Below are 41,601 nucleotides of genomic sequence, written 5' to 3' on the forward strand. Positions count from 1 at the left end.
ACGGCTGTTTGGTTATCTACTTCTATGGTAAGTTGTTTTATACCTGCATCCAGCTCTTTTTTTGCCATAATTACGGGCATCGGGCAGGCTTTGCCTTTTGCATCAATGTATGTCATAATTATCACGCCTTTCAAAAAACTACTCTTAAATAGTATACCACTCAAAAACGAGCAATTACAATGGAGTTTTATAATAATGCTGCATTGGTATAGATAAAATCAATAGTTACAAGTTGGTAACAAAAAACACTCATTTCACACAGATTCAGTTGCATTCAATGTATAAAGATAGTAAAATATAAAGATGGATCAGTTTGCTTTTTTATAGTTCCAACCGGAAGTAAAATAAAATACAGCCGCTTATTCAGCGGTGCGGAGGAATACCATGATCAGAAGTATGACAGGCTTTGGACGTGCGCAGGAAACGATAGATGGCAGAGATATTTTGGTGGAAATCAAGAGCGTAAACCACCGTTTTTTCGAGTTTTCATGCCGTGTACCGCGCGCCTATGGTTATCTGGAAGAAAAACTCAAAAGTTATCTGCAAACAAAAATTTCGCGCGGTAAGGTGGATGTGAATGTCACTGTTGTGACGATGGAGGGGGCAAATGCCCATGTCGAAATCAACTATGAGCTTGCCAAAAGCTACACCGAGGCGTTGCGCGAACTGAGTGAGAAACTAAATTTGGCTGATGATCTATCGCTTTCATCCATTTCGCGTTTTGCCGATATCTTTAATGTCAGAAAAAACATGGAGGATGAAGAGGTGATTTGGAACGGTGTAAAAACCGTACTGGATGAAGCTGCCGATAAATTTGTCGCCATGCGTTCCGCAGAAGGCGAACGCTTAAAAGAAGATTGCCTCAACCGCCTTGTAACCATTGAAAATGCCGTGGAACAAATTGAAAAACGGTCGCCCCGTATTGTGGCGGAATACCGTGAACGCCTTTACAGCAAGCTGAAAGATGTTTTGGAAAACACCAACATTGATGACCAGCGTATCCTTACCGAAGCGGCTATTTTTTCAGAAAAAACTGCGGTAGACGAAGAAACGGTACGCCTGCGCAGCCACATTGCACAGTTCCGCGATATTTTAAAGCTCAAAGAGCCTGTAGGCAGAAAACTGGATTTTTTAGTACAAGAATTTAACCGCGAAACCAATACCATCGGCAGCAAAGCGCAAGATATTGAGGTTGCCCGCATTGTAGTGGATGTAAAAAGTGAAATTGAAAAAATACGTGAGCAGATTCAAAATATAGAATAGGATGTGTTTAGCGTGTTGGTACTGCTTTTAATACCGATGATAGCTGCATCAATCGGCGTTTTAGCTTACAGAGGGATATCGAATTCGTCATCCGTCGGCATCATCGGCGGGGCAGACGGCCCAACTGCAATTTATGTAGCGCAAACGTTCAACCCGTGGTACATCTTAGGGGGCGCTATAGCGGTATTATTACTGTTACTGGCACTGATTGGTTTTATTGTATACAGAAAGAAAAAAAGACAATAATGGGCATTGCCCGTACACAAACTGGGGTGGAGAGCCGCCATTGGTGAGATGCAGACCCCAAAGCATAAAATAGAGGAGGACTCCCCATGAAACTGATTAATATCGGCTTTGGAAACATGGTGTCTGCCAACAGATTGGTTGCAATAGTCAGCCCCGAGAGTGCGCCCATTAAGCGCATTATTCAGGATGCACGCGACCGAGGCACCTTAATTGATGCGACCTACGGCAGGAGAACACGTGCGGTTATTATTACCGACAGCGACCATGTGGTGTTATCGGCTGTACAGCCCGAGACGGTGGCAAACCGCTTGAACGATGACGATGATGACGATGAGGAGATTGCAGAGGATGAATAACAAGGGACTGCTGGTTGTGATTTCCGGTCCGTCCGGTGTTGGTAAGGGTACGGTTTTGCGCAGCTACCTTGCCCAAAACAAAAAAGTAAAGGTGTCTATTTCTGCTACCACCCGCAATCCCCGCCCGGGTGAGGAGGACGGTGTACACTATTACTTTATGACTGAAGAACGTTTTTGCCAGCTTGCAGAGAACGATGGAATGCTGGAACATGCACAATACAGCGGGAATTATTACGGTACACCGCGCGAGATGGTGGAGCGCGAACTTTGTGCAGGCAACGATGTGATTTTAGAAATTGAAGTACAAGGAGCAATGCAGGTAAAACAAAAATGCCCCGATGCACTGATGATTTTTATTTTACCCCCAAGCATGGCAGAACTGACCAAACGGCTGATAGACCGCCGTACCGAGGATGAGGAAACCATCAACCGGCGTATGGCTGCCGCTAAAAACGAGCTGGCACAGGCTAGCTCTTACGATTACGCAGTCATCAACGATAATGTGGATGATGCGGTAGAAAAAATTGGTGCAATATTGCGCGCTGCGAAGTGCAGCACAAATTATATGAAAGATTTTATAAATGAGGTGCAACAGTTATGAATATGCTAAGACCGTCTATTTCCGAAATTATCAAAGAAAATGAAAGCCCATACTCGCTTGTGGTTGCCGTTGCTAAACGTGCCCGCGAAATTACAGATGAAGCGGAAGAAGATAAGAAGGTTTTAATCGATAAGCCTGTAAAACTTGCCATAGAAGAGTTTGCCGTGGGAAAAGTGAAGATGGTAGAGAGCGAAAATATCGGGCTTCATGTAGAGGAATAAGTCTAACAATTACGATGGAGGACTGCTTGTTGTGACAGTGCGTTTGATAGCCAAGGTTGCGGTTGATAAAGCCGCATTTCATTTTGACAAGCTGTACGACTACCTTATTCCCGTAGAGTATGGTTCCGCCGCAAAAGTTGGCTGCCGTGTTCTAGTGCCGTTTGGTGCGGGTAACCGTAAACGCCAAGGTGTTATATTAGCGTTAGAACAGCTTAAAAGCGACGAACACACGCACAAAATCAAACCCATCCATCTTCTGCTTGATGAGGAAGTATACCTGACGCAAGAGTTGCTTGAACTCGTTTATTATCTGAAAGAAAACACTTTTTGTACCTATTATGATGCAGTAAAAACTTTGTTGCCTGCGGGGGTTGGGTACAATTTGGGGTTTGTATACCATGTAAACCCACACCCGCAAAGTGACATTTCTGTGCTTACACACGAGGAACAAGCTCTGGTGGACTATTTAAAAAGCAGAAAAGCCCCAATTTTAAAAGAAAAACTTTGTGAAGTATTCGGGCTTACCCCTGAAAACCCTTTGCTTAAAAAACTTACCGCCGAAGGTTGGCTGCTTTGCGAAGAAACTGCCAAACGTAAAATCGGCGATGAAACAGTAACCATGGTGCGCCTTTACGGTGATTGTACCGAGGGTGTGCCCGACAATATCAAGCTTACTGCAAAACAGCGTGCGGTGTTGGAATTGCTTTGCAATGTCGGTACCGCATCGGTAAAAGAAATCGGCTACTTTACAGGCACTACTTCGGCAGTTGTAAAAGCTTTGGAGAAAAAGGGCTATGTGGAGTTGTTCGAAAACGAGGTGTTTCGCTCGCCTGTTACCGCAAGCAGCGTGCAGGCAGAGCAAACCGTTCTTACTGCGCATCAGCAGTTGGCTTACGAGGGCATAAAAGCCCTTTACGATAAAAACCAGCCCGCTGTATCATTGCTGTATGGTGTAACGGGCAGCGGTAAAACAAGTGTTTTTGTGCGGCTGATAGAAAAGATGGTAGAACAGCACCGGCAGGTGATTGTGTTGGTGCCTGAAATATCCCTCACCCCGCAGGCAATCGAGGTGTTTACCTCGCGGTTTGGCAAAAGGGTGGCGATTTTGCATAGCGGGCTTTCTATGGGCGAGCGGTTGGATGAATGGAAGCGTATCCGAACAGGGCAGGTGGATATTGCTGTGGGCACACGTTCTGCGGTATTTGCACCGTTTGAAAATCTGGGTATGATTATCATAGATGAGGAGCAGGAAAGCACTTACAAAAGCGAGGCAAGCCCGCGTTACCATGCCCGTGAAGTAGCAAAAGTGCGTATTTTGCGCCACAATGCACATCTGCTGCTGTGTTCGGCTACGCCGAGTGTTGAGAGTTACTACCATGCCAAAACAGGGCGATACCATCTGTTTACACTGAACGAGCGTTTCGGAGATGCCGTACTCCCGTCGGTTTCGGTTGTGGACATGGATGCGGAACAGCGCGAGGGCAATTTTATGAGCATCAGCCATGTGCTGGGTGAGCAGATTGCAGAAAACCTGCGCAACAAGCAGCAGACCATCCTTTTGCTCAACCGCAGGGGCTACAACACGTTGGTGAAATGCACAAGCTGCAATACGGCGGTATCCTGCCCGCATTGCAGTATCGGGCTTACTTACCACCATGCAAACGGGCGGCTGATGTGCCATTACTGCGGTTACTCGCGTGAGCTTACACAAAAATGCGAAGTATGCGGCAGCGAGTATGTAAAATATGCAGGAGCGGGCACGCAAAAGCTCGAAGAAGAGCTGAAAATGCTGTTCCCATCTGCAAGAATATTGCGGATGGACGCAGACACCACCATGGCGAAACACGCTTACGAGCAAAACTTTAAACAGTTTGCCGACGGCGAATACGACATTATGGTGGGTACCCAAATGGTGGCAAAGGGTTTAAACTTCCCCAATGTAACGTTGGTTGGCGTACTTTCGGCAGACAGCACGCTGTTTGGCGACAATTTTAAAAGCGAAGAGCGCACCTTCAGCCTGCTTACGCAGGTAGTTGGGCGCAGCGGACGGGGCGAGCTGCATGGCAGAGCCTATATTCAAACGCACTTCCCCGATAATGAAATTTTTGCAATGGCAGCGGAACAAGATTACCAGAGATTTTATGAAAATGAAATTGCTACCCGCAAAATTATGCTTTATCCGCCGTTTTGCCAGATGTGTGCGGTTGGGTTCAGCGGTGAAAATGAGCGCGAAGTAATTGCTGCGGCACAATATTTTCAAAAATGCCTTACCGAAACAGCAAAGCAAAACTACCCCGATTTGCCGCTGCGAATATTGGGCGTTACCCCCAATATAGTGTTGCGCGTAAGCGGTAAATTCCGTTATAAAATTATCATTAAATGCAGCGGCAGCAAGCAGTTTCGCGCTATGATGGCGGCGGTACTGATTCAGTTTGCAAAACAGCGCAGTATAAAAGGCATATCGGTTTATGCGGATTTGTATTTTGACGGTACAATTTAACGATATTATGATAGTGGAGGAAAGCAAGATGGCATTACGAACAATTGCAAAAGAGGGTGAAGACTGCCTGCGAAAGGTGGCAAAACCTGTAACAGTATTTGACAATAAGCTGAAAACTCTGCTGGATGATATGGCAGAGACGATGTACGAAGCAAATGGTGTGGGGCTTGCTGCTCCACAGGTATCGGTACTGCGCCGTGTGGTTGTCATTGATGTGGGGGAAGGTCTCATCGAACTCATCAACCCCGAAATTATATCGCAAGGCGGCTCAGTGGAGGACAGCGAAGGTTGCCTTTCGTTCCCTGGCCAATACGGTATTGTAGCGCGCCCAGAAAAAGTTGCAGTAAAGGCTTTTGACCGCAACGGCAAAGAGTTTATTATTGAGGGCGAAGATTTGCTCGCCCGTGCACTGTGCCATGAGACAGACCATCTCAACGGTGTTGTGTTTAAAGACCTTGTCATCCGCATGTGCACTGCTGATGAGTTGGAATAGCATGCACATTTCTTAAAAGGTAACACAGCAACCAAAAAGGAGCGATATTGTTTTGAAAATTGTTTTTATGGGCACACCTGATTTTGCAGTGCCTTGTTTGCAAAGGCTGATTGATATGGGGCAGGACATTGCAGGGGTTTTTACTCAGCCCGATAAGCCAAAAGGGCGCGGCTACCAAATGATGCCACCGCCTGTGAAAGAGCTTGCTTTAAAACACAATCTGCCGGTGTTTCAGCCTGCAAAAATGCGTGACGGTGAGGCACTTGGTATTATTAAAGAGCTCGCGCCCGATTTAATTGTTGTAGTTGCTTACGGCAAAATTTTGCCCAAAGATATTTTGGATGCACCCAAACTAGGATGCATTAATGTTCATGGCAGCCTGCTGCCCAAATACCGCGGTGCGGGCCCCATTCAGTGGAGCATCATCAACGGCGAAGAAGTAACCGGCGTTACCACAATGTTTATGGCAGAGGGGTTAGACACCGGTGACATGATACTCAAGATGGAAACACCCATAGGCGAGGAAGAAACAGCAGGCGAGCTGTTCGATCGGCTTTGCATTATCGGCGCGGATTGCCTCGAACAAACCATCAAATTGTTCGAAAGCGGCAAGCCTGTTCCGCGCGAAGTGCAGGACGATGCAAAATCCAGCTATGCCCCTATGTTGGACAAAGAACTATCAAAGCTTGATTTTACAAAGAGCGCACGTGAATTGCACAATCTCATCCGCGGTGTTTCGCCTTGGCCGGTTGCACACACCGTTTTTCGCGGCAAGCTGCTAAAGGTGCACAAGGCGCGGATTGCGTACGATTTTACAGGCAAGGTAGGAACTATCTTGGATGAAAAACGCATGATTGTAGGCTGCGGTGATGGTGCAATCGAGCTTTTGGAGGTGCAGGCAGAGGGCGCAAAACGTTTGCCTGCAAGCGATTTTATGAACGGTAAACGCATACAAATGGGCGAACAATTGGGCGTGTAGAATATATGGTTAAGGTGCTGATTTAGATGTCAGAAAAAGTTTATCACGCCGTCATATCCAGTCTATAAAAATTTGTTAGCTTATTTAAGAGTATAGTGCATGATAGAAAGGGGTTGCTCCTTATGTTTGGTTGGTACTACGATTATTACTATATCATTTTGGTCATCCCTGCAATGATTTTAGCGATGTGGGCACAGATGAAGGTAAGCAGTACGTTCAACCGCTACTCTCGTGTGCTTAATATGAGAGGATATACGGGTGCACAAGCAGCACGTGAAATTCTGGACCGCAACGGCTTGTACCATGTACAGGTTCGGCAAGTGCAGGGCAAGCTTACCGACCATTTTGACCCTCGCACCAATGTGGTGAGCTTGAGCGAATCGGTATACGGCAGCACCTCGGTTGCCGCAATAGGTGTTGCGGCACATGAGGTAGGCCATGCGGTACAGCATGCAAAGGGCTATGCCCCCATTAAATTACGCGCCGCTATTATCCCTATTACCAATATCGGCTCAACATTGGCAATTCCGTTGGTGTTCCTTGGTATCTTTATGCAGGTGGACATGCTCATCAACTTTGGTATACTGCTGTTTGCAACCGTTGCGGTATTTCAATTGGTGACGCTGCCGGTAGAGTACAATGCAAGTAATCGTGCGCTTGAAACGCTTGAAAGTACAAATATGCTTGGTACCGAGGAACTAAAAGGTGCAAAGCGTGTGCTTAGTGCCGCTGCACTTACCTATGTTGCCGCGTTGATTGTGGCTGTGGCAAACCTGCTGCGATTGATTCTGCTTACAGGTGACCGCAGAAGAGATGATTAACACAAATAATACAATAATTTAAAAATAAAGGGACGACTACATGAAAAGTGCGAGACAAGTCGCCGTACAGGCGTTGGTAAAAGTGAATCAGGACGGCGGCTACTCCAATTTGGTTATCGACAGCGAACTGAGTAAAAGCGAGTTGGACCCGCGTGACAAGGCGTTTTGCACAACACTGTTTTATGGTGTGCTTGAACGCCGAATAACCCTAGACGCTGTTCTGCAAAAATACTGCAAGCAGCCGTTAAAAAAACTGATGCCGCAGGTGCGCGAACTGCTGCATATTGCAGTTTATCAAATTTTATATATGAGCAGTGTCCCCACCTCCGCTGCGGTAAACGAAAGTGTAGAGCTTTCGCGCAAGATGAAATGCGGGCATGCAAGCGGTTTTATCAACGGCGTATTGCGTAGCTTTTTACGTGATGGCGGCAGCCTGGATGGCATTTTACCCAATAAAGCTGCAAAGCCTGTGCCTTATTTAAGCCTGTTTTATTCGGTGCCCGAGTGGCTTGCAGAACATTGGATAAAAGACTACGGTGCCCAAACGGCAGAAAGCATTCTTGCCGCGGCGGCAGACCGCCCCCCGCTTTATCTGCGTGTGAACTGCCTGAAAAACAACCCCCAAGATTTAGCAGAAGCACTGCGCAAAAAGGGCATGGAGGTAACCATTCGCGAAGAGATCGGCAACTGCCTTGAGGTGGAAAAAACCGGCGAAATCGACTACCCTGTGCTTTATAAACGCGGGCATTTCACCGTACAAGATATCTCTTCGCAGTTATGTGTGCAGGCAGCCGATGCAAAACCCGGCATGCGCTGTTTGGACGTGTGCGCTGCCCCCGGCGGAAAAAGCTTTACTCTGGCACAGATGATGGAAGACAAAGGCGAACTGCTGTCGCTCGATTTGCACGAGTTTAAAACCAAGCTGATTAAAGACGGCGCAAAGCGGCTTGGGCTACACTGTATTCAAACAGCGGCAGGGGATGCGCAAATTTTTGATGAAACCCGCGGTGAATTTGACCGAGTGCTGTGCGATGTCCCCTGCTCGGGGCTTGGCATTATTCGCCGTAAACCGGAAATCCGTTATAAAAACCCCGATGATTTAAAGGGCTTGCCCCAAATTCAGTATAAAATATTGGAAACTTCATCAAAATACGTTAAGGAGGGCGGCAAGCTGGTTTATTCCACTTGTACCCTCAGCCGAGCGGAAAATGACGAGGTGGTACAACGCTTTTTGGCAGAGCATCCCGAATTTTGCCCCGAACCGTTGCCCAATCCTATCCAAAAACTCACAGGTGCAAACGGTGATTACAAGGTTACCCTGCTGCCCGAGATGCTTAATTCCGACGGCTTTTTCATTGCAACACTGAAACGAGTTAGAAATGGGGAGTGCCTATGAGCGGTTTGCTCGATATAAAATCGATGACGCTGCCCAAACTGGAGGATTATGTGCAGGAGTTGGGGGAACCCAAGTTCCGTGCAAAACAAATCTATATTTGGCTGCACCAAAAACAGGCGGACAGTTTTGCACAGATGAGCAACCTGTCTGTTTCGCTGCGCGAGCGTTTGGAGCAGCAGTGCTATATCAACACCCTTACTGTTCGGCGCAAGCTGGTATCCAAACTGGACGGCACGCAAAAATTTTTATTTGGGCTGCGCGACGGTGAGGCAGTAGAGAGCGTATTGATGAAGTACAAGCATGGCAACAGCCTATGTATCTCTACACAGGTGGGGTGCCGTATGGGATGCAGCTTTTGTGCATCGACCATATTGGGTTTATGCCGCAACCTTACCCCTGCCGAAATGTTGGACGAAGTATATATGGCACAAAAAGTAAGCGGAGAGCGTGTTTCATCCATAGTTTTGATGGGGATTGGCGAGCCGCTTGACAACTTTGACAACGTGATGGATTTTCTCGAAATTTTATCTTCACCTGAGGGGATTAACCTCAGTATGCGACATGTGTCACTTTCCACCTGCGGGCTTATCCCCAGAATATACGATTTAATGAAGAAAAAAACACAGGTAACGCTATCTATTTCACTGCATGCCCCAAACGATGAGCTGCGTGATAAGCTGATGCCTGTGAACCATAAATATAAAATAGATGAGCTGATGAAGGCGTGCCGAGACTATTTTGATTACACGGGGCGCCGCGTGTCGTACGAGTATTCGCTGATAAACGGCGTCAACGACACAGAAGAGTGTGCTCATCAGCTTGGAAAATTGCTGAAAGGGCAGATTGCGCATGTCAATCTCATTCCTATCAATGAGGTAAAAGAGCGAGATTTTATAAAAAGCTCGCGTATGCGAATACAAAAGTTCCTTTCGGTTATGGAACAATATAAAATCAATGCAACAGTAAGACGCGAATTAGGCGCGGATATTAATGCGGCATGTGGCCAGCTTCGCAGAGAAGAAAAGGGGGCGGAGGAAAGTGCTGAAGGCTTACGGCAAAACAGATAGGGGCAAAGTCCGTGTAAACAATCAGGATAGCTTTGCTATTAAGAGCCTTTCCGATACAGCGCTGTTGATTGTGGTATGTGATGGTATGGGCGGCGAAAAAGGCGGCAACATTGCCAGCCGCAACGCGGTTAATATTATCACACAGCACATTAGCTCCAACTACCGCGAAGACTACGATCAGAACAGCATCCGCAATATGATGCTGTCTGCCGTTTCGGTGGCGAACGCATTGGTTTTTGAAATGGCAAAAAAAGATGAAACCCTTGCGGGAATGGGTACTACGTTGGTTGCCTGCGTTGTAAGAAATAACCTTGCGCACATTGTTCATGCAGGCGACAGCCGCGCGTATCTTGTAAAGGGCAGCGAAATTTACCGTATGACGCGCGACCATTCGGTGGTGCAAATGCTGATTGAAAACGGCGAGCTTACCGAGGCAGAAGCTGCAGTACACCCCAAAAAACACTACATTACCCGTGCATTGGGTGTGGACAGTACACTGGATGCCGAATACAACGAAATTGTTTTTACCGAAGGGCAGATATTGCTGATTTGTACTGACGGACTGACAAACCATGTGGAGGAAGGAACCCTGCTGCAAACCCTGTTGCAAACTGCCGCCGATGAAGTACCGCAGCGGCTTATCGACCTTGCAAATGCACACGGCGGGGCAGATAATATTACGGCAGTGGTTTTGTGCAACCGATAACCGACACATCACAAATTCAGGAGGCAAGCGTGCATGGATAGATACATCGGCAAAAGGCTGGACGGCCGCTACGAAATTATGGAGCTGATTGGCGTTGGCGGAATGGCAAATGTCTATAAAGCCCATGATTTGGCGGAAGACAGAATTGTCGCGGTAAAAATTCTTCGAGACGAGTTTATGAGCAATGAAGAATTTTTGCGGCGCTTTAAAAATGAATCCAAGGCGATCGCTATTTTAAATCACCCCAATATCGTTAAGGTATATGATGTCATTTTTAATCCGCAAATGCAGAGCATTGTAATGGAATATATCGACGGAATTTCGCTCAAAGAGTACATCGACCAGCAAGGTGTGCTGAAGTGGAAAGAAGCGGTATACTTTACCGTGCAAATATTGCGTGGTTTACAGCATGCGCATGACCGCGGTATTGTTCACCGCGACATTAAACCCCAAAATATAATGCTGCTTTACGACGGAACCATCAAAATTACCGATTTTGGGATTGCTCGCTTTGCACGTTCCGAAACGAAAACCATCACCGACCGTGCTATCGGCTCGGTGCATTACATCAGCCCCGAGCAGGCGCGCGGCGATGTTACCGATGAGAAAGCCGACATTTACTCGGTGGGTGTGATGTTGTTTGAGATGCTGACAGGCAAGCTGCCGTTCGAAGCAGACAGCCCTGTTTCGGTGGCAATCAAACAGATTCAATCCATCCCCAAACGTCCGCGCGAGCTCAACCCAGAAATTCCCGAAGGGCTTGAAATGATTACCATACGTGCAATGCAGAAAGACGTTGTTAAGCGTTATCATTCTGCTGCTGAAATGCTTCGGGATATCGAAGAGTTTAAACGCAACCCCAGTATCAGCTTTGAATATAAATATCTCTCTGAGCCTGCGCCAAAAGAGATTTCTCAAAGCATCAGCCGTGCCATGGCGGCATCGCCCGCAACACATAAACGCAGGCCCATCCCTTCAAGAAAAGGGATGCCCAAACAGCGTATGCGCAAAGAAGATAATAGAGAGGAGGAGCAGGAAGTGGTACAAAAAACACCCGTATTACCTATTTTGGCAGGTGTAGCAGGTGCATTCCTGCTGGTTTCTTCACTGTTTATATTTTGGATGTTTTATACGAACAATCCGTTTGAATCGGTTGAGCAAATAAAGCTGCCTGATTTTGTGGAGCAGAAGTACTCTACCGTAACGCAAAAGTATGGCAAAGAATTTAAAATTGAGCGCGAAGATATACCCAATAATCAGTACGAGCGCGGAATTATCATCGACCAAATTCCTAAGTCTGGGCGCAGAGTGCGCAAAGGCAGTACTATTACGTTAAAGGTAAGCAGCGGTGCACAAACTGTAGTGATGGAAGATTACGCGGGCATGCCTGTAAACGAAGTGTTGTCAAGGCTAAAAAGCTTTGGGCTAAAAGCAACCGAGTCTAACATCAACCACCCGGTGATTGCTAAAGGGCAGGTAATTAAAACCGACCCGCCCAAGGGGAGCGAAATCACAACCGATACGCCCGTAACCGTATATGTGAGCATGGGTGCAGAGAAAAAGATGGTGGCGGTACCCGACCTGATAGGAATGGATAAAGAGGAAGCAAAAGCAGCACTTGCCATGAACCTGCTGAAAGTAGGCTCGGTTACACCAGTAACATACAGCCAGCTAGACCCCGAAAAATTTGAAGTGGAGCCCGAAATTGGCACGGTTGTAACACAAAGCCCCGAACCGATGGGCGAAGGGGACAGCGAACGTATGGTGGCAGAGGGCACTGCAGTGAACATCGGCGTTTACGAAGGTGACACTAATGTTATTCGTATGAATGTAAAAATTCAATTACCTAAACTGGATAAAGCGGTTAAGCTTACCGCTGAGATGAACGGTAAAATTGTGAAAGAAGCTTCACTTAATCCGAAAAAAGAAAAGATTTGGACAGTTACTTTCGAGAGCGAATACACAAGCGAAAGTGCCGTTATTTATATCGGCAGTGAGGTATATCAAGAGTTGGAACTTGATTTCAGCCATGGTACCCACTCCGTTATTACTGATAATTCTGATATGTTTGAATAAAAATTAAACTTGCAGACGGAGTGAATAAAGGCATATTGCTTTGCAGTACGGGTCCACCTACTTTAACAGTTGGGAGATGCAGAATGGATACAAAAAGCGGTTTAATTATAAAGGCGATGAGCGGTTTTTACTATGTTAAATGCGGTGATGACCTGATTGAATGCCGTGCGCGCGGATTGTTTCGCAAACAGGGGCAGGAGGTTTTGGTGGGAGACACCGCTAAAGTAGAAATGACCGATGGCGGTAAAGGCTATGTGGTAGATATTGGGGAGCGCAAAAATGTTTTGGTGCGCCCGCCGCTTGCTAACATCGACCAACTGGTTATGGTGATTTCTACCTGCGAGCCATTGCCGAATTTACTTGTGATTGACCGACTGATTGCAATAGCTGAACGCAAGGGCATAGACCCACTTTTGGTGTTTACCAAAAAAGATATGGCCGATTCTCAGAGATATGCCGAAATCTATCGTCATGCGGGTTTTCGTGTGGCAGAGGTTTCTAACATTACGGGTGAGGGCATCGATGCAGTACGGGCACAGCTTTCGGGTAAAATCAGTGCATTTTCGGGTAATTCGGGTGTGGGTAAATCCAGCCTGCTCAACTGCTTGGACAAAAGGCTTGCTATCCCCACGGCGGAAATCAGCCAAAAGTTGGGCAGAGGGCGGCATACCACCCGGCATATAGAATTGTTCCCGTTGCCCGAGGGCGGTTATGTTGCCGATACACCCGGTTTTTCATCGCTGGATTTGGAACGCTGCGAAGTGATTTTGAAAGAAGACTTGGCAGAATGCTTTCGTGAATTTGCCGATTACAGCGATAAATGCAAATTTACGGGCTGTTCGCATACCAAAGAAAAAGGGTGTGCGGTACTTGCCGCTTTAGAGCGAGGAGAAATTGAGCCTTCGCGCCATGCAAGTTATATAAGTATGTGGAATGATGTGAAAGATTTAAAGGAGTGGGAACTGAAGTGAGTCGCTGTATTATCATTGCCGCCCACAACGAAGTAGCAGTAAAAAGCATTGTGAATATACGTGCCGACGATTTTATTATTTGTGCCGACGGCGGATATGCATTTGCAGCAGCAGAGGGGATTGTTCCGAACCTCGTAATCGGGGATTTCGACTCGTTTCACGGTGTTGTTGAATCCGGCATTGAGGTAGAACGGGTTGCCGCTGAAAAAGACGATACAGATACATTGCTCTGTTTAAAGCGGGGAATCGAACGCGGATTTGAGGAGTTTATCATTGTGGGTGGTATTGGCGGCAGGCTGGACCATACCTTAGCCAACCTGCAGACTGTGGCATATGGCTGCGAACGCGGCTGTTTTGTGTTATTGGCAGACAAAGGCAACCTTGTTACCATGATTGGTGCGGATACGGTGAAGCTGCCCAAAGTGGATGGATATAAATTATCGGTATTCGCATTTGGTGATGTATGTGAAGGGGTATGTGAGAGCGGGGTAAAATATCCGCTAACCAATGCAACCATCACAAACACATTTCCTATTGGTGTAAGCAACGAGATCGAAGCCGAGAACGCAGTGATTTCTTGTAAAAAAGGCAAATTACTGCTTGTAATGTCAAAAGAATAAGAAAGTTTTTTAAGACTTATCTATTGCTTTCTTATGGAGCTTCTCTTTGCACGAGCAAAAAGAATGTTCCCTATAGAACAGGGGCGGAACCCCGCAGACATAGATTTATAATGCCATAATCCCGAAGCTGCAGAATATAGGAAGAGTTAAGAGTAGAAAATGATGGTACACTTGTTATACAAGTAATTTTTAAGGATGCCGAAAGGCGTCCTTTTTTTATGGTTGTAACAAAAACCTTGCAAAATGCGTATGATGAAGCAAGAACAAAAGCATAGGGAAAGGACGGTGAGGGTATGCGCAGACGGTGCTGCAGAGGTGCGAATTGGTGTTTAATTGCGATTTCGCTTGGCGTAGGATTGTTGGTGGTATTATTTTGCCCGTTATGGGTACTGCTGACACTGGCGGCAATTGCACTCATTGTACTGGGAGCCCTCATGTGTTAGCGTTAGAAGGGTGGTACATAATGAAAATTGTTGTGGTGAAAAGTCCAAGATTCTTAGCGCCCTTGCTTCGACTGATCTTTAGGATCAAAAAAGATGACTGATGGCGCGCCATCGCAAGTAAGGCCGTCCGCTGTATGCGGATGGTCTTATTTTGTTTGCATCAACACTTTTTCTTTGCACACAAACCGCATATTTAGGACAACAAGCGAATATAGTTACTGTAGAAACTGAAAGAAGGGGAGAGTATCCTTATGGAGCTAAAGGTTATCAAAGAATCGGTTACCGTAAATGAGGTGGTCTACGATTCATTTACAGAGCTGCCCATAGAGTGTGATGTTCTGTTGCCGGACTATTGCCCCGACATCATGAAGGTGCTTAAATGCTGCGCCACACCTGTGTTCACACAAACTACCGTGGAGGGCGGCAGCCTTACGGTGGAGGGGTACGCTCTGCTGGAATTGTACTACCTGTCGGACAACATGAAAATTCGGTGCAGCGAGCACAAAACCCCGTTTAGCAAAGTGTTGGATCTTAAGGGGAATCCTGAAAATCCGACTGTAAGCGTTACTGCCACTGTTGATTATCTTAATTGCCGTGCAATTAACCAGCGCAGGGTTGATATTCGCGGCGCCATGACAATGTCTGTAAAGGTAATTGCACAAAAAAGCGAAACCGTTGTGAGTGACGCAGAGGGCGGAGGCGTTCAGCTGCGTAAGAGCACAATGGGTACCACTTGTGTGGTTGGTACAGCAGAGCGCCAATTTACTGTGCGAGAAGATTTGGAGCTTGGTTACGGTAAGTCTGCAATTACATCAATTGTACGCAAACAAGTGCATGCGGTGGTAACAGACTGTAAAGTAATCTCCAATAAAATCGTGGTAAAAGGGGAACTAATCATTAGTTTGTTCTACCTTGATGAAAACGATGAAAAACCGCAGACCATGCAATATAATCTGCCTATCAGCCAGATTATAGATCTTTCGGGTGTGGATGAGGACTGCAAATGCGATGTGCGTTTCCGCGTGATATCCAGTGATATCCAACCCAAAGCAGATCTTGACGGTGAGGCGACAATGCTCTCTGCAGAGGTTACCATTTGTGCGGTTGCCAAGGCGTACCGTAACACGCATTTTTCGGCAGTTTCCGATGCATTTTCTACCTCTTATGATTCCAGCTTTACCGAAAGCCCAATGACAGCACTGAAGCTGATTGAGATTGTGGATGACAAGCACCAGTATAAAGAGCAGATGGAATTGCCCGAAGATGTTGCTACGGTAATGTATATGTGGTGCAGTGCCGCATTTACAGGAGGAAAACTCGAGGGCAACGAAGCGCAGCTAGAGGGGAAATTGTTGCTGAGCATGTTTGCACGGGATAATGAAAACAACCCTGTTTACTTTGAAAAACCAGTAGATTTTACACATGCAATCGAGCTTTCGGGCAACGATGACAATTTACTTGCAGATATTACTATGAAACCGACTTCGTGTGAGTTTACCCCCGTCGGCGACGGAAAAATTGAAGTCCGTGCAGAAATTGCCATCGGCGGTGCACTGTACAGTGTGATAAAAGGTAAAGTAATGAGCGAACTTGCTGTGGATGAAAACAAACCTCAAAAACGGGACGGCAATACCGCCCTAACAATCTATTTTGCACAGCAGGGCGAATGTGTTTGGGATATTGCGAAGCGGTATCACACCTCGGTGGCGGCGGTAATGGAGGAAAACTCACTCGATAAAGAACTGCTGCATAACCGCACCACATTGCTCATTCCGCTGGTTGTTTGAAAGAGCGAAGGAGGTAACTGAATGATGGAAACACGTAATATCTACCAAGATATTGCCACCCGCACAGATGGCGACATCTATATCGGGGTGGTAGGGCCGGTACGAACCGGTAAATCTACCTTTATCAAAAAGTTTATGGAAACGCTGGTGCTGCCGAACATCCAAAGTGACAGCCGCCGCGAACGTGCTACCGATGAACTGCCGCAATCTTCGGCCGGTCGAACCATTATGACTACCGAGCCGAAATTTATCCCTGAAGAAGCGGTAGAGATTCATGTAGACGACAATGCATCGCTGCAGGTACGGATGATTGACTGTGTGGGATACATAGTGCCAAGCTCGCTGGGTTATGTGGAGAATAACGCACCGAGAATGGTCATGACGCCTTGGTTTGAGCAAGAAATCCCATTTAATATGGCAGCCGAAATCGGCACAAAAAAAGTAATCACCGAGCATTCTACCATAGGGCTGGTGGTTACCACCGACGGCAGCATCAGCGATATCCCTCGGGCAGAGTACGAAGAAGCCGAAATGCGCGTGATAGATGAGCTTAAAGAGATTGACAAACCGTTTGTTGTGCTGCTGAACTGTGTTAACCCCAACGCCCCGCAAGCGCAGGAGCTGCGCCAAGCGATGCAGGAAAAATACTGTGTACCGGTTTTGGCAGTAAATTGCTTAGAACTTGAAGAGCCCGACATCAAAGAGATTTTATCTTCGGTGCTGTATGAGTTCCCGGTCAAAGAAATCAGCGTAGAAATGCCGCGCTGGATTCTCTCGCTTGACAAAGAGCATTGGCTGAAAAGCTCGCTGATGGGGTCGATTTTCGGTGCATGCAACGACATCACCCACATGCGTGAGGTAAAAGAAAAACTGGGCGCTATTACTGAATGCGAAAATGTCAGCAATGCTCAGATTGCGGGTATCGACCTTGGCAAAGGCAAGGCTCGGCTTTGTGTCAATATCCCCAGCCAGCTTTTCTACAAAGTGCTTGGCGAAACCACCGGCATCGAGATTGAATCGGAAGAAGCGCTGATGCCTTGCATGATTGAGCTTGCAAGGATGAAACGAGATTACGAAAAGGTAAAAGGTGCGCTCGACCAAGTAGCGGCAACCGGTTATGGCATTGTAATGCCCACGCTTGACGAACTTACCCTTGAAGAACCCGAGATTGTAAAACAGGGCGGGCGCTACGGAGTAAGGCTAAAAGCGAGTGCGCCAAGTATCCATATGATGCGAGCCACCATCAACACCGAGGTAAGCCCGATTGTTGGCAGCGAAAAACAAAGCGAAGAACTGGTTATGTATCTGCTCAAAGAGTTTGAAGAAAGCCCTGCGAAGATTTGGGAATCCAACATCTTTGGCAAGAGCCTGCACGAACTGGTGAACGAGGGGCTGCACAATAAGCTTTATCGTATGCCCGAAGATGCGCGCATCAAACTGCAGGAGACCATTGAGCGCATTATTAATGAGGGATGTACCGGCCTGATATGCATTATACTATAATAAAACTGATACAAAGCACTGAACCCCCGTGCAATTATATGCATCAGGGGTTCTTTTTTGATTATATGGCAGTTTTACTACGAAAAATGAATAATGTAAGAATGTATGCAGCCCCGCCGAAGATAAGCAATAAGATAAAAGAAGGAACATAACTGTGGTAGGCGGTTTGAAGCATGCCTGCAACCATAGGCCCCAGTAAGGATGAGGCTATGGTGGAAAGATTGGTGAGCGCATAGTTAAACCCAAGATATTTCATACCGTATTCCGCGCGGATGAAATGATTTTGTGCGATGGAGGTACCGCCGTACACCGTGCCTACAAATGCAAACCCTGCCGCCAGCAGAAAGACAGAGCCGGATGAAAATGCTGCAATGCTGAGAACAGCCCCTGCAATCAAGAACAAACCGATGAGCAGGTGTGTGAAACGTGCGCCTGCTTTATCGAGCAAATGCCCCCACGCAAGGCGAGAAAAACCGTTAAAAACGGCAACTGTACCCGTTACAAAACCGGCGACCGCAGAACTTGCGCCAAGGTCGATGGCGGCAGGTGCGGCATGCCCGATAATCATCAGCCCTGCACCGCCTGTAAGCACTACCCACAGCACAAAAAGCTGGTAAGAGTGTTTACGCACCATTTGGCGTGGGGGAACATCGGGTACCGATTGCTGCGGTATTTCATCATGAGCTGCAGAACTGTTGACAGGCACAGCGGGGATACGCATCACCATCGCCCCAACTACCAACAGAACAAAGTAGATACCGCCGATTGCCAGAAATGCCGTACGCCATCCCCAAAGAGCAATAACAGTTGTAGCGCCCGAACCGAGCACCAACCCGCCCAAACCAAAAGCCATAAGCAGTGCGCCTGTAACGGTGCCTGCTTTTTCGGTAAACCAAAACACTACAGCGGTTAATACGCAGTTGTAGCAAATGCCTACACCAAAGCCGCTAAACACACCATAAAACACGTACAAGCCAAACAGTGTGTTAATTTTAACAGCACCTGCAAAACCTACAGCAATCAAAACCGCAGCAATGAGTAACGAGAAACGGACCGATTTTTTAGCGGTAAAATAGCCCGAGAATATACCGCCTACCACAGAAACACTCATTGATACGGTAAAAACCATCGAGGTTTGTGCGCGATCCCATCCAAACTCTGTTTCGATAGGTGCTACAAACACCGACCATGCAAACAGCAGCCCAGCGAACAGCATTAATAAAAGCCCGAGTGTAAGCTGCAATCCCCGGTAAAATTTTGTACGATCCATAAATAGCTGCCTTCTTTCGTAGAAAAATGCCGCCGACCGATAAAGCCGACGGCAAAGAATGGATAGAATCAGCGGTTGTAGTAAGCAGCCAGGTCGAACGCGGGGAAAATGCCTTTATCTGTAACAACACCGTCGCAAAGGCTGGGCGGGGTAATATCAAACGCGGGGTAAAAACCCTTGACACCGTCCATGGTGGTTTTGGTGCCCAGTGCATCCATAACAAGGGCAGGGTCGCGTTCTTCAATGGTTACGGTATCAATTGTGGGATGCGCAAGGTTAGGAGTGCCTGTTACATAATAAGGAATACCCCAGTAATTTGCGGCAAGTGCGATCTGGAAAGTACCTACTTTGTTGACAACGTAGCCATCCATCGAGATAACATCAGCAGCCGAGGTGAACACATCCACATTTTTGTTTTTAATGGTGTAACCGGGCATATTATCGGTGATGACAGTGACATCGAAGCCCATATCGCACACACAGCTTGCGGTGAGGCGTGCACCTTGGAAATAAGGGCGTGTCTCGGGGCAGATGACTTTGATTTCGTTGCCGTTATTGCGGCAGGCGCGCAGCATCATGCCAATAATCGTCTCAGCAAAGCACTGCGTCATAACCGTACCGTTTTTAGGGAACTTGCTTGCGAGAAGAATACCGGTTTTCTCGATTCTCTCGTATTTTTCATTCACATCCTCAAGAGCGCGGTTAAACACGGCATCCACCACATTGGTGCCGCCGGCAATTGCCTCACGCGCGGCTTCAAGGCAGCTGTTTACGGTTTTTACCATCTTAGCAACCGTGGTTGGGCGTGCATGAGAAAGTGTATATGCCGCATCTTCCAGGTATTTTATCATATCGGCTTCGTTCTTATCGCGGCATTCGTAGGCTGCAAGTGCCATGCCCATTGCTGCGGCAGTGTACGGTCCTCCACTTTGTGTGACCATATCTGCAATTGCCTGCGCTACTTCTTGGTGTTTGGTGCAAGTGACAAATTCGGTGCGAATGGGGTAGATGCGACGGTCAAGGATGCGAACCTTTCCGTCCTCATACCATGCAATGTTTTCGTATTGCAGCATAAATGCTAAGTCTTTATCGGCTCTGATCATGGTAAAATCCTCCCTTGTTCAATTATTCTTCGGGTATACCCATTTTACGGCGCATTTTATTTTGCTCATCTTTCGACATTTCGTGAACGGTGCCGATGATTTTGGCTTGGGTGCAAATTTTGGCTGCATCTTCTGTATAAACAGCGCGGATGTGTGCTCTGTCTAGGTTGGGGCCGATGGCAAGTACGCCATGATTGGCAAGCAGACAAGCGGTGCGGTTGTGCAGCACTTTCAGCGCCTCTGTCCCCAGTTCTGCCGAGCCGGGTATACGGTACTCTGCAACCGGCACATCGCCGTACAGAAAAAACATCATTTCAATCAGGATGACAGGAATTCTGTCGTGGGTGACGGCAAAACCGGTTGCATAGGGGGAATGCGTATGTACCACAGCGTGCACATCGTTACGGTTTTTGTAAATTTCGGTGTGCATCTTCCACTCGGAGGACGGATTGTGGAACCCTTCGACAATTTTGCCGTCAAGGGTAATCACCATAACGTCGTCAATAGTCATAGTGGGGTACGCAATCGAGCCGGGGGTGATGGCAACCAGACCGGTTTCCGGGTCGCGCATGCTCAGATTACCGCTGGTGCCTGCAAACAGTTTTTCTTCGTACGATTGTTTGGAATAATCCAAAACAGCTTGTTTCATTTCTAATATCGTCATTGGCTGCATCCTCATTTCAATTGCGCTAATTTCTCTTCTTTAATGCGGTTTGCGTGGAACATCACTTTTTCAAGGTCGATATCGGTGAATACACCGTTTTTGTAAACGATATTACCGTCAATCATCGAAAGGCAAATATCATTGGACTGTGCTGAATACATGATGTTGGAGAGCACGTCAAACACGGGCTGCAAATGCGGTTTGTCAAGGTCGTAGATGACAATATCCGCACGGTTACCCATTTTGATGCTGCCGCAGTCGGCTCTGCCTTGAGAAAGCGCACCGTTTCTGCATGCCAGCTCCAGCAATTGTTTGGGGCCTAAAAACAGCGGGTCGTTGTTGGCACCTTTTTGCAAGATGGATGCGAGATTGACTTCTTCCAATGAATTAAGGTTATTATTGCTTGCCGCACCATCGGTACCGATACCCACGCGGATGCCTTTTTCAAGCATCTTTTTTACAGGGGCAATGCCACTGCCGAGTTTTAAATTGCTCGAAGGGCAGTGGCAGGCGGTAACGCCCTTTTGTGCCATAATATCAAAGTCTTCTCCTTCAATCCAAACACAGTGCGCCGCAGTGGCGGGTACATCAAATACACCGCACTTGTTAAAAAACTGTATGGGTGTAAGCCCGCCGCGGCGTTGTTTGCACTCGTTGTGCTCTTTTTGTGTTTCGGAGATATGCGTATGCATATGAAGATGATTTTCTTTAGCGAATTCTGCAATTTCACGCACCAATGTTTCGGTGGACGTGTATTCTGCATGAAGAGAGGCATCACCGATAATACGGTCGTGATTTGCATTTTTAACATAATCCATCAGATAGTGAATGCCTTTATAACCGTTGATGTCGGTGAAATGCACGTCATCGCTGAAGGCAGAACAGCCGTGAGATAAATTGGCTTTCATACCTGCCTCTTCTACCGCTTTGGAGATGCCGTCCATCTCCATGTACATATCGGTAAACGACACAGCACCGCTTGCAATCATTTCTGCCATACCCAGCAAACTGCCCCAGTACATATCCTCAGGGGTGAGCAGCGCCTCAAACGGGAACATGCGCTCGGTGAGCCAGCGATGCAAGGGCAGCCCTTCGCCGTAGCCGCGAATAAGTGTCATGGGTACATGGCAGTGAATGTTGAAAAAGCCTGGCATTGCCACTTTATTGTTACCGTCGTAGATTTCGCCGTTATAATTTTCAGGCATTTCTTTGCCGATATAGGTAATCTTTTTGCCTTCGGTAACAACGTTAAGATGCTCTTGTGCTTCGTAATTTTCATCAATTACAGTAATATTTTTAAAAAGCATAGCAAGCACCTACATTTCTTTTATAATTTCGCGAAGAAGCTCTTTAAAGCGCCCCGATGCATCGTGAGCAGCAATGGAAACCTCTTCACCCGAAAGCTTCTGCGGAAGAACGCCCGCCGCCATGTTGGTCATCAGCGACAGTGCAAGCAAATCCATGCCGCAGTGCGCCGCTGTGAGTGCCTCCGTGACAGTGGACATACCCACTGCATCGCCGCCTAAGGTACGAATGGCGCGAATTTCAGCCGGGGTTTCAAATTGCGGCCCCATCCAAAAGAAGTATACACCGTCATGCATGCGGTATTCTTGTCCCAGTTTTTTTGCACAATCCATAGCAAGTTTGCGTAGGGAGGGGGTGTACATTTCACATGTATCGAAAAAGCGCAGGCCAAATTCGGGGATGTTTGGCCCTCTCATCGGGCTTGCACCCATCAGCTTGATGTGGTCGTTGATAATCATAATATCGCCCACCTTATAAGCCTTGTTGACGGCACCTGCGGCGTTGGTGAGGATGGTTTTTTGTACGCCGATTAGTTTGAATACACGGATGGGCGCGGCGAGCTGTTCAAAGTCGTACCCCTCGTAATAATGGAAGCGGCCGGACATACAAACCACGTATTTGCCTGCAAGTTTGCCGAAAATCAGTTTACTTGCATGAGATTCCACTGTGGAAACAAGAAAATTGGGGATGTCTTTGTAGTCAATCACAATCTGGTCTTCAATTTCGTCTGCCAGCGAGCCGAGGGAAGAGCCTAATATTAAGGCAACCTCCGGTTTGTGAGGAATTTTGCTTAAAATATAATCAGCGCTCTCTTTATAAAATTCATAAGTATACTTTTGCAAATCAGTTCATCCTTTCTGAAATTATGTTTAATCCAATTTTACCGCAATAATAGCATCCAATGCAATTTTTATTTGGTCTTCTACCGCTTTTTTTACCTTATCGGTATCGGGTTCATAACCCTCTACACCCACCAACTCAAATGCGGGTGCATCGGCTGCAATGATTGCCCCAGCTTTAACGCCGTGCAGCGAAGAAACTACCAACAGGCTTGCCACTTCGTTTTCCATTGCTTTTACGCCTGCTTTTGCATACAGTTTTACAGTTGATTCGATAAAGCTCGGGTAAAACAAAGCCTGAGTAAGAACAATGCCCTTATGCACATCAACGCCGTTTTGTTCTGCGCTGTTGAGTAGAGCACACACCACATCGGTATCCGCAATTGCGGGGTAAGAGAGGGGAATCATCTTTTCGGTAACGCCCTCTTCGCGGCAGGCTGCCGTTGCAACAACAATGCTGCCCGCTGTTACCTCAGGCTGCATACCGCCGCAGGTACCAACACGAATAATCACTTTTGCCCCTGCGCGCCATAAACTTTCAAATGCAATGGCGGCGCCGCCGCAGCCCACGCCATGTGAGGTAATTGTGACAGGAACGCCCTTGTATTCGCCGATATACGTCCAGTATTCGCGGTTTTTGGCAAGGCATTTGCTGTTAGCGAGCATGCCCGCAATGCGTTCTGCACGGGCAGGGTCGCCGCAGGTGATAACACGCGGGTGAATCTCGCCCGCCGCTACTTGGATACAGGGGAACTTTTTCTGTTCAGACATAAGCTTCTCCTTACTGATAATGTTTTTTATCGCCTATTGATAGTTAAAATACGGTTAAGGTACTGTGGTTTATAATTTTTGTTATTTTAATACGCGTGCACGTTTGCGGAATTTGTTGCTTGAGAAAACAAGTGCAATGATGGTAACAATATACGGCAGTGCCATGGTGAGCTGGCTTTTGATTGCAGTACCCTGCAAAGCATTGCCGATTGCCTCTGCAAAGCCAAAGAAAAAGCTTGAGATGACCACACCAATGGGATGAGAACCCCCGAGGTTGGCGGCAGCCATTGCAAAAAAGCCGCGCCCTGCTGTTACATTTTCGGTATACAGTGTAACCTGACCGAGAGTGAGCAGTACTCCGCCCAAACCGCAGAGCAAACCGGAAAAAACAACAGCACAGATTTGAGTACGGTCGGCATTGATGCCCAACGAATTTACAGCCTGTTTGTTGATGCCTACGGCTTGCAGACGGAACCCGCTTACCGTTTTAAACAGGTAGATATACAAAAGGACAGCCATAATAATTGCGAAATAATCAAGAAAAGTAAGCCTTGCGAACATAGTGCCGATAAAGGGGATATCTTTGATAATAGGCAGCTCTATTTTGGGCAGCCCTTTGAGGCGAGGGTCGGTAAATACGCCTTTTACACCGAAAATAACATAGAGCAAAAACGTTGTCGCACCAAGCATCAGCAAGTTGATGGAGGTACCTACAACCATATCGCTTGCACGAAATTTCACCTGCAAAATACCTACAATCAGGGCTACCAGCATGCCGGAGAGTGCAGCCCCAAGTACCGATAGCAGCACACTGCCCGTATAATAATTGATGACAATTGCCATAAATGCACCTGTGAGCATCTGCCCCTCTAAGGCAATGTTAAATACCCACACCTTGCTGCAGATAGCAGAACCAAGTGCCGCATAAAGTACCGGCGTCATCATACGAATGGTGGAGTTGATGACCACTGCAATATACTCAAAATCAATGTTCATTCTGGGCACCTCCCTCTGCGGATTGGGTAAGCTTTACTTTTCGCACCTTGATGGCATGGTTGAGCAGTTTAGCAGAAACCAACAGGGTAATGACTGCCTGAATTACCATTGTAATCTCCAACGGCACATTGGTGGATCGCTCGATTGCGGCACCGCCCGTTTGAATACCGGCGAGAAAAATTGCGCAAATCACCGTACCAATGGGGTTTAAGTTTGCAATCAGTGCTGCCATCAACCCTGTCCAGGCATAGCTGGGGCTTCGCAGCATATCGTGCATATACACATGCTTTAAGCCCAGTACTTCAATCGAGCCACCGAAGGCACAAATTGCGCCCGAGCAGAACATGGTAATAAACATGACCTTGGTGCGCTTTACGCCGCCATATTCGGCAAAGCATTTATTCAACCCCCCCATACGGCTTTCGTAGCCAAAGGTGGTTTTTTTAATGATAAAAAGAATGATAACCATAACAAGGATTGCGAGAAAAAAGCCATAATGAAAGGTACTGCCTTTTACGATACCAAGGCGGGGAATCCACATGGATTTGTCGATGGTGAGGGTTTTTGCAACCAAACCATCGCCGGTATTGTCCTTGAGCGGAAACGAGACAAAATAGTAGGTGATGTAATTCGCGATGTAATTGAACATCAGTGTAGAGATAACAAGGATTACACCGAAACGGTCATCCAGCCATGCAGCAAGCAGCGCGTACAAACCGCCCGCCAGCATACCCAATGCAATTGCGATGACAGCACCGATTACACCGCGAAAAGGCAGATACAATGCCGAAACTGCGGTGACAAATCCACCAAAAATCAGCTGCCCCTCGCCGCCGATGTTAATGTAACCTGCACGCCAAGCAAATGCCGCGCCCAAACCGCATAGGATGATTGGGATTGCACGGGTAAGAGTAGCTAAAAAATAAAAGCTTGTGCCGAACCCGCCTTGAAACATGGCACCGTAAATTTCGAATATGCTTTCGCCCATCGCCAATATAATAATTGCACCGATGAGCATACCGGCAGCAATTGCGAACAAAGGCTGCCCCAGTTCGTTTATCGAGGATTTCAGCCACAGTTTTGCTGTATCTGCGTGTTTGTTGTTTTTAAGCATCCTGCTTACCTCCCATCATCAGCAGCCCCAGCTTTTCTTCGGTAGCTTCTGCTTTCGTAAATTCGCCGTTGATTTTACCGTCAAAAATAGTATAGATACGGTCGCAAAGCTCCATAATTTCAGAAAGCTCCGAAGATACCAGTAAAATTGCGCCGCCGTTTGCGCGCTTTTCAAGCAATTTGCCGTGTATAAATTCCATTGCACCAATATCTACACCGCGGGTAGGCTCTGCGGCAATCAGCAAAGGGGTGTTTTGTTCTATTTCGCGGGCTACAATCAGCTTTTGTATGTTGCCGCCCGAAAGCTCGCCCGCTTTTTGAAATAAACCGCTGTATTTAACGTCGTACCGTTGCAAAAGTTCGGTTACATAATTACGAATGATATTATTTTTTAATATTCCGTGTTTTGAAAATCGGGGTTTGTATTGATGTGCCATCAGCGCCGTTTCAGTCATGTTGGCATCTTTGGCACAGCCGTATTTATAACGGTCTTCGGGGATGCATGCGCAGCCCAAATCACGGATTTTGCTCACCGAACTTTTGACAATGTCTTTTTCAAGCAGCGTGATTTCTCCTGCATCCGCTTTATTCAGCCCGGTGATGCACTCAATCAGTTCCGACTGCCCGTTGCCCGATACACCTGCGATGCCTACAATTTCGCCTGCGTCTACATGCATCGAAAGCCCATCCAAGCATTTTTTACCTTGCTTGTCGGTAAGACGTAAATCTGTTACCGTAAGCACATTGCCTGTTGTAGGCTGCTCCGGCACCTCTTTATCAATAATTCTTCTGCCAACCATAAGGAACGAAAGCTCCTCAATGCTGGTTTCAGACGTTTTTGTCTCTTTTACAAATTTGCCCGAACGCATTACCATAACGCGGTCAGAGGCATCCATAACCTCATGTAATTTATGCGTGATAATAATGATGCTTTTACCCATGGATGCCAGCTTTTTCATTGTTTTGAGCAAATCGCTGACCTCCTGCGGGGTAAGCACCGCCGAGGGTTCATCTAAAATGATGATATCTGCATTTTGATACAGAATTTTAAGTATTTCTACACGCTGCTGCAATCCTACAGGGCAGTTTTTTATTTTTGCGCGCGGGTCAACGTCCAAAAGATATTTTTTACTGAGCTCTTGAACCAGTTTGTCAGCCGCGCTGCGGTTAAAAAACAGTGAGTTTTTTTTAGGCTCGTTGCCGTAAACGATGTTTTCAGCAACCGTAAACTCTGAAAATAGCATAAAGTGCTGCTGCACCATACCAATGCCGGCGCGAATCGCATCGTGCGGAGAACGGAATGACTGTTGTTTACCGTTTAAGTAAACTTCGCCGCAGGTTGGTTGCTCAAGTCCGTATAATATTTTCATCAAGGTAGATTTGCCGGCGCCGTTTTCACCAACCACAGCAAGAATTTCGCCCTTCTCTAGCGTAAGGTTGATGCTGTCGTTCGCCAGCACCGAGCCATACTGCTTGGTGATGCCTTTCATTTCCAATAACATACTAATCAAGCCCCTTCGTAATAGCATTGCGTCCGCCGGTGGGAACGAAACAGTAAAAACGTTAAAAAAGACGAAGAGACGGATTGTTTTATCATTCTCCGCCTCTTCGTTCCAACATAAATCTATTGCTTTGTCAGATCGAGAGGTTTATTTACCCTCCATAGGAACTTCCAATACGATCTCGCCTTTTGCAATTTTATCAGCCGCTTCTTTAACCTTAGCCACAATCTCGTCGGTAAGAACTTCAGATTGGATAGGATTTTTACCGTCTTTGGTAATGTAAAGTGCGCCAATTACATTTTCTTTTACGCCGTAGGTTTCTGGCTCCATGGTAAGCTTGCCCTCTACAAACTCGGTAACAATCTTCTCAATAACCACTGCGGTATCTTTGATTTGAGTGGTGATAATGTATTTGTTATCGGGAGAAGTTCTGTCTTCATCCTGCCCGGAGGTATAGAAGCCTTTCTCTAAAGCAGCCTCAAAGGTGCCGAAATCTGCTACTGCAGAAGCTGCATTGATAAATCCGCAGCCTGCCGCAGCCTGTTGCAAAGCAAACTCTTTTGCTTTTGCAGCATCGGTATAAGAGTTGGTGTAGTTGAACATAAACTCGGCATTGGGGCGAACCGACTTAACGCCTTCCATATAGCCCCAGCGCCATTTGTAAGAGCTTTGGCCTTCGTTTGCGTGTATAGCACCAAATTTATCGGTTTTGTTTACCAAACCTGCAATCATACCAATGAGGTATGCGCCCTCTTGTTCTTTAAATGTGATGGATTTTACATTGGGGCTGTCCGTTTCAACGTCTACCAAAACATAGGTAGCATCATCGGGGAACTCGGAGGCAACCGCATTAACGGGGTCTGCACCCTGTCCGCCTGCCACGATAATAAGGTCGTTCTGCTCTTGAACAGCGGCACGAATGTTATCTTCCCATACCGATGCATCGGCACATTCAACAATGGAGGTGGACATGCCGTACTTGGTTTTCATATTTTGGAGACCGGTTTGCATTTGGGTTAAAAACGGGTTTGTGCCGATTTTGTCACAGATCAAAATTATTTTCATATCCTTTGGGTCTTTACCTGCAGGTGCCTTGCTTGCATCAGGAGTAGTTTCTGCCGAAGACTCGGGTGCGGTAGATTCTGCGGGTTTTGCAGCACAACCGGCGAATACGGTTGCCAGCATGGCTAATGCGAGAATCAGTGCAAGAAATTTCTTCATTTTGTGTTCCTCCTTAAAATTACCGACATTTGTGTACTTTTACCACTTTTCAAATAATTTTGGTAACTTCATAATATCATTTGTGTGGTATTTTGCAATAGTTTTTTGGTTTTGTAAATGAATTTTGTAGTTTTGTTTGGTTTTGAGGTGGTGATATTGGCATTTTGTACAAAACCGATATTAATATGATGTATGACTAATTGGGGTATAAACAAAAAAACAGACAGAAATCTATCTGTCTGTTTTACTTCAACTGTCGGTACACTCGTATACCGCAATTTTCTTTTGTTTAAAAAAGGCCCGCCAACTCTCGCTTAATTCTTTATCGGTAACAACCGCATTAATATGCTCAAAATCACATGTATGTATAAACGAGATACGGTCAAGCTTTGTATGGTCAACAACCAAAATAACCCGGTCGGCGTTTTCAATTACAGTTCGGCGCATTTCGGCTTCTTCTTCGTTACGGTCGCTTAAGCCTTTTTCCATACTCATGGTACAACAGGATACAAACGCGGTGTCGAGATGGTAGCTGGAGAGAAACTTGACAGCGTTTCGTCCGAAAAAGCTGTAGGTGGTGTTGTCCAAGTTGCCGCCGGTGCACAGCAAGCTGAGGTTTGTTATACCCGAAAGGCGATGAACAACATTATGTGAATTGGTCATTACCGTGATATCCATATGTTCAATTTCGTTGCATATGTGGAATGCTGTGGTAGAAAAATCGATAAAAATGCATTCACCGGGGTGGATCATCTCGGCACACTTGCGCGCAATACGCTGCTTTTCTTCCACAAACAGGTTTTCGAGCACTTGATGTGCTACCTGCGTTTTTACTTTATTTTGCAAAATGGCTCCGCCATAGGTTTTAGTGAGAAATCCCACTTCCTCCAGAGCTTCAAAATCGCGGCGGACAGTTTCGTTGCTTACATCAAAACGTTTGGCGATTTCTGCAACCGTAATGGTCTTTTTTTCAAGAATAATGTTTTTGATTTCGTTGCGTCGTTGCAATGAAAGCATCGCAAAAGCCTCCTAATATTTTGAATTCCACAACATTCCACAAAAATGGGGGTTTTTCATTATCATACTCGAACAACAAATATTTTGTCAAGTACTTGAAAATTTTTGTATACAATTGTGCAGTACAAACCTCACAGCATCCCAATAAGCAAAATAAAACGATTGGTTTTCTGTGCCAATGTATACTTGATATTGTAAGGTAAAACAGATATAATAAATGTTAACCATTTTGCACGCCTGTCACCTTTCGAGCAGATGAAAAGGCGTATTAGCAGTACTGCCCGAACTGCCCGCGGGAGTGGAATCCCGCTACATGGGTACATTACTGCGGCATATAGGTCTATTACATGGCTGACTGACCGCACAGGAGGAAAACAATGAGAAAAGAACTCGAAAAAGTTTACGACCCCAAGCAGGTGGAAGACCGCACGTATCAATTTTGGTTGGATGGCGGCTACTTTCATGCCGAGGTGAACCACGATAAAAAACCGTTTACAATCGTTATGCCCCCGCCCAATATTACAGGCCAGCTGCATATGGGGCATGCGCTCGATAATACATTGCAGGACATTCTCATCCGCTGGAAGCGTATGCAGGGTTTTGAGGCGCTTTGGGTGCCCGGAACCGACCATGCGTCCATTGCGACCGAGGCTAAAATTGTTGAGGCAATGCGCAAAGAAGGGCTCTCGAAAGACGACCTTGGCAGAGATAAATTTTTAGAACGCGCGTGGGAATGGAAGAATACTTACGGCGGCAGAATTGTGGATCAGCTCAAAAAACTGGGCTCATCCTGTGACTGGGAGCGCGAACGTTTTACTATGGACGAGGGCTGTTCCAAAGCAGTAAAAGAGGTATTCTTAAAACTGTACGATAAAGGGCTTATCTATCGCGGCGAGCGTATCATTAACTGGTGCCCGCACTGCCTTACTTCTATTTCAGAGGCAGAGGTGGAGTACGAGGAAAAAGCAGGCTCGTTCTGGCACATCCGTTATCCTATTGCACATGGTGATGGTTACCTTGAGGTTGCCACCACCCGCCCCGAAACCATGCTGGGCGATACCGCACTGGCGGTTCATCCCGATGACGAACGTTATAAAGATTTGGTGGGTAAAACTGTTATTCTGCCTCTGGTTAACAAAGAGATCCCTATAGTGGCAGACAACTACGTGGAGATGGATTTTGGTACCGGTGTTGTAAAAATCACCCCTGCGCACGACCCTAATGACTTTGAAGTTGGCATCCGCCACAATTTGCCCGTTGTAAATATCCTCACCCCTGATGCGCACATTGAAGAAGGCTGGGGCAAATACTCGGGTATGAACAGAGCCGCTGCACGCAAGGCGATAGTTGCCGATTTGGAAGCAGGCGGTTACCTGGTTCGCACCGAAGATTACACCCACAATGTGGGCACCTGTTACCGTTGTGCAACGGTGGTAGAGCCTCGTGTTTCGAAACAGTGGTTTGTAAAAATGGAGCCGCTTGCAAAACCCGCTTGCAAAGCAGTGCGTGACGGCGAGACCAAGTTTATCCCCGAACGGTTTGATAAAATTTACTTCCATTGGATGGAAAACATTAAAGACTGGTGCATTTCTCGTCAGCTTTGGTGGGGGCATCGTATCCCCGCTTACTATTGTGATGACTGCGGTGAACTGGTGGTTGCGGGCGAAGCACCCGATACCTGCCCGAAATGCGGCAGCCATAAGCTGACGCAAGACCCCGACACACTGGATACATGGTTTTCTTCGGCACTGTGGCCGTTTTCTACGCTTGGCTGGCCGGATAAAACACCCGAACTGGATTATTTTTACCCCACAAATGTATTGGTTACCGGTTACGATATCATCTTCTTCTGGGTTGCCCGTATGATGTTCTCGGGTGTTGAGCAGATGAACGAAGTACCGTTTGATACTGTGTTTATCCATGGCATTGTACGTGACGCGCAAGGGCGTAAAATGAGCAAGTCGCTTGGCAACGGCATCGACCCACTTATAATAATTGATGAATACGGTGCGGATGCACTGCGCTTTATGCTTGCAACAGGCAACAGCCCGGGCAACGATATGCGCTTCTCGGAAGAAAAGGTAAAAGCAAGCCGCAACTTTGCCAATAAGCTGTGGAATGCAACACGTTTTATTTTGATGAACCTTTCGGACGAGATTACAAAGCCCGAACTGCCGCAGGAACTCAACATTGAGGATAAGTGGGTACTTAGCAAGTTCAACACACTCGCAAAAGATGTCACTGAAAACCTCGACAAATACGAACTAGGTATTGCAGTACAAAAGCTTTACGATTTTATTTGGGATATTATGTGTGACTGGTACATTGAACTTACTAAGTCGCGCATACAAGAGGGCGGCGAAACCGCCAAAGATGCACAAAAGGTGCTTGTTACCATCATGACAGGTACGTTGAAACTTCTGCACCCGTTTATGCCGTTTATTACGGAAGAAATTTGGCAGGCATTGCCCAACGATTGCGAGAGCATTATGGTGGCAAACTGGCCCGAATACAAAGAGGAGCTTAACTTTGAAGCGGAAGAGCAAGACTTCGAGCGTATTATGGCAGTTATTAAGGCAATTCGAATTCGTCGTGCTGAAATGAACGTACCACCAAGTAAAAAAGCAACCGTTTATATCGAGACCGATTTTGGCGAAATCTTCGAGCAGTGCAAACTGTTCATCGAACGTCTGGCGTCTGCATCGCATGTAAATATTGCCAACAAGCAGAACATCGAGGGTGCAGTGCAGGTTATCACCGATTCGGCACGTGTATTCATCCCTATGGACGAGCTGATTGACAAAGAAAAAGAACTTGCCCGCTTAGAGAAAGAGAAAAAAATCTGCGAAAAAGACATGGCAATGTTTGAAGGCAAGTTGCAAAACCCCGGCTTTTTGGCAAAAGCACCTGCCAATGTTGTAGAGGCCGAAAAGGCAAAACTGGATAAGCTGAAAGAGCGTCATGCAAAGATCGAAGAAAGTATTCGCGCTATGGTGTAAATAAAATAATACACGTTAACCGTAAGGCGGGGTGGCATCGGCCATCCTGCCTTTTTTGTAAGGGGGCTTCTTATGACTTATGAAGAGTCACTCGCATTCATCCATTCACATAAACGTTTTAGCGGCGCACCAACAATGATGCACATAACAGAGCTGTTAAACCGTATGGGCAACCCGCAAAATAAACTCAAATTTGTGCACATTGCAGGCACAAACGGAAAGGGCAGCACCACCACGATGACTGCAAATATTCTGCGCCATGCAGGGTATAAGACAGGCTTGTATATTTCGCCGTTTGTATTGTGTTTTCGCGAAAGAATGCAGATAAATGGCATGATGATTTCTGAGCGGGAACTGGCAGAAATCACTGCTGAAGTAAAGCAGCATTGCGACGCGATGGGGAAAAACGGCAGCGAACCAATAGAGTTCGAGCTTGTTACCGCAATAGCCTTGCAGTGGTTTGCAAGGCAAGGCTGTGATATTGTCTGCTTTGAAGTGGGGCTTGGCGGGCGGTTTGATGCCACCAATGTCATCGCTCCTCCGTTGGTTCAGGTGATAACGTCAATCAGCTTAGACCATACCGCTATTCTTGGCGATACCATCGAGCAGATTGCGTTTGAAAAATGCGGGATTATCAAAGGCGGAGTGACCGTATGTTACCCAGTACAGGAGCTTTCGGCACTGAGTGTGATTATGGAACAATGTGCAATCAAAGGCAGCACCTTAGTGCAGCCCAACGCGAACAGTATTGAAGTGTTGAACCATACATTATTTGATACTGTTTTTTGCTACCGCGGGTTGGAACTGCACCCGTCGCTGGCGGGTGAGCACCAGATTTACAATGCTGTTACAGTGGTAGAAACTTGCATTCAGTTGCGGTTGCAAGGTTTTGGCATCAAAGATAGCGACATTGTATACGGCATTGGCAACACTCACTTTCCTGCACGGATGGAGGTGCTCAGCCGCAAACCGCTGATTGTATTAGACGGTGCTCACAACCCTTCGGGTACGCAAGCACTGGAATGTGCGTTGCAACAGTTGAGCACGCATAAAATTACGGTAATTATGGGGATGCTTGCGGATAAAGACTGGAAAGATTCATCTGCACGTATAGCGCGGCATGCCGCAAAGTTTATCGCGGTTACCCCGCCAAGCCCGCGTGCTTTGCCTGCCGAGCAGCTTGCTTTGGCTGTAAAACAGCACTGCGCTGACGTGCAAAGCTGCAATAATATTCCACAGGCAACGGCACTCGCGGTGGAAAACTTAGGCGAGCAAGATGCATTGGTGGTATGTGGTTCGCTCTTTCTTGCAGCAGAGGTGCGCCCGCTTTTGTTAGCGCACACGGCAAACCACCATAAAACAACAAAATAAGCTTGTTTTTGCATACAGATTTCGCGTAAAAATTTACAAAGAACTCCTTATCATGTTTGGTAAGGAGTTTTTTCTGTTTGCGACAAACTGCATTTCGTATTTTGTACAGTTTTGCTGCACCGCTTTACTTATCCCCGTGCGCAGTGAGCTTTGCAGGAATATCGGACAAGCCGATGCAAAAACGAGATGTTTAAAATTCACAGCAAAAGGAGCAATCGTAATGGCGATCAACATAGAAACAGACGACGGCGTAGTGGAGGTATACCTTACGGGCGAAATTGACCACCACAGCGCGGGAGAGCTGCGAGACGAAATTGATGCGGCAATCGGGCGGATTTCGCCTACCAAAGTGATTCTTGATTTTCGAGGCGTGACGTTTATGGACAGCTCGGGAATTGGGTTGGTAATGGGCCGATACAAGCTGATTGAGGGCACCGGCTGTACACTGGAGCTGAGGGGGCTCTCATCGCCGATAAAACGCGTGATGCGCCTGGCGGGATTGGACAGAATTGCAGTGATGGACGGAGGAACAAAAAAATGAAGACAATCAACGAAATGAAGCTGCAAATTCCCGGAAAAAGCGCGAACGAGGGTTTTGCACGCGCGGCGGTTTCTGCGTTTGCGGCACAGCTTGACCCAACCATTGACGAAATTGCCGACATTAAAACTGCTGTTAGCGAAGCTGTTACCAACTGTATTGTACACGGCTACAAAGACCAAATCGGGCAGATATACATACACGCAAAACTTTATGAGGACAATGTTCTGACCATTAAAATACGCGACAAAGGCTGCGGAATCCCCAATATTAAGCAGGCAATGGAACCACTGTTTACCACCTGCACAACGGGCGAGCGAGCCGGCCTTGGGTTTGCGGTAATGCAGAGCTTTATGGATAAGGTGCGGGTAACATCCAAGCCCGAAAGAGGTACAAGCGTGGTACTTACCAAAAAGCTGTTGTCCAAAGGAGCTAAGAATGCCTGAATGCATGGTAACAAGGGAGCAGATGATTGAAAGCAATATGGGGCTGGTGCATGCCTGTGCCCATAAGTTTAAAGGCAGAGGTATGGAATACGACGATTTGTTTCAGGCAGGCTGTATGGGTTTGGTAAAAGCAGTTGATGCGTTTGACTGGAACAGAGGCGTGCGGTTTTCTACTTATGCCGTACCTGTAATTTTAGGTGAGATGCGACGGCTTTTCCGCGACGGTGGCAGTGTAAAAGTATCGCGTACGCTCAAAGAACTGTCGCTAAAAACAATGCGTTTGCGCGAGCAGTTTACCGCCAAAAAGGGCAGAGAACCTTCCATTGGTGAACTGGCTGAACTACTAGAGCGGGACCCTGCCGAAATAGCCGAAGCAATCTCGGCTGCAGCGCCGCCTATTTCGCTTACGGTAAGCGAAGAAGATGGCGGAGGACAAATTGATATTCCTATCGACTCACCGGAAGAAGAAATGGCGGATTCCATCTCACTCAAACAAGTGGTGGGGCAGCTTGCGGCTGGCGACAGGCAGCTGATTGTTCTGCGCTATTTCGGCGGAAAAACCCAAACCCAAACCGCCGAACTTTTGGGGATGACACAAGTGCAGGTTTCTCGACGGGAGAAAAAGATACTTACCCAGCTGCGGCAAGAGTTAACAGGATAAATAATAAGAATAAAAAAGGTTCTGTGATAAAATCAATCACAGAACCTTTTTATGTGCAAAGAGCCTAGCAGTATCAAATGTTATAGGTTATTTACGCACGATTATTTTCATGCCCCAGCATTGCCGCACCAATAATACCCGCATCGTTGCCAAGCTTGGCTATAACAATTTGAGGTTTGGGGTTTGTAAACTCGGTGATAAAGCTCTCGCGTTCAACGTAAGCTTTTACCGGGTTTAAAATAATATCGCCCTCTTTTGAAATACCGCCGCCGATGCAGAGAATTTCGGGCTGAAAAGCATTGATAACATTGGTGATGCCGCAGCCGAGATAGCCGAGGTATTCGTCTACAACCGCTTTACCGCTTGCATCCCCTGCACGCATAGCATCAAATGCGGTTTTGCCATTTGCATTTTCTTTTTTACCATCGCAAATTTTCCACATCAGGCTGTCTTTATTTTTTTCCATAGCTTCTTTGGTCATATTGATTAAACCGGTTGCAGAAGCATATGCCTCAAAGCAACCCTTACGCCCGCATGTGCAACCTCTTCCGCCGTACACAATTACGGTGTGCCCCAACTCACCGCCTGCAAAGTTGGTGCCCGAAAAAATTTTGCCGTCTATAATAATACCCGAACCTACGCCTGTCCCCAAAGTGATGCAAATAACATTTTTAGAGCCGTTGCCCGCACCTGCCAGCGCTTCGCCCAATGCTGCCGCGTTTGCGTCGTTTTCCATATATACTTTTTTGCCGATTGCTTTCTCGATATAAGATGCAAACGGGGCATTGTAAAAACGAAGGTTGTTGGAATACTCTACATAACCGGTGCTTTTGTTAACGGTACCGGGCGAACCGATGCCGCAGTATTCCATTTGCTCCATTGTCAGCCCGCTTTTTTGCACAGCTTCTTGTATGGTTTTTACCATATCGGCGGCAATTACTTCTGCACCGCCCTCAACGTTGGTTTCATGCTTTGCAGTGGCAATGATATTGTAATTTTCATCAACAACGCCAATTTTCATACTCATACCACCAAGATCTACACCAATCGAATACTTCATCAAAATCCTCTTTTCTGTTTTTATTTCTGTGAAATTTTTTTAATATATTGCTCTAAAGCACCCGAGTCTGCTGCAGAGAGCGTTATAGGCTCAGTTACTTCGATATATCCTACTGTTTGCGAATCGTTTTTCACGGCATCCAGCAAAGCCATAACAGAGTTATAACCCATTTTCCAATAATCTTGGACAATAACCGCCTCGATGGTGTTATCGCCGCTCTTTATAATATCGGTAACGCTGCTATGTGCCCCTACGCCGAATACAACAGTTTTGCCCTTACGCCCTGCTTTTATAATGGCGTTGTGCGCCGCAATTACAGCATCCGCGTTGGTGCAGTAAATAATATCTGCTGCTTTGTCTCCCGCATCTTTAAAGTATGTTGCCAGTTGCTCGGCAATTTCCTCAGCAGTGGATGCTTCCATATCGCTGACGAGTGTAACGGTTTTCATTTCTTTTATCTGGTCAAGAAAACCGTTTATCCGCAAGGTGCTCTCGGCAAGATTTTTTGCGTTATGCTCTAAAACCGCAATGCTAGCTTTATTTTTCAATTTGGTTTCGATGTATTTTTTAGCCTGTATGCCTGCCGCTTCGCCCAGTTTATACTGGTCGGAACCCGATACGCTGACTGCAAAATCGTTTTTTACAACGGTTGTACCTACAATTGCTACAGGCAGCCCCTTGCCATGTATGCGGCTTAGTTCTGCAAGGGCAGCTTCGCCTTCTGTGGGGTATGCAAGCAAAGCATCGTAAGAAGTACTCAGCTGCGAAAGCAACTCGGTTTCATCCCCATCACCCACGTATTTATTATCAAAGGTTACCGCTGCCGCTGCATCGGCTACAGCTGCTTTTGCACCTGCAGTTATTTGTGCAGAATATTCATCTTCTTTTGGTAACAAGGTAGCAATACGGTAAACCGATGTACCCTCATCTCCACTTCCGCTGCTGCTTGCAGAGGGCTCATTTTTTTTACAGGAACCAAGAGACAGGCACAGAGCACCTGCCAAAATAAGTGTGAGAAACTTGTTCATGCTAAGTAGACTCCTCGCTGTAATTAAATTTATAAAAGCCGCAAATTGTTCTTTATTATAATATTATATTGCTGCCGTATTGTCGAGAGCAAACTGCAATTATTGCACAATTTTCTCTTTTCATGATACTTGAAAGAGAAAAACATCAGTGATATAATAAAGTTACTAATTGAATATACCTTTGATTAGCAGAGTAGATGTTTGTGCGTTAAGTGCTGTTCGGACGGGGAGTTGCCGAACAGACGAAAAGCATGCCTTGCGGTACAGACGTCGCATCCCGCTGCTACATACTGGGGCTTTGTCTTCCTCTATGTGGCACATGGTGACACTATTTTTATTTAGAGGAGGATTTTTTATGTTCAAAACACCTTTATCTGTTGGCTATTGGAAGACCGCAGCGCAGGAGATGAAAAGCTTTCGCATACTAACAATTGCTGCATTGTTTGTGGGACTCCGCATTGTTGTAAGCTCATTTTTTATTCCGTTGGGTGACAATTTGCGTATTTATTTCAGCTTTTTTGTGCCGGCAATCGGTTCGCTTATTTACGGGCCGTTTATTGGTATGCTGTCTGGTTTTGCCAGTGATATTCTGGGGTATTTTATACATCCAACGGGCGGTTTTTTCCCCGGTTATACAGTTACTTCTATACTAAGCGGTTTGGTATATGCTCTATTTTTCTATCGTGCAAAAATTACGGTATTTCGTGTTTTTTTATGCAAGCTTTGCATCAATTTATTTATCAATGTGGGGTTGGGCTCTTTATGGAGCGCGATTCTTTACGGCAAAGGGTATTATTACTATATGGCAAAGAGTATTATTAAAAACACGCTTTTGCTTCCGCTTGAAGTGCTGCTGCTTATCTTGTTTATGCAGATAATGCTGCCTGTTATGGGCAAGCACGGGTTGATACCGCAGCTGTCTCAAAAGAGAATCCCGCTTATTTAGCGAATATTTTTTGTTGTCCGTTTCATATAGTGAATTACTATGATTGAAACGGTGTGATTGTGAATTGAAACATCTACTAGACCGTTGTATGCTGCCTTTGATTCTGATTTTATCGGTGGCACTTCTTTCGGTATGTATCTATGGAATGCAGACAGCGTTTAAAACAATGGCTGTAGATGCAGAGCCGGAGTCGGCCGCAAGCGAAGAAGAAAAGGCGGAACAGCAAAACAAAATTGAACTCCCCATTGTGATGTATCATCATATACTCAAAGAACAGTCCAGACTAAACAAATATACAATATCTCCCGATGAATTTCGCCAAGATTTGAATTACATGAAAGACAACGGCTATACACCCATATCAATGGCGGATTTGATAGCTTATATAAATGAGGGGAAACCTCTGCCCGAACGCCCGATTATGATTACGTTTGATGACGGCTACGAGAGTTTCCACGAATATGCTTATCCGATATTAAAAGAATACGGCTACAAAGTGATTCTATCGGTGATAGGTAAGTATGCAGATGAGTATTCTGAAACCGATGACCACCATATTCGATACTCTCACAGCTCGTGGGAACAACTGAAAGATATGCAGAGCAGCGGGCTTATCGAAATCGGCAATCATACCTATAACATGCATATGTATAATGACGGCAGGCACGGTTGTAAGAAGAAAAAAAGTGAAAGCGTTGCTGCATACCATAAGGCGTTATCAAAAGATGTTGGCCAAATGCAAGAGAAATGCAATGAGCATCTCGGCATATACCCTAAAATATTTACGTATCCGTTTGGGCAGATCTGCGAGGATGCACTGCCTATTATAAAAGAAATGGGCTTTGAAGCAGTGCTTACTTGCCAAGAAAAAATTAACTATATTACAGATAAAAATCAGTTGGAACACCTAAATCGGTTTAACCGCCCACACGGTACGAGTTTGCAAATGATTCTAAACAAGGCGAAGTCTGGCCAAAAGAAAACAAAATAATAGTAAAAAGAGGACGGATGATTTCCGCCCTCTTTTTTTATGCAGATTAAGTACGAACAAAGCCTTTGTATCTTGTGCCTTGAAAGGTTAGTCTGCCTGTATCGCCTTCTGCAAGCATACCATATTCATGGGGCTCCACCAAAAATTCCATGCGGTCTCCGCTTTCTACCTCAAAGGTTACAAAATAACGAGTAGACGAGGTAGTATGGTTCATAGCCATATTATTGTGGCTGTTGTGCCGACGCACTGATGTATCGGTGCGCTTGCCGGTAATTTTTGCATCCACAGTCAAAACGGGAGATGCATTGTTTTTGCTCCACTGAATTATACCTTTGACCACATTTATGATAATCATAACAATTACCACTATAAAAACAATGGTGACAAGTACAGGAATAATAGAGAACAGAAAAGATGGCCCCATGAACGGGCTACCGAAGCCTCCGTCAAAAGGATTACCAAACATAATGATCTCCTTTCTAAAGCTGACCCAAGTCAAACGGTGTTGATTGGTAAACAAAATAGTTCAGCCAGTTGCTGTATAATAAGTGTGCGTGGCTGCGCCACTGGTAAGGAGCCGTACGGGAGGGGTCATCATCGGGGAAGTAATTTACCGGAACGTCGATGGCTAACCCCTTGTCAATATCGCGTGTATATTCCCTTTGCAAAGTATCTCGGTCATATTCCGAATGCCCCGTTACGAAAATCTGCCGATTATCGCGGCTTGCAATCAGATAGGGACCTGCGACATCAGAATAAGAAAGCAGCTCCAAACGCGGCTCAGAAGTGATGTCCTCTTGAGAGATACCGGTATGGCGCGAGTGAGGTGCAACAAACACTTCGTCAAAACCGCGCATCAACAGGTGCTTGGGGCAGATATTGTGATGATGGAAAATACCAAACATCTTAGATTCGAGAGGATGCTTGTTGATGCCGTAATGATAGTACAAGCCTGCCTGTGCGCCCCAGCAGATGTGAAACGTAGAGTACACATTTGTTTTGCTCCACTGCATAATATCGCAGAGTTCGGGCCAGTAATCCACTTCTTCGAACCGCATTTGTTCAACAGGCGCGCCTGTAATGATAAGGCCGTCAAATCGCTGATCCTTTATATCATCAAATGTCTTATAGAACTTTAGCAGATGCTCGGTTGGTGTATTTTTGGATGCATGGGTTGCTGTCAGCAGCAGTTCCACATCCACCTGGAGCGGAGAGTTACTCAATAAGCGCAGCAGCTGCGTTTCAGTTTCAATTTTTTTCGGCATCAGATTGAGTATTGCGATACGCAACGGGCGGATATCCTGATGCACTGCTCGCGCCTCATTCATTACAAAGATATTCTCCTGCTCCAGAATCCTGCTGGCAGGGAGAGAATCGGGAATATTAATCGGCATATCGGCGCTCCTTACTATATAATATAGAGTCTTGTTAAAACTACTCTTATTATAATGGGCGTACCACGGCAATTCAATAGAAAAAGCAGGCTTTAAAAAATGTCAAAAGAAAATGCAAAAAAGTGTTGACAAACCCCAGGGGCTATGGTAATATAATAAAGCTGTCAGCGAGGGCAGGAACAAAAGAACGGCTCTGTGAGCGGGTTTGCGAACCGAGAGGTTAAAAAACAGTTGACAAACGTTCTGGATTATGGTAAGATAAAGTTCCTGTCAAAAAGGCAGAGCGTCGAAAGCGAAAGAAAAAAGTTGAAAAAACT

General features: G+C 46.3%; 41 protein-coding genes and 1 riboswitch (1 of these 42 cut by a window edge). Of the genes, 25 read left to right on the plus strand and 16 right to left on the minus strand.

Going from position 1 to position 41,601, the window contains the following annotated elements:
- On the minus strand, positions 1–119 hold the beginning of the coding sequence (yedF, locus tag EDD70_RS12025; protein ID WP_092755769.1) for a sulfurtransferase-like selenium metabolism protein YedF. 496 nt of this gene lie to the left of the window's left edge; only the first 119 of its 615 coding nucleotides appear in the window; its start codon is at positions 117–119; its stop codon lies beyond the left edge, outside the window.
- A gap of 265 nt (positions 120–384) precedes the next feature.
- Between yedF and EDD70_RS12030 the strand changes: the two genes are divergently transcribed.
- From EDD70_RS12030 to spoIVA, 18 genes are all read left to right on the plus strand, one after another.
- Positions 385–1,263 (plus strand): YicC/YloC family endoribonuclease, encoded by an 879-nt coding sequence (locus tag EDD70_RS12030; protein WP_092755662.1) that lies wholly within the window; start codon positions 385–387, stop codon positions 1,261–1,263.
- A 12-nt stretch (positions 1,264–1,275) separates the two neighbouring features.
- On the plus strand, positions 1,276–1,509 hold the full coding sequence (locus EDD70_RS12035) for a sodium ion-translocating decarboxylase subunit beta (protein WP_092755664.1): 234 nt from the start codon (positions 1,276–1,278) through the stop codon (positions 1,507–1,509).
- 86 nt (positions 1,510–1,595) lie between these two features.
- Complete coding sequence (remA, locus tag EDD70_RS12040; RefSeq protein ID WP_092755666.1) at positions 1,596–1,865, plus strand: extracellular matrix/biofilm regulator RemA; 270 nt, start codon at positions 1,596–1,598, stop codon at positions 1,863–1,865.
- Entirely contained in the window at positions 1,858–2,466 is a 609-nt protein-coding gene (gene gmk, locus EDD70_RS12045) for a guanylate kinase (protein WP_242943162.1), read from the plus strand. Before remA ends, gmk begins: the two co-directional genes overlap by 8 nt.
- Positions 2,463–2,687: a DNA-directed RNA polymerase subunit omega gene (gene rpoZ / locus EDD70_RS12050; RefSeq protein WP_341465128.1), complete on the plus strand. Its 225-nt coding sequence runs from the start codon at positions 2,463–2,465 to the stop codon at positions 2,685–2,687. Before gmk ends, rpoZ begins: the two co-directional genes overlap by 4 nt.
- 31 nt (positions 2,688–2,718) lie before the next feature.
- Complete coding sequence (priA, locus tag EDD70_RS12055; protein WP_092755670.1) at positions 2,719–5,187, plus strand: replication restart helicase PriA; 2,469 nt, start codon at positions 2,719–2,721, stop codon at positions 5,185–5,187.
- A gap of 28 nt (positions 5,188–5,215) precedes the next feature.
- Positions 5,216–5,680: a peptide deformylase gene (gene def, locus EDD70_RS12060; RefSeq protein ID WP_092755672.1), complete on the plus strand. Its 465-nt coding sequence runs from the start codon at positions 5,216–5,218 to the stop codon at positions 5,678–5,680.
- 52 nt (positions 5,681–5,732) lie between these two features.
- Positions 5,733–6,659, plus strand: coding sequence for a methionyl-tRNA formyltransferase (fmt, locus tag EDD70_RS12065; protein ID WP_092755674.1), 927 nt, complete (start codon positions 5,733–5,735; stop codon positions 6,657–6,659).
- A 122-nt stretch (positions 6,660–6,781) separates the two neighbouring features.
- Positions 6,782–7,480, plus strand: a complete 699-nt coding sequence (locus EDD70_RS12070; RefSeq protein ID WP_092755676.1) for a zinc metallopeptidase — start codon at positions 6,782–6,784, stop codon at positions 7,478–7,480.
- 40 nt (positions 7,481–7,520) lie between these two features.
- Positions 7,521–8,876 carry a 16S rRNA (cytosine(967)-C(5))-methyltransferase RsmB gene (gene rsmB / locus EDD70_RS12075; protein WP_092755678.1) on the plus strand — a complete coding sequence of 452 codons (1,356 nt, stop codon included), beginning with the start codon at positions 7,521–7,523 and terminating at the stop codon, positions 8,874–8,876.
- 5 nt (positions 8,877–8,881) lie between these two features.
- The gene (gene rlmN, locus EDD70_RS12080; RefSeq protein ID WP_479723806.1) at positions 8,882–9,943 is read left to right on the plus strand and encodes a dual-specificity RNA methyltransferase RlmN; all 1,062 of its coding nucleotides are present in this window, start codon (positions 8,882–8,884) and stop codon (positions 9,941–9,943) included.
- Complete coding sequence (locus EDD70_RS12085) at positions 9,915–10,649, plus strand: Stp1/IreP family PP2C-type Ser/Thr phosphatase (protein WP_162840914.1); 735 nt, start codon at positions 9,915–9,917, stop codon at positions 10,647–10,649. The genes rlmN and EDD70_RS12085 overlap by 29 nt, the downstream gene beginning before the upstream one ends.
- A 33-nt stretch (positions 10,650–10,682) precedes the next feature.
- On the plus strand, positions 10,683–12,725 hold the full coding sequence (pknB, locus tag EDD70_RS12090) for a Stk1 family PASTA domain-containing Ser/Thr kinase (protein ID WP_092755684.1): 2,043 nt from the start codon (positions 10,683–10,685) through the stop codon (positions 12,723–12,725).
- Between the two features lie 83 nt (positions 12,726–12,808).
- Positions 12,809–13,696: a ribosome small subunit-dependent GTPase A gene (gene rsgA / locus EDD70_RS12095; protein ID WP_092755686.1), complete on the plus strand. Its 888-nt coding sequence runs from the start codon at positions 12,809–12,811 to the stop codon at positions 13,694–13,696.
- Positions 13,693–14,316 (plus strand): thiamine diphosphokinase, encoded by a 624-nt coding sequence (locus EDD70_RS12100; RefSeq protein WP_162840915.1) that lies wholly within the window; start codon positions 13,693–13,695, stop codon positions 14,314–14,316. The genes rsgA and EDD70_RS12100 overlap by 4 nt, the downstream gene beginning before the upstream one ends.
- 463 nt (positions 14,317–14,779) lie before the next feature.
- Entirely contained in the window at positions 14,780–14,860 is an 81-nt protein-coding gene (spoVM, locus tag EDD70_RS15360; protein WP_423230130.1) for a stage V sporulation protein SpoVM, read from the plus strand.
- A 150-nt stretch (positions 14,861–15,010) separates the two neighbouring features.
- The gene (locus tag EDD70_RS12110; protein WP_092755691.1) at positions 15,011–16,546 is read left to right on the plus strand and encodes a DUF3794 and LysM peptidoglycan-binding domain-containing protein; all 1,536 of its coding nucleotides are present in this window, start codon (positions 15,011–15,013) and stop codon (positions 16,544–16,546) included.
- Between the two features lie 24 nt (positions 16,547–16,570).
- Complete coding sequence (spoIVA, locus tag EDD70_RS12115) at positions 16,571–18,049, plus strand: stage IV sporulation protein A (protein ID WP_092755773.1); 1,479 nt, start codon at positions 16,571–16,573, stop codon at positions 18,047–18,049.
- A gap of 61 nt (positions 18,050–18,110) precedes the next feature.
- Here spoIVA and EDD70_RS12120 read toward each other — a convergent pair whose 3' ends face one another.
- The 11 genes from EDD70_RS12120 to EDD70_RS12170 all read right to left on the minus strand — a co-directional run bounded on the left by EDD70_RS12120 (position 18,111) and on the right by EDD70_RS12170 (position 29,850).
- Positions 18,111–19,319, minus strand: a complete 1,209-nt coding sequence (locus tag EDD70_RS12120; RefSeq protein ID WP_092755693.1) for an MFS transporter — start codon at positions 19,317–19,319, stop codon at positions 18,111–18,113.
- Between the two features lie 68 nt (positions 19,320–19,387).
- Positions 19,388–20,422: an S-methyl-5-thioribose-1-phosphate isomerase gene (locus EDD70_RS12125; protein ID WP_092755695.1), complete on the minus strand. Its 1,035-nt coding sequence runs from the start codon at positions 20,420–20,422 to the stop codon at positions 19,388–19,390.
- Positions 20,423–20,444: 22 nt separating this feature from the next.
- The gene (locus tag EDD70_RS12130; RefSeq protein ID WP_092755697.1) at positions 20,445–21,086 is read right to left on the minus strand and encodes a class II aldolase/adducin family protein; all 642 of its coding nucleotides are present in this window, start codon (positions 21,084–21,086) and stop codon (positions 20,445–20,447) included.
- Between the two features lie 11 nt (positions 21,087–21,097).
- Positions 21,098–22,393: an amidohydrolase family protein gene (locus EDD70_RS12135; RefSeq protein ID WP_092755699.1), complete on the minus strand. Its 1,296-nt coding sequence runs from the start codon at positions 22,391–22,393 to the stop codon at positions 21,098–21,100.
- Between the two features lie 9 nt (positions 22,394–22,402).
- Complete coding sequence (locus EDD70_RS12140) at positions 22,403–23,233, minus strand: purine-nucleoside phosphorylase (RefSeq protein WP_092755701.1); 831 nt, start codon at positions 23,231–23,233, stop codon at positions 22,403–22,405.
- A 27-nt stretch (positions 23,234–23,260) separates the two neighbouring features.
- Entirely contained in the window at positions 23,261–24,001 is a 741-nt protein-coding gene (locus EDD70_RS12145) for a nucleoside phosphorylase (RefSeq protein ID WP_092755703.1), read from the minus strand.
- Positions 24,002–24,082: 81 nt separating this feature from the next.
- Complete coding sequence (locus tag EDD70_RS12150) at positions 24,083–24,997, minus strand: ABC transporter permease (RefSeq protein ID WP_092755705.1); 915 nt, start codon at positions 24,995–24,997, stop codon at positions 24,083–24,085.
- Complete coding sequence (locus EDD70_RS12155; protein WP_092755707.1) at positions 24,987–26,111, minus strand: ABC transporter permease; 1,125 nt, start codon at positions 26,109–26,111, stop codon at positions 24,987–24,989. The genes EDD70_RS12150 and EDD70_RS12155 overlap by 11 nt, the downstream gene beginning before the upstream one ends.
- Positions 26,104–27,612, minus strand: coding sequence for an ABC transporter ATP-binding protein (locus EDD70_RS12160; RefSeq protein ID WP_205408615.1), 1,509 nt, complete (start codon positions 27,610–27,612; stop codon positions 26,104–26,106). Before EDD70_RS12160 ends, EDD70_RS12155 begins: the two co-directional genes overlap by 8 nt.
- A 147-nt stretch (positions 27,613–27,759) precedes the next feature.
- Entirely contained in the window at positions 27,760–28,833 is a 1,074-nt protein-coding gene (locus EDD70_RS12165; protein WP_092755709.1) for a BMP family protein, read from the minus strand.
- Positions 28,834–29,082: 249 nt separating this feature from the next.
- Positions 29,083–29,850, minus strand: a complete 768-nt coding sequence (locus EDD70_RS12170) for a DeoR/GlpR family DNA-binding transcription regulator (RefSeq protein WP_092755711.1) — start codon at positions 29,848–29,850, stop codon at positions 29,083–29,085.
- 377 nt (positions 29,851–30,227) lie between these two features.
- Between EDD70_RS12170 and EDD70_RS12175 the strand changes: the two genes are divergently transcribed.
- The 5 genes from EDD70_RS12175 to EDD70_RS12195 all read left to right on the plus strand — a co-directional run bounded on the left by EDD70_RS12175 (position 30,228) and on the right by EDD70_RS12195 (position 35,865).
- Entirely contained in the window at positions 30,228–32,849 is a 2,622-nt protein-coding gene (locus EDD70_RS12175) for a valine--tRNA ligase (RefSeq protein ID WP_092755713.1), read from the plus strand.
- A gap of 72 nt (positions 32,850–32,921) precedes the next feature.
- The gene (locus EDD70_RS12180; RefSeq protein ID WP_092755715.1) at positions 32,922–34,220 is read left to right on the plus strand and encodes a bifunctional folylpolyglutamate synthase/dihydrofolate synthase; all 1,299 of its coding nucleotides are present in this window, start codon (positions 32,922–32,924) and stop codon (positions 34,218–34,220) included.
- Positions 34,221–34,440: 220 nt separating this feature from the next.
- Positions 34,441–34,761: an STAS domain-containing protein gene (locus EDD70_RS12185; RefSeq protein WP_092755777.1), complete on the plus strand. Its 321-nt coding sequence runs from the start codon at positions 34,441–34,443 to the stop codon at positions 34,759–34,761.
- Positions 34,758–35,204, plus strand: a complete 447-nt coding sequence (gene spoIIAB / locus EDD70_RS12190) for an anti-sigma F factor (protein WP_092755717.1) — start codon at positions 34,758–34,760, stop codon at positions 35,202–35,204. The genes EDD70_RS12185 and spoIIAB overlap by 4 nt, the downstream gene beginning before the upstream one ends.
- Complete coding sequence (locus EDD70_RS12195) at positions 35,197–35,865, plus strand: sigma-70 family RNA polymerase sigma factor (protein ID WP_242943163.1); 669 nt, start codon at positions 35,197–35,199, stop codon at positions 35,863–35,865. Before spoIIAB ends, EDD70_RS12195 begins: the two co-directional genes overlap by 8 nt.
- 91 nt (positions 35,866–35,956) lie before the next feature.
- Here EDD70_RS12195 and EDD70_RS12200 read toward each other — a convergent pair whose 3' ends face one another.
- Positions 35,957–36,925, minus strand: coding sequence for an ROK family protein (locus EDD70_RS12200; RefSeq protein ID WP_092755719.1), 969 nt, complete (start codon positions 36,923–36,925; stop codon positions 35,957–35,959).
- 20 nt (positions 36,926–36,945) lie between these two features.
- Positions 36,946–37,953, minus strand: coding sequence for a sugar ABC transporter substrate-binding protein (locus EDD70_RS12205; RefSeq protein ID WP_092755721.1), 1,008 nt, complete (start codon positions 37,951–37,953; stop codon positions 36,946–36,948).
- A 187-nt stretch (positions 37,954–38,140) separates the two neighbouring features.
- Positions 38,141–38,238: riboswitch (THF riboswitch) on the plus strand.
- Positions 38,239–38,308: 70 nt separating this feature from the next.
- Here EDD70_RS12205 and EDD70_RS12210 point away from each other — a divergent pair.
- Both EDD70_RS12210 and EDD70_RS12215 read left to right on the plus strand, forming a co-directional pair.
- Positions 38,309–38,899, plus strand: coding sequence for a folate family ECF transporter S component (locus EDD70_RS12210; RefSeq protein ID WP_162840917.1), 591 nt, complete (start codon positions 38,309–38,311; stop codon positions 38,897–38,899).
- A 64-nt stretch (positions 38,900–38,963) separates the two neighbouring features.
- Positions 38,964–39,890, plus strand: coding sequence for a polysaccharide deacetylase family protein (locus EDD70_RS12215; RefSeq protein ID WP_242943164.1), 927 nt, complete (start codon positions 38,964–38,966; stop codon positions 39,888–39,890).
- A 46-nt stretch (positions 39,891–39,936) separates the two neighbouring features.
- On the opposite strand, the gene EDD70_RS12220 is transcribed toward EDD70_RS12215, so the two are convergent.
- Positions 39,937–40,356 carry a DUF2500 domain-containing protein gene (locus EDD70_RS12220; protein WP_092755725.1) on the minus strand — a complete coding sequence of 140 codons (420 nt, stop codon included), beginning with the start codon at positions 40,354–40,356 and terminating at the stop codon, positions 39,937–39,939.
- Between the two features lie 13 nt (positions 40,357–40,369).
- Positions 40,370–41,284: a homoserine O-acetyltransferase MetA gene (gene metA / locus EDD70_RS12225; protein ID WP_092755727.1), complete on the minus strand. Its 915-nt coding sequence runs from the start codon at positions 41,282–41,284 to the stop codon at positions 40,370–40,372.
- Between the last annotated feature and the right edge of the window lie 317 nt (positions 41,285–41,601).

The sequence above is a fragment of the Hydrogenoanaerobacterium saccharovorans genome (genome assembly GCF_003814745.1).
In the GTDB taxonomy this organism is placed as follows: Bacteria; Bacillota; Clostridia; order Oscillospirales; family Ruminococcaceae; genus Hydrogenoanaerobacterium; species Hydrogenoanaerobacterium saccharovorans.

Excerpts from the sequence above, each read along its gene's own strand:
- EDD70_RS12220 (WP_092755725.1), bottom strand. The coding sequence starts at position 40,356 with ATGTTTGGTAATCCTTTTGACGGAGGCTTCGGTAGCCCGTTCATGGGG.
- EDD70_RS12150 (WP_092755705.1), bottom strand. The coding sequence starts at position 24,997 with ATGAACATTGATTTTGAGTATATTGCAGTGGTCATCAACTCCACCATT.
- EDD70_RS12130 (WP_092755697.1), bottom strand. The coding sequence starts at position 21,086 with ATGACGATATTAGAAATGAAACAAGCTGTTTTGGATTATTCCAAACAA.
- metA (WP_092755727.1), bottom strand. The coding sequence starts at position 41,284 with ATGCCGATTAATATTCCCGATTCTCTCCCTGCCAGCAGGATTCTGGAG.
- EDD70_RS12070 (WP_092755676.1), top strand. The coding sequence starts at position 6,782 with ATGTTTGGTTGGTACTACGATTATTACTATATCATTTTGGTCATCCCT.
- EDD70_RS12135 (WP_092755699.1), bottom strand. The coding sequence starts at position 22,393 with ATGCTTTTTAAAAATATTACTGTAATTGATGAAAATTACGAAGCACAA.
- spoIIAB (WP_092755717.1), top strand. The coding sequence starts at position 34,758 with ATGAAGACAATCAACGAAATGAAGCTGCAAATTCCCGGAAAAAGCGCG.
- EDD70_RS12110 (WP_092755691.1), top strand. The coding sequence starts at position 15,011 with ATGGAGCTAAAGGTTATCAAAGAATCGGTTACCGTAAATGAGGTGGTC.
- EDD70_RS12120 (WP_092755693.1), bottom strand. The coding sequence starts at position 19,319 with ATGGATCGTACAAAATTTTACCGGGGATTGCAGCTTACACTCGGGCTT.
- EDD70_RS12165 (WP_092755709.1), bottom strand. The coding sequence starts at position 28,833 with ATGAAGAAATTTCTTGCACTGATTCTCGCATTAGCCATGCTGGCAACC.
- spoVM (WP_423230130.1), top strand. The coding sequence starts at position 14,780 with ATGAAAATTGTTGTGGTGAAAAGTCCAAGATTCTTAGCGCCCTTGCTT.
- EDD70_RS12145 (WP_092755703.1), bottom strand. The coding sequence starts at position 24,001 with ATGTCTGAACAGAAAAAGTTCCCCTGTATCCAAGTAGCGGCGGGCGAG.
- EDD70_RS12210 (WP_162840917.1), top strand. The coding sequence starts at position 38,309 with ATGTTCAAAACACCTTTATCTGTTGGCTATTGGAAGACCGCAGCGCAG.
- EDD70_RS12030 (WP_092755662.1), top strand. The coding sequence starts at position 385 with ATGATCAGAAGTATGACAGGCTTTGGACGTGCGCAGGAAACGATAGAT.
- EDD70_RS12170 (WP_092755711.1), bottom strand. The coding sequence starts at position 29,850 with ATGCTTTCATTGCAACGACGCAACGAAATCAAAAACATTATTCTTGAA.
- EDD70_RS12185 (WP_092755777.1), top strand. The coding sequence starts at position 34,441 with ATGGCGATCAACATAGAAACAGACGACGGCGTAGTGGAGGTATACCTT.
- remA (WP_092755666.1), top strand. The coding sequence starts at position 1,596 with ATGAAACTGATTAATATCGGCTTTGGAAACATGGTGTCTGCCAACAGA.
- rsmB (WP_092755678.1), top strand. The coding sequence starts at position 7,521 with ATGAAAAGTGCGAGACAAGTCGCCGTACAGGCGTTGGTAAAAGTGAAT.
- EDD70_RS12125 (WP_092755695.1), bottom strand. The coding sequence starts at position 20,422 with ATGATCAGAGCCGATAAAGACTTAGCATTTATGCTGCAATACGAAAAC.
- gmk (WP_242943162.1), top strand. The coding sequence starts at position 1,858 with ATGAATAACAAGGGACTGCTGGTTGTGATTTCCGGTCCGTCCGGTGTT.
- EDD70_RS12180 (WP_092755715.1), top strand. The coding sequence starts at position 32,922 with ATGACTTATGAAGAGTCACTCGCATTCATCCATTCACATAAACGTTTT.
- EDD70_RS12195 (WP_242943163.1), top strand. The coding sequence starts at position 35,197 with ATGCCTGAATGCATGGTAACAAGGGAGCAGATGATTGAAAGCAATATG.
- EDD70_RS12200 (WP_092755719.1), bottom strand. The coding sequence starts at position 36,925 with ATGAAGTATTCGATTGGTGTAGATCTTGGTGGTATGAGTATGAAAATT.
- EDD70_RS12155 (WP_092755707.1), bottom strand. The coding sequence starts at position 26,111 with ATGCTTAAAAACAACAAACACGCAGATACAGCAAAACTGTGGCTGAAA.
- EDD70_RS12205 (WP_092755721.1), bottom strand. The coding sequence starts at position 37,953 with ATGAACAAGTTTCTCACACTTATTTTGGCAGGTGCTCTGTGCCTGTCT.
- rsgA (WP_092755686.1), top strand. The coding sequence starts at position 12,809 with ATGGATACAAAAAGCGGTTTAATTATAAAGGCGATGAGCGGTTTTTAC.
- EDD70_RS12175 (WP_092755713.1), top strand. The coding sequence starts at position 30,228 with ATGAGAAAAGAACTCGAAAAAGTTTACGACCCCAAGCAGGTGGAAGAC.
- def (WP_092755672.1), top strand. The coding sequence starts at position 5,216 with ATGGCATTACGAACAATTGCAAAAGAGGGTGAAGACTGCCTGCGAAAG.
- EDD70_RS12160 (WP_205408615.1), bottom strand. The coding sequence starts at position 27,612 with ATGTTATTGGAAATGAAAGGCATCACCAAGCAGTATGGCTCGGTGCTG.
- rpoZ (WP_341465128.1), top strand. The coding sequence starts at position 2,463 with ATGAATATGCTAAGACCGTCTATTTCCGAAATTATCAAAGAAAATGAA.
- pknB (WP_092755684.1), top strand. The coding sequence starts at position 10,683 with ATGGATAGATACATCGGCAAAAGGCTGGACGGCCGCTACGAAATTATG.
- spoIVA (WP_092755773.1), top strand. The coding sequence starts at position 16,571 with ATGGAAACACGTAATATCTACCAAGATATTGCCACCCGCACAGATGGC.